Here is a 46,517-nt window from a genome sequence, read left to right as displayed (position 1 = left end):
TGCTGACTTCATTCATGTGTTTCTTAATTTCTAATTCAAAGTTTCTCACACTGTTTAGTTATCTAGGTTCATCGTCGTCCCTCACGAGGCGACTTGTTTAGTATAGCAAATTTTTCATTTGCTGTCAACTGTTTTTTTAAACTTTTTTTAAATCGTTTTTGATTTAAGTTTGTTTAATGTCTCAGCCGACTTTTACTATAATACTCTCTTTTGTTACTAAAGTCAATACCTTTTTTAATAAAACTTTTATTTTCTTTTATATTGAAAATCAGCAGTTTTTAGCTGAAACATTATTGTAACATGAATTTTGACTTTGGTCAATAAGTATTTCAAGTTATCATAATGTCATTTCTAGAATCCTTTTAATCATTTTTGGATTAGGTATATATCTTAGTTATTTCCAACCTTCAAATTGCTTAGTAGTATCATATGGAAAATATCTATCATCCCCTAATGATCCATCATTCTCACTTGCCATACCTGGCCCTGTGGTGTTTAACAGAAATCTTATAGAACCATGGATGTTTTTATCAGATACAATTTGAAGAGAAAATATTAACCAAGCATCATCTTCAATATGACTTTTAGTAACTCCTTCTAGTTCAAATACCACATTACCCGTTAAACCCTTTGTCTCACGATTTGATGAAGCATATAGATAAAACCCATTACCAATATATACAGATATTCCAGGTTGCCAGTAAAAGCCTTCAGGTAAATCAACTAGATTTACGGAAATATAATACTTTCCATTTTCTGAATATATCTTTACAGTATCAAAAGATTTAAAACAAATTCTTTTGCTTTCATCTCAGCCATTTGTCCTTTTTCATTAACTAATGCACCATTATAATCTGGATACCATTTCTTATCAAAATCTACCTTTACTCTCTTACTATTATCTAGTAACCTTATGATCATAGCTGATGCTTCTGCTCTCGATCCAGTATTTCTCCCATTAAATATACTCCTATTACCTGAACCAGCTACTAAACCCTTCATATATGCTTGTTCTACATATGACTTAAATTTATGTTCCACATGATAGTAATCATACATTATATTTTCTATTCCACTTGTACTTACAGGAGGTTCTTTTTGAATGATTTCATTCACTCTAACTAAAATCCTAGCCATTTCAGAACGAGTAATATTAGTATTTAGATCCATATTTGTTTGAGATATTTCTGATTTTAACACAATACCCAAATCATATGCAGAATTTAATATACCTGAAGCCCAATGATCTATAGTAGGTACTCCTTGTATTGTTTTATCTACTGATAATATTGCCATCTTTAAAAACTCTGCCCTAGTTACCTTATCAAATGGCCTAAATGTACCATCAGGAAATCCAGATATTGAACCTCTACTCACTAAATCTCGTACATCATCTTTAAACCAATGATAACTATGAACATCAGGGAAATTAATTGATGTAACTAGCTCTTCAACTTTACCCTCAATTTCTTCTTTGTTTTCTTCTTTCACCTTCTCTTTTGTTGCTTCATGTTCTTTAATAGTTTCATTATATGTTTCTAGCATTTCTTTAAGCTTATCTTGATTAGTATCAGCTATTACAACTGTTGGAACTAATATAGATAAAATAATTAATATAACCATTACTTTTAATATAGCTCTCATAATCAACCTCCTCATTAGTCTATGTTATCTATGATTATCTAACTCTTTTCTGGTTGATTATACCATATATCTCTAACTTCTTACATTAAAAAAGTTGTAGATTTAAAATCTACAACTTTCAAAATAAATTCATTAACTAATTATTCATCCAGTGGCTTCATAGTTGGGAATAATAATATGTCTCTTATGCTTGGTTGGTTTGTAAGTAGTATTATCATTCTATCTATACCTATACCAAGTCCTCCTGTAGGTGGAAGCCCTACTTCTATTGCATTTATGAAATCTGTATCCATTGGATGTGCTTCATCATCTCCTAAGTCCTTTTGTTTAACTTGGTCTTCAAATCTTTGTCTTTGATCTATTGGATCGTTTAACTCAGAGAAGGCATTAGCTAATTCCCAAGTGTTGATAAATGCTTCAAATCTATTAGTCTTTCTTGGATCCTCTGGATTTCTCTTAGCAAGTGGGGATATCTCAACAGGATGACCTGTTATAAATGTAGGTTGAATTAAATGCTGTTCGCAGAATTCTTCAAACATCTCTGATATAATATGTCCTCTTGTCATGCCAGGTTTAATTTCAAGTCCTTTGGCTTTAGCAACTGATATAGCTTCTTCATCAGTATTTATTGTGGCAAAATCTACACCAGTAAATTCTTTTACTGCATCTGCCATATCTAATCGTCTCCATGGTGGTGACAATTCTAATTCAACACCTTGGTAATTAATCTTAGTAGTTCCTAAAGCTTTCTCAGCTACATAGGCAAAAAGATTTTCTGTTAATCTCATCATTTCTTCATAATCTACATATGCTTGGTAAAGTTCTATATTAGTGAATTCAGGATTATGCTTTGGACTCATACCTTCGTTTCTAAACATTCTTCCCATTTCATACACCTTTTCAAATCCACCAACTATAAGTCTCTTTAAGTATAGTTCATTAGCTATTCTCAAATACATGTCTATATCTAAAGTATTATGATGTGTAGCGAAAGGTCTAGCGTTTGCCCCACCAGCTACAGTTCCTAATATAGGGGTTTCAACTTCTATAAATCCTCTTTCATCTAGATACTCTCTTACTCCTTTAATTATCTTTGTTCTAAGTAAGAAAGTTTCCCTAACCTCTGGATTTACAATAAGATCTACATATCTTTGTCTATATCTTAAATCTTGATCCTTCAAGCCATGAAACTTTTCTGGTAGAATTTGCAGTGATTTGGACATTATAAGGATTTTTTCTGCTCTAATAGATATCTCTCCAGCATTAGTCCTAAATACTTCCCCATTCACACCTATTATATCTCCTAAGTCTAGAAGACTTAAATCTTTATATTCTTCTTCACCTAATACATCTTGTTTAACGAATATTTGAATTCGACCTTCACTATCTTGCAAATCTATAAAGCTCACTTTCCCATGACCTCGTCTAGACATAACTCTTCCTGCTACTGCTACAGCTTTCCCATCTAATTCTTCAAATTCATCCTTAATAGTAGAGCTATGATGTGTGTAATCAAATTTTTCAATTAGAAAAGGATTCTTACCTTTTTGAACCAACTCATTTAATTTTTCTCTTCTCATCATTAGCATTTCATTTAAGTTCAATTCTGTTCCTGCCATCTACTCTACCTCCTTAGTTATTTTCAATACATTATCTTGTAATAGTTAATATTTGATACTGTATCTTTCCGTCTGGAACTGCAACATCTACAGTTTCACCACATTTATGTCCAAGTAGGGCTGAGCCTACTGGTGATTCATTAGAAATCTTTCCATTATATGGGTCAGCTTCAGCTGAACCAACTATAGTATATTCCATTTCTTCATCATATTCTAGATCCTTAACCAAAACCTTAGACCCAATACCTACAATATCAGTTGTAATATCATCTTCATCTATAAGCTTTGCGTTTCTTAACATATTTTCTAGCTTGGAAATTCTATCTTCTAATTGAGCCTGCTCATTTTTAGCTTGATCATATTCGGAATTCTCACTTATATCCCCAAAATCTAAAGCTACTTTTATCCTTCCAGCTATTTCTTTTCTCTTATTTGATTTAAGATCATCTAACTCATCTTCAAGTCTTTTTAACCCATCCTCTGTCAAAAATACATCTCTCTCTGGCATTTAATTCTCTCCCTTTCATAAAACATTAGAATTATAACGGTTTATTATATATATTATTTTTACTTATTGCTTTTACATTTAATGGAAAAAAGTATATTTCATTATTGTATGCAAGATATTATAATCAAGTAAAGCAATAATGTCAAGTACTTAAAGTTTCCCTTTAATTTTAGTGTACAAATTAACATATTCCTTTACAGTATAAAATCTATTTTCAGCATATAAATAACCTATCTTCCTTAGATTATTCCCTACTAAAGCCTCACATAAATCAGTTCTTATTTTATTATATAGCCACTTATTATCAACAATATCTAAATCATTTGCATCATAAGCAAAATCCTCTATGAAAGGAGGTCTCTTGCCATTGCTTGGAAACTTGCCTCTTCCAAAATTGAAAATAAGAGAATTTCGTTTTACTCTAGAAAAATCCATGCTAACATTATCCATGAAATTGATAATTACTTTATAATTTTCAAGAATCTTATCAATATTGGATGTGTAAAACAAGGATAGTCCCGTTTCTTCTAATATATAATTATAGATATCATCATGTTCCTCTTTGTTAGTTCCTACTGTAGTAATGAATCTAAAGTCTTTTGCCATACTCTTAATTACTTTTTTTGACATATCCTTATTATCACAGATAATCAAAATTTCCTTTTCTCGAGGATCTTCCTTTAATATAGCATATACTTCTTTTATGACTAAGGAAAGATTTTTTATCTTAATATTTTCTCCATTTAAAATCCTCATATTTGTATATTCTTCAATATATCTTAGAGTTTCACTATTTAAGTTCTCTTGCCCTTCAATAAACAATCTAGTGTCATCAGAAGTCTTAAGTTTCTGTACATCAATTAAAAACATATCCAAACTTGGTTTATGATTCACATCAAAAGGCTTCAGATTAATTCCTATTACTTTACCAACTGTATTTTCTTTTATAACAATATCATCAATTACCTTAGGTTTAATGCTTGGTAGAAGAAAATTTGGCATATACTTCATAAATCCATCTTTGTAATAGTCTAAATACCTCTCACTATTTATAATATATAAAAGTTCTATAGTAACCCTCCTCTCTAATTTTTAATCTATTATATGAGAGAGGCTTCCTAATAATTACTGATTACTGATTACTGTGTATAAGTATTCATATATTCAGTAAGTATTTGTTCCATGTCTTTTTTACTGTCAATAGTGTTTATTAAGTTTTTGATTTCATTTGACTTTTTCATCCCTTTTAAATACCAAGCTGCATGTTTTCTCATCTCTCTTACTCCAACTTTTTCTCCCTTTATTGAACACACAAGATTTAAATGTCGAATACACATATTTACTACTTCTCTATGTCCTGGAGGACTGTCTTCTTTTCCATTCATTATATCAACTATTCTTTTGAAAATCCATGGATTTCCTTGAGAACCTCTACCTATAGCTATTCCATCGCATTTTGTATATTGAAGCATTTCTACTCCATCCTCTGGTTCAAAAATATCTCCATTTCCTATAACGGGAATTGTTAGATTCTCTTTTACCAGTTTAATATAATCCCAATCTGCCTCTCCAGAATAAAGCATATCTTTGGTTCTAGCGTGAATTGTAATTGCAGCAATCCCTTCTTCCTCTGCAATCTTAGCTATATCTATTCCATTGATATTATCATGATCCCAACCCATTCTAATCTTTAGAGTAACTGGCTTTTTAGATACTTTTACTACTTCTTTTAATACTTGCCTAACTAACTTAGGGTTTTTCATCAAAGCACTTCCATCCCCATTTTTAACTATCTTAGGGGCGGGACATCCCATATTTATGTCTATTATATCTATATCTTCCCTAGGATTCAAATGACTTTCCACCACACTTGCCATTACCTGCGGGTCAGATCCAAATATTTGAATGGCAATTGGTCTTTCCTTGGGGTCTATCTCCAATAGTTGTTCTGTTGATTTATCATTATAATACATTCCTTTAGAACTAACCATTTCAGAAAAAACCAATCCAGCTCCCATTTCTTTACATAATATTCTAAATGCTAAATCTGTAACTCCAGCCATGGGAGCTAAAAATACATTATTATTAAGTTTTATATCTCCAATTCTCATACTCTCATCTCCATATTAGAAAAGTAAGTAGCTGACTAGCTACTTACTTATTTCTTTCAAATACTATTCTTAAACCTTCCAAGGTTAGCATTTTGTCTATCTTTTTAATATATTTACTTTCAGATGCTATTAAATTCGAAAATCCACCAGTTCCTATAATATTAAATTTATCCTTACTTACACCCATTTCTTCAATCATCTTTTCTATAATATAATCAACCATACCAATATATCCATAGACTACTCCTGCTTGTATACTATTTATTGTATTTCTAGCTATAACTTTATCTGGTTTTGCAATTTCAACCTTTGGTAGTTTTGCAGTTCTCATAAATAAAGCCTCAGTTGAGATTTTAATACCTGGTGCAATAGCACCTCCTAAATACTCTCCCTCTTTGGAAATAGCGCAAAATGTAATAGCTGTACCAAAGTCTACTATTATCAAAGGTCCACCATATTTCTCATAAGCAGCAACTGCATTTACTATCCTATCTGCACCAACTTCCCTAGGATTATCATATTTAATATTCATACCAGTTTTTACACCAGGTCCTACTACAATAGGATCTATATTGAAATATTTTGCACTCATCGCTGGTAAAGTATGCATAAGAGGTGGAACAACTGAAGAAATAATAACATTTTCTACTTCTGCTGGATCTATCTTATGATATCTAAAAATTTGTTCAAATAGAAGCCCATATTCATCCGAAGTCCTATCTCTCTCAGTTGCTATTCTCCAATCATATAGAAGTTCTTCGTCTTTAAATACTCCAAATACTATATTTGTGTTTCCAACATCTATGACTAATAACAATAATTTCACCCTTCTTTCATTATCTTTTGCTCCTCAGTGCTCCTACTACAGAGGTCACAATTATAATTGCTATAATCGTCTCTGGTATACCATTTGTCAAGCCTATACCAAATATAATTTTTCTTGCAGTGGTCACATCTCCACCTAATGCTTCTACAAATTTCTCTGCATATAATAGGTATATCATTGATAAAACACCTAAAGTATTTGTCAGTGTACCAACAGCAGAAGATATTATAACATCTAAAGCTTTATCTTTAAATTTAACTTGAGTTAAATAAGCTATTCCTAGAGTTAGAATTATAAGTGCAATATTCATCAATGTTAACCATATACTCTTTTCATTCACTAAATTAATATATATACCATAAGATAAATAAGCTATAATACCTATCCATATTAAGTAAAGAAGTCCAATGGTCTTATTCTTACCTATTTTTCTTAGAGTATTATATACATAATAAGTAGTAATGCCAATTAAAATTCTAGGTAATATAGATACCAATGGATTCAAAAACACAAATGACACAGGCGTTGGAGTAGTCAATGCTTGGTAAATGCTAAATAAGCCAAATATCAGCCCAACAAATCCACCTACAACTGGTCCTTCCATTATAGCCCCTATAATTACAGGTATGTGCATTATAGTTGCTCTAGTTGGTCCTACAGGTATAAAACCTATAGGGGTCATACCAAGGACTACTGAAATTGCTCCAAGTAATGCTATAACTACCATCTTCTTTAAATTAAATACCTTTTTTTCTTTTTCCACATAAATCCCTCCGCTCTAGTTCCTTTTATTTTTTTGGATACCAGTCGATAAAATATTGAATTTAACTTTTATCCAGTCCAACTCTATATGATGTTGGCTATCTACCAAAAACATTATAATTCTAATTCAGTATTATTTCAACAATAATATTAAATTTTATTTTCTTTTTATTATCTAAATATCCTTATAAGCTTTTAACCCATTTGAACTATCTGCAAACACTATTCCGTTTGTTATAGCCATACTCATTGCCTCAGCTGCTAATGTACCTACTAGACTTATATCCCCTTTAACTTCATTAGTAGCCATAGTAAATATTGTATCACCGTCTACCATTGTATGGATTGGGTTTATAGACCTTGCAAAACCATTGTGAGCCATTTGAGAAATCTTATTTGCCTCAGCTTTTGTCAAAATTGCATTTGTAACTATTGCACCTATGGTGGTGTTTTGTACATTAAAACCTAGTTCCTTATTGTTTTCTTTCATGATACTTATTGAGTTTAATAATTTTCCATTCTCATAATCATATACTCCTGCAATCTGGTTATTGCTCTTAAAATCATATATGTCACCAAAACTATTGACAGAAACCATTGCTGATACAATTAAATTTCCCACTCTAACAGTAGCGGAACCTAGTCCTGATTTCATTGCATTTTGTGGTCCTAGGATTTTACCTATAGTTGCCCCCATACCACATCCTATATTTCCTTGTAGTTGCTCTTGAGCATTGGCTTTCTTAGCAGCTATATATCCCATTTGAAAGTCAGGCCTTATCCTATGGTCTCCGATATTCAAATCGAATATGACTGCAGATGCAACGATTGGCACCTTAGTCACACCTACATCGAATCCAATACCTTGCTCTTCTAGGTATTTCATCACTCCCGATGAAGCTTCCAATCCAAATGCTGAACCACCTGATAAAACCACTGCATGAACCTTATCTACCATTTTCTCTGCTTTAAACAAATCTGTCTCCCTGGTCCCAGGAGCTGAGCCTCTTACATCTACTCCACCGGTTGCACCTTTCTCACATATAATTACAGTACATCCTGTCATACCTTCTTCAGACTGAGAATGACCAGCTACTATTCCATTTATATCTGTTATATACCCTTTATACACAAAATCACCCCTTTCAATCAACAATTAACGATTAATAGTCAACAGTTAACAATTCAAAAATGAAAAACCGAGACCCTTCGTTGCACTCAGGATGACGAGTTTGGTCATTCCAAAAATGGTGAAGAATCTCGATTTAATTGTTCTTTTCTCTCTGTTAATTGTTAATTACTTTTAGCCTCCAAAGAAATTCAATAGCAATCCTGCTGCTACGGCGGAACCTATTACTCCTGCTACATTTGGTCCCATAGCATGCATCAATAAGAAGTTTCTTGGGTTTGCTTCTTGTCCAACTTTTTGTGATACTCTTGCTGCCATCGGTACTGCCGATACTCCAGCTGAACCTATTAATGGATTAACTTTTCCACCTGAGGTCTTATACATAATTTTTCCAAATATTACTCCTGCTGCTGTACCTATAGAGAAAGCTATTAGTCCTAGTGCAATAATTTTTAATGTCTGAGGTGTAAGGAAAGTTTCCGCATTGGCTGTAGCTCCTACAGTAGTACCTAAGAATATGGTAACAATATTCATTAACTCGTTTTGAGCTGTTTTTGACAACCTGTCAGTAAGTAATGATTCTCTAAATAGGTTACCAAACATCAACAAACCTACTAAAGAAGCTGCTGAAGGTAACAATAAGGAAACCATAACCGTAACCACTATAGGGAAAATTACTTTCTCTTTCTTTGATACTGGTCTTAATTGATCCATCACTACTTCTCTTTCTGCTTTAGTTGTTAGAGCCTTCATAATTGGCGGTTGAATAATTGGTACTAATGCCATATAAGAATAAGCTGCTACAGCTATAGGTCCTAATAAATGAGGTGCAAGTTTTGATGTTAAATATAGAGCTGTCGGTCCATCAGCACCACCTATGATGCCTATACTTGCTGCTTCTGGTCCTGTAAATCCTAGCAATGTTGCACCTACGAAAGTAACAAAGATACCAAATTGTGCTGCTGCTCCAAGTAATATACTTCTTGGATTTGCAATAAGTGGACCAAAATCTGTCATAGCACCAACACCAAGGAATATAAGAGGAGGGTATATACCCAATTTGACTCCCTGATATAAGTAATATAATAATCCTCCTGCCTGTCCATCTTGAGGCGGAGACATCAATCCTGCTAATGGCAAGTTAGCAAGTAGCATCCCAAATGCAATTGGAATAAGTAATAGGGGCTCAAATCCCCTAGCAATAGCTAAATATAAAAGCACAAAGGATACCAAAAGCATTATTGCCTGTCCTAAAGTAATGGCAGCAAATCCTGTACTCTGAAAAAAGTCCAGCAATATATCTACTAAATTCATGAAATTTACCTTCCTTTCTTAGCGAAATTAGTCTAATACTACTAATTTATCTCCAGTATTTACAGTATTTCCTGTGGAAGCACTTATAGCTGCAATAACTCCATCTCTTGGAGCTACTATTTCATTTTCCATTTTCATAGCTTCTAGAATAAGTAAAATATCCCCAGCTTTAACTGTATCGCCCTCTTTTACATCGACTCTTAATATAGTACCTGGCATTGGAGCCTCAATAACTTCTTGCCCTGCAGATACTACAACTTCTTTTTTCTCTACCTTTGGAGCTGGCACTGTTGGTGCCACTTGTGCTGGTGCTGCTTTAGGTGCTACTGGTGTCGGTGTTGTTGCTACAGATTTTTGTGCTACTCCTCCTACAATTTCCTCAACTTCAACCTCATAGGAATTTCCATTTACATTTATCATAAACTTTCTCATGAATATGCCTCCTCAATAATTAATATTATAATTTACCATATATACGCTCTTGTCTACCCATGGCTGCCCAAGCTGGAGTGCTTTGAGATACCCTTCTAATACTTTTTATATTTATATCAGGTACACTAACTCCTAAACTTGCTGCTATAGCTGCAGCAATAACTGCTACTAACTCTTCATCATTAGAAGCTTCCACTAATTCTGTTGGTGCAACTCCTTTAGCCTTAACTGGTTCTGATGGCTTTGTCGTAGCCTCAATTTTTCTTTCCTTACTTAAATTTTTCAGTATGGATATAAGTGTTGCAAGAGCAAGTAAAGCTGCAAAAACAACTACCATACTAAATACAGTAATTATTAAACTATCTCCAAAACTAATATTATTACCCAATTATCTCACCTCTCTTAAACTGGCATATTGCCATGTTTTTTTGCAGGTCTGTTTTCTCTCTTAGACTCTAACATATCAAAGGCAGATATAAGTCTTGGTCTTGTAGTGCTTGGAACGATTACATCGTCTACAAAGCCTCTTTGTGCTGCTATATATGGATTCGCTATTGTATCTCTATATTCAGCAATCTTTTCTTGTCTTGTGTTTATTGGATCCTCAGAGTTTTCAATTTCTTTTTTAAATATAATATTAGCAGCTCCATCTGGTCCCATAACTGCGATTTCAGCATTTGGCCAAGCAAACACTTGATCTGCTCCCAAATCCTTTGAACACATAGCTAGATATGCTCCACCATAAGCCTTTCTCACTATTAATGTAACCTTTGGAACTGTTGCTTCACTATAAGCATAGAGCATCTTTGCACCATGTCTAATAATTCCGCCATATTCTTGAGTTGTCCCTGGTAAGAAGCCTGGTACATCTACTAAGTTCAATAAAGGAATATTGAAGGCATCACATGTTCTTATGAATCTTCCTGCTTTATCTGAAGCATTGATATCTAAACATCCTGCTAAAACCTTAGGTTGGTTACCAATTACACCTATGGTTTTTCCATTTAATCTTATATATCCAGTTAAAATATTTTGTGCATAATATGGTTGTACTTCGAAGAATTCTCCTGCATCTGCTAAAAGTCTTATGATTTCTTTCATATCATATGGCTTGTTAGGATTTACAGGAATTAATTCGTTAAGTTTTTCTTCAACTCTGTTTATTTCATCTTCAATAGTATAAATCGGTGCTTCTTCTAAATTGTTGGAAGGTAAATAAGATAATAATTCCTTGATTCTTTCAATACATTCTGCTTCAGTATTATCTATGAAATGAGCTACTCCAGATGTAGTATTGTGTGTACTTGCTCCACCTAATTCTTCTTGAGTAACTTCTTCACCTGTTACAGATTTAATTACTTGTGGTCCAGTAATGAACATCATACTAGTTTTATCTACCATGAAAATAAAATCAGTTAATGCTGGTGAATAAACTGCTCCACCTGCTGAAGGTCCCATTATAACTGAAATTTGAGGTATAACACCAGATGAAATAGTGTTTCTATAGAATATCTTTCCATATCCTGACAATGCATCTACACCTTCTTGGATTCTTGCTCCACCTGAATCATTGAATCCTACAATTGGTGCTCCCATTTTCAATGCCATATCTTGAACCTTACAAATCTTTGCAGCATGCATTTCACCTAAAGATCCTCCAACTACTGTAAAATCTTGAGCATAGGTAAATACAAGTCTACCATCTACTGTACCATAACCTGTTACTACACCATCAGCAGGAGCTTCTACTTTATCCATATCAAAGTTTGTGCATCTATGCTCAACAAACTTATCTATTTCTACGAAGCTACCTTCATCAAATAATAGATTAATCCTTTCTCTTGCTGTTAGTTTCCCAGACTTGTGATGTTTTTCAATCCTACTTTCTCCGCCCCCAAGTTCAATTTTCTTCTTGGTTTCTAGGAGCCTTTCAATTTTTTCCTTCATATTTATCCTCCTTTTTTTGTTATGTACTTAATCCCTTTGACAAAGCTCTATAAGCACTCCAAATGTTGATTTTGGATGTAAAAAGGCTATCTTTGCACCACCTGCACCATATCTTGGCTTTTCATCTATCATTCTAATTCCTTTTTCTTTTAACTCTTCTATTGCTTTTTCAATATCATCTACTTTATAAGCAATATGTTGAATTCCTTCACCCTTTTTCTCTATAAATTTAGCTATAGGTCCATCTTCCTCTGTTGATTCAAGTAATTCTACTTCAGTATCTCCTATAGGTAAAAATGCAACTTTAACTTTTTGCTCCTCTACTACTTCCTTCTCTACACATTTCATACCTAATATATCTTCATAAAACTTAAGTGTTTCATCTAAGTTCTTTACAGCAATACCAATATGATCAACTTTACCAACCATGTGATTACCTCCTTTTTAGTGAATAGTGAAGAACTTTTCACTATTCACCTTTAGTTATTAACTGTATTATGTCATCCTTAGCAGTATAGGGGTCAGTTTCTCTTAGTGTAACTTTTTTCGCTAAGTTATCAATTAAGTCTCCCTCTATTGCTCTATCTAATATTAACTTCATTAGTTCTTCTTCAACCATCTTTAATACTTCTAATTTATTGTTTCTAATTCTTACTTCTTCTAGTTTATTATTTTCTTCCAAGTATTTCTTATGATCTAGTATCTTTTCTAGTAATACATCTATATCCTTGTTCTGTCCAGCAGATACTTTAATTACAGGCTGTCTATAATCAGTTTTTTCATTTAAATCGAGGTTCATCTCTATCTCTACTTTAGTCTTGTCTGCCCCATCTAAGTCTGATTTGTTGATAGCAAAAACATCTGCTATCTCCATAATTCCTGCCTTTATAGCCTGGATATCATCACCTAAGTTTGGAACCATGACCATAAGTACTGTATCTGCTGTCTTTACAATATCTACTTCTGATTGTCCTACTCCTACAGTTTCAATAAAAATATAATCACAACCAAATATATCCAGTACCTTTACTGCACCCCAAGTAGATTTAGACATTCCACCTAAAGATCCACGAGTACCCATACTCCTTATGAATATATCCTTATCTAAGGCTAGGTCACTCATTCTTATTCTATCTCCTAAGATTGCTCCTCCACTAAAGGGACTTGTAGGATCAATAGCTACAATACCAACCTTTTTGCCTGCTTTCCTAAGCTCTTTAGTTAATTTATCAGTTAAAGTTGATTTACCTGATCCTGGAGGACCAGTTATACCAATTACATAAGCATTTCCTGATTTATAGAACAATTTCTTTAATATATCAATTGCTTCCTTGTCATTGTTTTCTATCATGGTAATAAGTCTAGCACAGGCCCTTTTACTACCCTTTAATAGTTGTTCCTCTAAGTTCAAATAAAGCACCACCTAAATTATCTTTTAAGGTTGTTAGTAACAAAATCTACTACATCCTTAGTTGATGTTCCTGGAGTAAATACTGCTTCTATGCCAGATTCAATAAGAAATGGTATGTCATCTTCTGGAATAACTCCTCCACCAAGTATAAGCATATCATCTACCCCTTCTTCTTTAAGCAGATTCACTACCTTTGGAAATAAATGATTATGTGCTCCTGATAATATACTCATGGCTACTACATCAACATCCTCTTGGATTGCAGCAGCTACTATTTGCTCAGGTGTTTGTCTTAAACCTGTATATATAACTTCCATGCCAGCATCTCTAAGAGATCTTGCAATTACCTTTGCTCCTCTATCATGTCCATCAAGTCCTGGTTTCGCTACCAACACTCTAATTGGTCTATCCATAATTATAATCCTCCCTCAATTATTTAGTGAATAACTCATAGTGAAAAGTGAATAGTTTAGAAACTAAAAGATATGAATCTTTTTAATTATTAGTTATTCACTTTTCACTGTATTATAGTATTACTGATTGTTGATATTCTCCAAATACTTCACGCAGAACATTACAAACTTCTCCAAGAGTTGCATATGATTTAACTGCATCTAATATATATGGCATTAAATTTTCATCAGATTGAGCTTTTTCTTTTAGTATAACTAAGTTTCTCTCAACTTCTTCATTATTTCTTTCAGATCTTAATACTTTCAATTTTTCTCTTTGATTGATTTCAACTGATTTGTCTACTCTTAGTAGTTCCTTTTTATCAGTTTCTTCAATTTGGTACTTGTTTACTCCGACTACTATCCTATCTAATGATTCTACTTCCATTTGATATTTATAAGCAGCATTTTGAATTTCTTTTTGAATATATCCTTTTTCAATAGCCTTAGGTGATCCACCTAACTCATCTATTGTTTCAATATACTTCATAGCTTCTTCTTCAATGCTATTAGTCAAGCTTTCTATATAATATGATCCTGCTAGTGGATCTATTGTTTCAGTTACTCCAGATTCATGAGCTACTATTTGTTGAGTTTTTAAAGCAATTCTTACAGAATCTTCTGTAGGTAATGCAAGAGCCTCATCTCTTGAATTTGTATGAAGTGACTGAGTCCCCCCAAGAACTGCTGCTAAAGTTTGAATTGTAACTCTAATTATATTATTATCTGGTTGCTGAGCTGTTAATGTAGAACCAGCTGTTTGTGTATGGAATTTTAGTTGCATTGATTTTGCAGATTTTGCATTAAATCTTTCTTTCATTATCTTCGCCCATAGTCTTCTTGCAGCTCTATATTTTGCAACTTCTTCTAATAAATCATTGTGAGCATTGAAGAAGAATGATAATCTTGGAGCAAAATCATCTACATCAAGTCCTGCTTTAATTGCTGCCTCTACATATGCAATTCCATCTGCTAAAGTAAATGCAACCTCTTGTGCAGCAGTAGAACCTGCTTCTCTTATATGATAACCACTGATACTTATAGTGTTCCATTGTGGCACTTCCTTTGAGCAATACTCGAAAATATTTGTTATTAGTCTCATAGATTCTGCTGGTGGAAAAATATAAGTTCCTCTTGCTATGTATTCTTTCAAAATATCATTTTGTATTGTTCCTCTTAATTTTTCCCTTGAAACTCCTTGTTTTTCTGCAACTGCAATATACATTGCTAATAAAACAGATGCTGGTGCGTTTATTGTCATGGATGTACTAACTTTATCTAATGGAATTCCAGCAAATAGCACTTCCATATCCTTTAATGAGTCAATGGCAACTCCCACCTTGCCAACTTCACCTTCTGATAAGCCATCATCAGAATCATATCCAATTTGTGTTGGTAAGTCAAAAGCAACACTAAGACCAGTCTGTCCTTGATCTAGTAAATATTTATATCTCTGATTTGACTCCTCAGCAGATGCAAATCCTGCATATTGTCTCATAGTCCAAAGTCTACCTCTATACATAGTAGATTGAACGCCTCTAGTAAATGGATACTCACCTGGGAATCCCAAATCCTCATTATAATCCATATCAGCTATATCAATAGGTGTATATAGCCTGTTTACTTCAACATTGGAACCCGTAGTAAACTTTTCTTTTCTTTCAGGAAATCTAGCCAATGATTTCTGTATTGATTCCTTATCCCAAGATTCAACAGATGATTTTATACTATCAATCTTTTTATCATCAAACATTTTGTTACCTCCTATTCTTTATCATAAGTATTTTTAAACTTCTATCTATAGTCTATTATAGTAATACTTGGTATGTTTTTGCAACATATATTTCAATATTAACTTTAAATGAATGATAAATTGCATAAAATGAATTAAATCTTCCATTTACACATAAAAAAAATAGGAGAAAATCTCCTATTTTATGCTCCGATAAATAATGCTTCAAACTCTTTGCCATCAATAGTTTCTTTCTCTAGCAATGCTTCAGCAACTTTATGAAGTTTATCCATATTCTCATTTAATAATGCTTCTGCTTTATTATAGGCTGTATCAATTAAGGTTCTCATTTCTTTATCTATTGCAGCAGCCACATCTTCACTATAATTTCTTGCCCTACCAAAATCTCTACCAACGAAGACTTCATCTTCATCAGAACCATAAGTCATAGGTCCAAGTATATCACTCATACCATAATGAGTTACCATTGATCTTGCAATTTTAGTTGCTCTCTCTATATCATTTTGAGCTCCTGTACTTATATCTTCTAATACTAAAGCTTCTGCTACCCTACCACCAAGAAGCATTACTAATCTATTTTCCATTTGTTTCTTTGTTAGATAAGATCTATCTTCCTCAGGTATATAAGCAGTAAATCCTCCCGCCATTCCTCTAGGAATTATAGTCACCATATGAACTGGATCTGTATCAGGAGTCAGTCTTGAAGTAAGTGCATGCCCAGCTTCGTGATAAGCTGTTAGTTTCTTTTCTTTCTCACTTACAACTTTAGATTTCTTCTCTGGTCCAGCTTGAACTTTAATAGATGCCTCTTCAATTAAATCCATGGGAATGGATTTCAAATTAAATCTGGCTGTTAATATAGCAGCTTCATTAACAAGGTTTTCTAAATCTGCTGGCGTAAAACCTACAGTTCTTTTCGCTACTACTTGTAAATTTACTTCTGGATCTAATGGTTTATTCTTTGTGTGAACTTCAAGTATTGCTTCTCTACCTTTCACATCTGGTAATCCAACATAAATAGTTCTGTCAAATCTACCTGGTCTTAGTAAGGCAGGATCAAGTATATCAGCTCTATTAGTTGCTGCCATAACTATTATTCCTTCATTAGTAGCAAATCCATCCATCTCAACTAAAAGTTGATTTAGAGTTTGCTCCCTTTCATCATGACCTCCACCAACACCAGCGCCTCTTCTTCTACCAACAGCATCAATTTCATCTATAAATATTATACAAGGTGCATTTTTCTTTGCTTGTTCAAATAAATCTCTTACACGACTGGCTCCAACACCTACAAACATTTCTACAAAATCTGAGCCAGATATAGTAAAGAAAGGAACTGCTGCTTCACCTGCTACAGCTCTACTCAAATAAGTCTTACCAGTTCCAGGAGGCCCTACTAGTAATACTCCTGTAGGAATTCTTGCACCAATTTCAATATATTTTCTAGGAGCTCTTAAGAAATCTACTATCTCCTTAAGCTCTTCTTTTTCTTCCTCTAATCCAGCAACTTCACCAAAGGTAACTAGTTTGCCATCCTCTTCTTTATGCATTCTAGCCCTTGATTTCCCAAAACTCATGACTTTACCGCCGCCACCTCCACCTTGAGATTGTTGCATAAAAACAAACCAAAATACTACAAAAACGAGAATCATTAATATAGTTGGAATTGCGCTAATAAACCAAGGAGTAGTTGGCTCTAATTTGCCACTATAATTAATTTGGTTGCTATCAACTAAATCCTTCAAATAATCAGAATAAAAAGTATATCTCATCTCATCAGGTAATATTGTAGTAAACTGAGTTTTATCTCTAAGTTTACCTTGCACTTCTTTGCCTACCATAGTTATACTCTCAACTCTATCATTATTCAAATGTCCTACTAATTCAGTCACATCTACTGTTTTAATTTCTTCTACATTATTTCCTAGTGTACTTACAAAAAACATTATAACAATCACTATTAGTAGGTACACGCTAATATCTTTAAAAAACTTTCTCAATACAAATCCTCCCTCCGTCTATTGCCAAATGATATCATATCATTATATCATCATTAATTTCATTTTACAACCATCTAATTAGCTATATACTTCTTCTTTTAAGGCAGCAACATATGGTAAATTTCTGCCCTTTTCAGCATAATCTAGCCCATACCCTACTACAAATTCATCTGGAATAGCAAAGCCTAAGTAATCCACAGCAACATCTACTTTTCTTCTCTCAGGTTTATCTAAAAGTGTACAAACCTTAACAGATTTTGCACCTCTTTTTCTTAAATTATCTGTTAGATAAGCCAATGTATATCCTGTATCTATGATATCTTCCACAATGATGATATCCTTGTTTTCCACACTAAAATCTAAATCCTTTATTATTCTAACTTCACCTGTAGATGTAGATGATCTTCCATAGCTTGATACAGCCATGAAATCCATACCTATTGGCATCTTAATATTTCTAGATAAATCAGACATAAAAATAACTGCTCCTTTTAGGATACCTACTAGTATAAGATCCTTGCCCTTATAATCTTCTGTAATCTGTTTACCCAATTCCTTTACCTTTTCTGCAATATCTTCCTCACTTACCAATATGCTCTTAATTATATTTTCCATTTAAATCCTCCTTGTTATGTATTATCAATTTTATTGTAGGATATAACTAAAACATTTTTTGTGTCTTTAGTCAATTTATAATTTTCATTAGTTCTATATCCTACTAGCCAGAGAATATTCTCTTCATCTACTATGATAGGAATACTATCTCTCAATTCTTTTGGAACTTTTTCATCAATAAAATAATCCTTTAATTTCTTTGTACCTGCCATCCCAAAAGGCGTAAACTTATCTCCATTTAGTCTACTCCTTACTGCTATTTTCCCTAGGATCTTGTCAAAATCAAAATATCGAGTAAATTTGTTCTTATCCATTACAAAGTTATGATCCACAGAAAATACTCCAAGATTGAAAGAGTAGCCTATATCTTCGCAACTATTTATCTCTGATAGTTTTAGTTCATAGAAATACTTATTGTTGATTTTTTCTTTGTATCTTTCAATTATTAAATCGCCATAACTTGTTTTTGCCACAATATTATTTGACATATGAACTTCTTTACCTGTTTCAGACATAGAAAATATATTTAATGCACTGGATATTTGATTTTCAGAAATACCATGTAAAGAATCATTGATCTTTAGTATGGATATTCTAATAATCCTTTGTTGGATACTTTTATCTTCAGATAAAAACATATCCCTATTTAGAATTATACAGTGTTTGTCCTGATTTTTCACCATGATATTAAATCTTTTTTCAGAATAGCTCTCTAGAAAGTTACTATCTATAGCAGCAATCTTTGACATCCTCCAAAGGGTATTAATTATATTTGGATTGAAGTTATCTTGAATATAAGGTATTAATTCTAATCTTACCTTATTTCTAGAATAAATGGGCATAAGATTTGTTTTATCTAATACAGTTCTAATTCCATTCTTTTCAATATACTCCTCAATCTCTTTCCTATCTATACCCAAAATTGGTCTAATTATATCTTGATTAATAAATTCCATACCTTTTAAACCATCAATACCAGTACCCCTCATAATTCTCATAAGTAATGTTTCACCTTGGTCATTCATATTGTGGGCTACAGCAATTTTCCCCCCTCCTAAAGCTTGAAGGATTTCTCTGAAAAAACCATATCTTAATTCTCTACCTGCTTCTTCAGAAGATATACCCTTTTCTTTACCATATTCAATCATATTCACATCTTTAGCATAGTAGGGTATATTAAGCTCTTTAGCTATGTCTTCAACGAATAATTGATCATTTTTTGCATCTTCTCCCCTTACACCATGATTCACATGAGCAATGAGTAAATTGAAATTAATAGAAGTTCTTATGTCCATTAAGACATATAATAGGGCCATAGAATCTGGCCCTCCAGAAACACCTACTACTATGTTTTCATTTTCTTTTATTAGATTATATTCATTGATTGTTGATAAAACCTTTTCTTTCAAATTCATCACCCTAAATATTATTATATCAATATGTACTTAATATGAACATACCTTTATTATAACCTAATTGTCAACAAAATCTAAGGCTGCGTGAATAATCTTTATTCTTTGCAGCCTTTGTAAGGGAGATTTAATTAACTATTCACTATCTTATACATTCTTCCAGACCTTAGTTACTAATACAGTCATATCATCTTTAGTATTAGATAATGTATTTTGAGATTCTTTAATTATCATATTGGCAATAGTTTGGGGATTGATACTATCTATATTCATAATAAAATCCTTCATCCAAGCCTCTTGATTGGCTATATCCCTATTTGCATCTAGTATTCCATCTGATACCATAACAATGATATCACCATCTTCAACATATTCTTCATAAATATTAAACTCAATATCTTTCAATAATCCTACTGGCAATGTCCTAGAGCTAATTATCTCCACTCTATCTTTCTTTCTTATGAAAGTAGATGGTGCTCCGGTTTTAATCATCTGTAACTTTCCTGAATATAAATCTATAAATGCTAAATCTAATGTCGTAAATATTTCTTCATTTGACTTGGCTCTTAGAACAGAGTTTATTGTTTTCAAAGTAAGATTTTTATCAATATTAGCCTCCATCAACCTCTCTAATAATGCAATGGCTACCTTGCTTTCTTCTTTCGCCTTTCTACCAATGCCCATTCCATCGCTTAAAGCAGAAAAATGAGTGTTTTCTATTTCTCCGTAGGTGTAGCTATCTCCAGATATTTTGTTTTCTGAATTAGCCGCTGATGCTATCTTAGTCATAGCAGAAAATCTATTATGCCTAAGTAATTTAAACCTTTTTACTTGACTGCCTTGATTTACAAGATAATTATCTCCCACTACTGGAAATTTTAAGCTCTCAGAGACTATACTTTTTAATTTGTTTTCTTCCAGCATAGAAGTATTCAAATCTATAAATATATCAAAATCCTCCTGACCTATCTGTGCTACAGACACATCCCTTACATCTATTCGCTTATTCTTTAAGTCCTTGTAAAGTGTTTGTTCCAGATCTTTATTAAATATTGGATTGGAATAAATATCTGTAGTCATATTTCCTATTACCTTGCTAATACCTTCAAGTTGTTCTGACATAAGAAGTCTATTTTCTTTCAATTTCACTTCCCAAGTTTGAGTTAATTTAAGCTTCTCAACAGCCCTATCTATTATGTCTATTATTTCTTCATCCTTAATACAGAATTTTTTGGCACCTAATAGAACGCTTTCATTGTCAATTCCTTTAATTTCAACTTTTCCAACTAGATTAAAGAAATTCTGATAGGTATTATAATAGTTTTTCTCCCAACATATATTGTACCTCGGACATTTGTTACATATACCATTTACTATGCCATCTACTAAACTATATACTTGTTTTGCTGAATGACAATCCCTTTCCTGTGCAGATTCTTTAAATGTTGCACTTAGATTTTCAAACAATTCTACCATTCTATTTAGTTTTTTCACAACAATTTCATCTCTTTTTAAGCTATAGTCTTTTTTTATGCTGGAATCCAAAGTAAATATATTGGAGATTTTACTGTTTGTTTTATTAGATACTAGAAAAAATATTAATGTGGAGATTATTATTTCTCTGTAACTAAGGAAGGATGTCCCAAGTCCATTTATATAAAAGGACATTATTCCATTGCCAAGGAAAAAACCTAGTGCTGATCCGGATTTCCCTAAATCTCTAAAAACTCCTGCCAATAACCCTGCAATACCAAATATGCCTATTATAAATGGCATCTCTGGATTAGATATATAAGACACCATGCCTAGTATCATCCCTGAAGTACCACCAAATAATGCTCCTTGATTATATCCTAGAAATAATATTATAATCACAGAAACAGCATTCTTAATCCCAACTCCTAATATGCCCATATTGCTAATCCCAGAAAGTGCTAAAGCTAATGTAATAAATGAACTAATGGTTTTTTCATTATTTATGCTTGTACTGCTGACTCTCTCTATAGGGAGACTAAAGGAAAAAACATAGCTCATGGTGAAAACAACTATTCCTTCAAATATAATAAGGAATAAATCATATATGAAGAATGTTTTCTCCATAATAAGTCCAAATGATCTGCTTATAATAAATATACTTGTTCCTATTAGTATGGATTTTACTAAGGAATATGTTTTCTCCTCTTTAATTAGAGCAAAGAAAGAAAAAACTAGTATACATGAAATCCCATAGCTTACTCCAGCTAATCCTTGAAATGTAAAAGTTCCAATCAACACAGATAATAGCAAGGACACTTTTACACCCTTCATAACAATATATGCTAGTAGAAAGGCAAATCCAAATGGTGTCAATTTGTTAAGTATATTTGTCCTAGCCAGGAAAAATCCCATAAGTAAAATTATGATTGCGTTACTATTTAATCTAATACCTAAATCATACCAATTCCTTTTTGTTCTTAAGGATTCTGTTCTCATCATAAAAATCACTCCCTTGTTATATTGAGTTAATACTAACAAAAGAAGTAATAATAATTTGTCAAAGGAAAGTACTAATCTAAAAGAAATATTAGACATAAAATATTGGTATTTCCTATAACCTTAACTGTTCTTAAATAAATCTTAATCCATATTAGATTAAGATTTAAGTCACTTGTTTTCAATGCTTCCAACCTAATGTAAGCGATTATTCACTTAATGTATAATTTTGTTGGTTTATTGTAAATAAAAAATAAAAAAACCGGAATTTTCCGGTTTTATATATCTGTTCCATTTGTCTTTTTTGGTTTAAGCCCACTACTTTTTCTATTATCTCTTGTTTTTAATTGATCCATCTTCTCATTACTATCTTTTAAAAATTTATTCATCTTATCTTCAAAAGACATAAACTTCATTTTATCATCTGGTTTATTCCATTCAATTTCAACTGGTTTATTAGTCTTAGGTTTTGCTTGTCTTATGGAAAGACTTATTTTTCCCTCCTTTGAAATTGAAAGAACCTTTACCTTTACTTTCTGATCCTTCTTTAAGTAATCAACAACTTTCTCAACATAATCGTGAGATATTTCTGAAATATGGACAAGTCCGCTTTTCCCTTCTGGTAGCTGGATAAACGCACCGAAGTTTGTTATCCCTGTGACAGTGCCATCAACTACATCTCCTACTGATACCGGCATGAATTAATGATCCCCCTTAAAATAATTTTCTTAATTAAGTATATATTAGAAATCTTTTATTGTCAATGAAATCTACTTATTTCTAATGGTTAAGAAATGGTTTTTTTTCTTATTTTTATCAATATATATAATTTCTCTTGGTTTTACCATTCCTAATTCATCTCTAGCAATCTTTTCAACAAATTGCAAAGAATTGCTATTTTCAATTTCTTCATTTAAATTTTCTATTTCTTTCTCTAAAACTTGAATTTCTTTCAGATTGTAATCCCTTTTTGCCTCTAGACCTTCCATTAGATTCTTTTGGTTCCAAAAGATAAGGGTAATATATATAAAGAAAAAACCGATTATCATATGTATTAACCTTAATCTTTTTTTCTTTCTTTTCTTATTTGCCATAATTCCACCACCTATGTATAGTATTCTACAAAAGTTTAAAAACTCCTTTATTTCTTTGTAGAAATTATCTTTTTGTATTTTTTTATTTCTCTTATTATTTCTATCGGTATTTTTTTAGCTTTTTTTAGTGTTGGTAATAACTTTCGTTTAAATAATTTTACGGGATATGAAACAATGGTTACAATTCCTATTACAATTTTATTTAAAACTCCTCCGATTCTTATTAAAACTGGATAAATAACCCTACTAAATATCTTTGTGTATGTAATGACACCAATAAAGAACCCAAGTATAATATACCCCCTTATTTCACCCCAATTAATTTTAATAAGGATATAGAAAAATATAGAGGTAATAATTGTCCAAAATATAAGATCTCCTAAATAGGATATGAATTTGCTGGGTCTAGAATAATATCTTATAGTTCTATATATATCATAAACAGACCCAGCTATCAACCCTCCATAAATAGATGTCAAGAAAATATGTAATTCTAGGATTAATGAAGTATCCATTTTACTCTCCTTAAATAATATTATTTAAACAATTTTCCCATTATATTCTTTGGCGTTGCCTCACGAGCTGTATATGCTACACTATTTATTTTTCCATCTATTTTTACACTACCTTCATCCAAATTTAGCTTAGAAATATTTAGTTCTTCACCTTTTATGGTCATTCCTCCCTTTATGGTCGTAAGAATGATTGTACTATCATTGAAGCTCTCTACTTGTTCCACACCTGTTACTGTCATCAATCCTCTATCTTCAACAATTATGTTTTGATTTTTAAACTTTATCTTATTCTCAGTCATTGATTTCCCTCCTTTAACTAATTACTAATATTTATGAAAAAAAAAAGACTTTTATTACAAAGTCTTTTATTCTATCTTTTTATATAATTCTATTGCATTATCTTTTTTAACATTGTCAGTAATATCCATGACCTCAAACTTCATAGAACCAGTGCCAAAATTTATCTGCACTATATCACCAATCTTTACCTCATCTCCAGGTTTGGCATTTTTGTCATTAATATATACCCTTCCCTGTTCACAGGCTTCCTTGGCTATAGTTCTCCTTTTAATTATCCTAGCATTTTTCAAAAACTTGTCTATTCTCATATTTTTACCTCCTAATACACAAGGTCATTCTCTACAAAAAAATCAGGTCAAAGACCTGATTTTATTATTTATTAACTAATTCTTTTAAAGCTTTTCCTGCTTTAAATACAGGAGCCTTTGAAGCTGCTATTTTTATAACTTCTTCTGGATTTCTTGGGTTTCTACCTTCTCTAGCTTTTCTTTCTCTTACTTCAAAAGTACCAAATCCAACTAATTGAACTTTTTCTCCACCTGCTAGTGTTTCTTCAACTGTTCTCATGAATGCATTTAATGCTGCTTCTGCGTCCTTTTTAGTCAAATTACTTTTCTCAGCTATACCTGCTACTAATTCAGCTTTGTTCATAATAATTTCCTCCTCATAGTTTGATTGTTTATTTAATAATTAATTCTAAATAAAGTTATAAATGCCACTTCTATCTGCTTTTATTTTCAATCCTAATGGATATTATGTATCTTTGCTTGATTCCATAATTCATCCATTTCAACCAAAGTCATTTCTTCAAAAGTTTTGTCGATTTCTGTAAGTCTTTCTTCCATAAACTCAAATCTTCTAATAAATTTATTTATAGTTCTGTTTAAAGCTACTTCTGGGTTGACATCAAGAAATCGGGAAAGATTAACTACTGCAAAAAGTAGATCTCCTAATTCTCCTTCAGTCTCTTCAGCACCACCTCCAAATTTATCCATAGCATCAACTACCTCTTCATATTCTTCCATTACTTTAGTAAGTGGACCTTGGATGTCTTCCCAGTCAAATCCAATTTCAGCTGCTTTTTCTTGGATTTTAAAGCTAGTCATCAAAGCTGGTAGTTTTGGAATATCTTTTAGTTTGTCTGTAAAACTTATGATGTCCCTCTTAGCATATTTTAATATATTCCAATTATATACTACTTCGTCAGAGTTTTCCACATCTTTTTTTGAAAAAACATGAGGATGTCTATAAATTAATTTATTGGCAAGAGCTGATGTTACTTCATAAAGACTAAATTCCCCTTCATCAAATGCAATCTGACAATGAAATATTACTTGCAACAATAGGTCTCCTAGCTCCTCAATAATATTGTCGATATCACCGCTATCTATTGCATTTACTACTTCATAAGCTTCTTCAATAACAGATTGTCGAATGGATTCATGAGTTTGTTCCATATCCCATGGACACCCATCCTCAGATCTTAATAATCTCATTATACATAATAAGTCATTGAAATCAAATACTTTTTTATTTATTTTTTCCATTTTCGGTATATATATACTAGTAAGGGCCCCAATTACTTCAGATCTATCTAATTCACATATAGGTACAAAGTCCTTTTTTTCATCTTCCTTTACACCAGCACTATGAATTAAGTACACTTTGTACTCATCACCATATATATCGGACAATATAATTTTTACTTCAGACAATATTCGACGATTATATACCTGAGTTATAATCATATCTGAGTTTATATCCACCATCAAACTATCAAAAGAAGCACCATCTACTATTTTAAGTCCATTTATTGGATCTCTTCCTACTAGTTCTATCATGGGCTCAATAAAGCTCATACCCGATACTATTTCAATATCTATACCCTTTTCAAGCAAAAGTTGTATGGTCTTTTCTGCAACCATGGGATTACCTGGTACATAGTAGTTTATATTTGAAGATCCCTTAGATTCTTCAATTAAATCACAAACAATACTTTCATAAACTTTGTGAAAATCATCCTCTCTATCATAGAGATAGTCATATGCTTTGTAAGGAATCTTTTTTTCAACAAAGTATTCTATAGTAGGGTGTTTGTCTGTTCTTAAAAAATTTTTATCTCCTGAATTGATTCTATCTAGAGCACCTAAAGTAAGAGATTGTACACTACCAGGTCCAAGTCCTATTACATAAATTTTACCCATATTATTTCTCCCTCTACTAAACTACTTCATTAGTTTAAATTTCTCTAATCCTTTGCCTATTTTATCACCTTTTGGTAACATATTCAAGTCTTCTGATGTGATTGACCCTGTAATCACTAAAAGTATAACATATAATACTCCTCCAACTAATACTGCTAAAATGGTTGATAGTTTTCCTCCCACTATATCCATCAAAAGATAATAAGAAACCATAGCAGCAATTGCCATACCTATGGCTGATATAGCTGGTTTTACAAATACATCTTTCACATTTAATTTAATTTTAGAATATGTCAATACTGAAATTAGATCCAAAATAGCGGCAATGCAAAATGCCACAACAGTAGATATTGCTGCACCATAAATATTTATACTAGGAACACCAGTTAATGTATAAGAAAGAATAACCTTAGCTATTGCACCTATAAACAAATTTATTGCAGGTACCATTGGTTTACCTAGCCCTTGTAATATAGATGATAATACCTGAACCAAAGTAAGAAATATAACCCCTATAGACAGTATCGTTAAGATATTTCCTGTATTTATAATAGTTTCAATATCACTCTTGTAGTATAGTAATGCAATTATAGGCCTTGCAAGTACAAATAATCCTAAAGCACAAGGAAGTCCAATCAACAATGTGATTCTTATGCCTGAAGATGTGATGGACTCCACATCTTTTTTGTTTTTTCTAGCATTGGCATCAGATATAGCAGGCACTAAACTCATGGCTATAGCAACAGAAAATACTTGAGGTAGATTTATTAAAGTCTGTGCCATACCCTTTAGATTGCCGTACAAGCCATTAGCCTCTGCTTCTGTATATCCAATAGCCTGTAGCCTTTTTAAGACTATTACAACATCTATAGTATCCATAATTGGGACAATAGCAGCTCCAATTGTTATTGGAATAGCTATTATAAGAAGATCTTTTATAATAGTTTCTACTTTATATTCTTTTGTAATAATGCTGGTTTCTAATTCTCTTGATATTTCTCTTCTTCTATATAAATAAATAAATGCAATAACTATTGTTCCTCCAATAGCTCCAGCAGATCCACCAAAAGATGCACCTCCTGCTGCCATTGGAATTCCTTTATCAATTAGTAAATAAGTTAATAATAATCCAAATGCTACCCTAAAAAATTGTTCAACTATCTGCGATAAGGCTGTTGAAGTCATATCTTGATATCCTTGAAAAAATCCTCTAAATGCAGACATTATAGGTACAAGAAGTAGTGCTGGCACTAATGCAATTAATGCATAATATGCATTGCTATTCCCTAATCTCTCAACTATGGTATCCGCAGTAAAGAATACAAATAAAGAAGTAAGTACTCCTGCTATTAAAAGTCCTGATAAAGCAACCTTAAATACCTTATAAGCTCCTCTAAAATCCCCTATGGCTCTTTTCTCCGATACAAGCTTTGCAATTGCTATAGGAAACCCTGCAGTAGATACAGTAAGCAATAAAGTGTATAAAGGGTATGCTGTCTGATAATACCCCATGCCTTCATTCATTATTATATTTGTAAGTGGTATCCTATATATAGCACCTAATATCTTTACAATTACACCTGCAATTCCTAATATAGCTGCTCCCTTTAAAAAATTATTATTTTTCGACATATTCGTCCCCCCATCAATAATCTTTTATATTATATCACTTAACTTATTAAAATAATACTAAAAGATAAAACCTACCCAATTGGGTAGGCTCTCAATTTTCCATCTGTTTTGATAAAAATCCAGCAGCAATTTCAGTTAACTTCAATTCCAATTCTCCCATATTTATTGTTGGTTCCTTTGATATAAGCATTACTGAACCAATAGGATCACCTTGCATTACTATAGGTACAATTACTTGAGCCATGTATTTATCAATATTAATGTCATCATAAATAATCTTCATGGGTTTATTATTCTCATCTGTTGCATAGGTGGTTCTTTTTTCTGTTAGTTTTTCTAACTCTGGGCTAATTCTTTTCTCCAAATATTCCTTTTTCGACCCACCAGATATAGCAATTATAAAATCTCTATCCGATATCATGGCTGTATGATTTGTATTTTCGTGAAGCGAATCACAATATTCCTGAGCAAATTCAGTTAACTCTCCAATAGGAGAATATTTCTTTAGAATTACTTGACCTTCTCTATCAGTAAATATTTCTAAGGGATCACCTTCTCTAATACGGAGTGTCCTTCTAATTTCCTTTGGAATTACTACTCTGCCTAACTCATCTATTCTCCTGACAATTCCAGTGGCTTTCATTATTAACCTCCTTAAACAATAATTGTGTAGTGAGATTATTATTTATCTAAAGAGAAAAATTTATACATCTATGTAATATTAAGTTAAAGTATTTACATTAACTGCAAAAAAGAGTTTAACCAAATAGTTAAACTCTTTTTTATATATTTATTTTGATTTAGTATCTAATATAATCTTAACCTTTGCATTTTCTCTCAATTTGTCAAGTTCATTTAAATATTTATCATCTTTTAACACAATGATAATATCATCTTTTAAATCCTCAAAAGTATCCTTCCTGTCTTCAACATATATTATATGATATCCTACTTCAGTCTTAACTAGATCACTAATCTCTCCAACCTCTAAATCAAAAGCAGCCTCCTCAAATTCAGCAATCATATTTCCTTTTTTAAAATATCCTAAACTTCCACCACTAGTAGCAGATGCACTGTCTATAGACTCTGCTTTTGCAAGTGAAGCAAAATCTTCACCAGAACCTAATCTTTCTAATATTTTTTTTCCCTCTTCTTCAGTCTTAACTAATATATGACTAGCTTTAACCACAATTAATTTTTCTTTATTCTCATTAAAATATTCTTCTGCCTCTTTGTCAGTTGCTTCTACTTCGTTTAAATAAGCTTCTCTATGCTTAGAAAGCAATAATTCCTTACTTAGATTTTTCTCGAAGAACTCTTTAGTTAATTGTTTCTCTTTTAAAAATTCGTCGAACTTCTCCTGTCCTTCCATTAGCTTAATATATTCATCCATTTGGACTTTAATCTCATCCTCAGTAACAACAATATTCTTATTTTTTGCATCGCTAGCTATAATATTTTCTATAATTAGCTTTTCAATTATGTTTTCTTTAAGTCTTTCCTCAAAGGTCCTACCTTCTTCATCGGTTTGAGACATGGCATCCTGGCCTAATTGTTGTTCATACAATGTTTTGAATACCTGAAATTCGCTATTAAATTGTTCGACAGTAATTTCCTCACCATCTACAGTTGCAACAAGTCCTTCATCAGTATTCTTGCATGCAGTTAAAGCAAATATCAAGACTAACAACAGTACAACTACTAATAATCCTTTATTTTTAAATTTATACAAATAAAAACATCCTCTCTATATCTTTTTATTAATTCACATATATTATATATTATTCTTCTCTTTATTAAAACTACTAATTTTTTCAACTAAAGATTTTAGCTCATTTAATAGATTGTCTTTTGCTTTATATCTAAATGAAGGAGGTGTAGATAAATCAAAACTTAATTTTTTTCCATATTCTGTAGCTAAATATTGTATAAGCTCTACTGTTATATTGTCCGTAGAGTTAAAATCGAGTACAACTTCTTTATCTACCTGACTAATATTTTTTATATTAGTCTTACTTCCAAGGTATCTTATATAGGAAATATCCATCAGATTTTCCACTTCTTTAGGCAGATCTCCAAACCTATCAATTAATTCATCTAGAAGCTCCCTATAATCTTCCATATTGGAAATTGAAGCAATCTTCTTATAGACTTCAATTTTTTGTTCTTCATCCTCAATATATTTAGATTTTATATATCCATCTATTTTTATATCAATTGTAGTATCTAGCTGTTCTTCTACTTTATCACCTTTTAATCTTCTAATGGCCTCATGTAAAAACTTAACATAGAGATCATATCCAATGGATTCAATTTGTCCATGTTGCTCCATACCTAAGAGATTGCCTGCCCCTCTTATTTCTAAATCTCGCATGGCTATTTTAAATCCTGAACCAAATTCAGTAAACTCTTTTATTGCTCTTAATCTTTTTTCTGCAACTTCTGACAATACCTTATTTTTCTCATAAGTAAAATATCCATATGCAATCCTATTAGACCGTCCTACCCTTCCTCTTAATTGATACAGTTGGGATAATCCCATCTTATCTGCATCATGGATTATTATAGTATTTACATTAGGGATATCTAATCCTGTTTCGATTATAGTTGTACATAAAAGTACATCAACTTCTTGTTCTAGAAAACTCATCATTACCTTTTCCAGTTCTCTTTCACCCATTTGTCCATGGCCAATAGCAAAATTCGCCTCAGGTACTAATGCTCTTAACTTTGATGCAAATCTATCTATTGTTTCAACTCTATTATATACAAAATAAACTTGACCACCACGACCTACTTCCTTTAGAATCGCATCCCTAATCATTTGTTCATTAAACTCAACTACATAAGTTTGAACAGGGTATCTTTCTTCAGGTGGGTCTTCTATAACAGACATATCCCTAATACCAGATAAGGACATATGCAAAGTCCTAGGTATAGGTGTAGCTGTAAGTGTCAGTACATCTATTGACTCTTTAAGCTGTTTAAGAGTTTCCTTATGTTTTACTCCAAATCTCTGCTCTTCATCAATAATCAACAATCCTAAATCATTAAAAAGAACATCCTTAGATAATAGCCTATGAGTTCCCACTACAATATCTACAACACCCATTCTAATATTATCAATTGCAACTTTCTGCTGTTGTTTAGTTCTAAATCTACTTAGCATCGCAATTCTTATTGGGTAATTGGAAAATCTATCCACTAGAGTATTAAAATGTTGCTGGGCAAGAATAGTCGTAGGGACTAGAAATGCAACTTGTTTTCCATCCATTATAGCCTTAAATGCAGCTCTAAGTGCTACTTCTGTCTTTCCATATCCTACATCTCCGCATAGAAGTCTATCCATAGGTTTGAATTTTTCCATATCTTCTTTAATCTCTATAATACTTCTTAATTGTCCGTCTGTCTCCTCATATGGAAATAAATCCTCAAATTGTCTTTGCCATTCTCCGTCTTTAGAAAAAGCAAAACCCTTATAAGCTTCCCTTTTAGCATATAACTCTAGCAAGTCTTTAGCCATATCAGCTACAGCTTTCTTAGCCTTCTCCTTTGTTCGAGCCCATTCTGCACTGGATAGTTTGTTTACCTTTGGTTTTATGCTATCTGGACCAATATATTTCTGTATTAAATTCATTTGGTCTATTGGTACATAAAGCTTATCCTCACCCTTATATCTTATGGTAAGATAATCTTTCTTTATTCCTTGAATATTTAATTGTTCAACACCTTCATAACGACCAATACCATGGTTTTCGTGTACTACATAATCATTTACCTTAAGATCTGAAAGATTAATTGACTTGCTTTGGCTTTTTCTTTTTAATCTACTTGATTTGCTCTTTCCGGCACCAAATATTTCTTTATCACTAATTACAATAAACTTTAATCCTGGATACTCAAATCCTCCTTGAGTACTGCCTGGAGTAATAAAAACTTGTGAAGATTTAATCTCAACACCTTTATCCATTATAAAACTACACTCAACACCAAGATTTAATAAAGTTTCCTGAATCCTCCTACCTCTTTCTTCCGTGCCAGAAAGTATAATAATCTTATAACCTCTGTATTTATAATGATTAATATCCTCCTTTAAAACATCCATCTTATTGTGGTAAGACTGCATGCCTTTTATGGAAAAATCATATATTTTTTTGGGTTTAAAACTATTATCTCCACTTAGTATGGCACTATTGGTGATACATATCTTTTCTTTCATATCCTCTAGAATAGTATTATAATCGAAATTAATATTCTTATGTAAAGGAAGGAGTTCTCCTATCTCAAAAAGATCTGTAAACTTCATGTTGAAATCTTCTTCTAAGTTCTTTGCAGATTCTTCGATTCGCTTTGGCTCATCAAGGAAAATCATAGCATCATCTTTTAAATAAGAAAAAATTGATGTTAAGTTTTCTCCAGGTATATAAGGTACTATCATATCTCTATTGGAAAAAAATAGTTTTTCCTCAAGAAGCTCTTTATATTTATTGAATTTAACTTCCATATTCTGCTTCTCTAGCATATTAGTCTTTGATTTAGATACTGAACCTAAAAAATCATTGCTTAGATTTTGAATAATTTCATCTCTATATTTATCAATTACTAAGATTTCTTTTACTGGAGAAATAAATGCAAAATCAAGGACCTCTATTGATCTTTGATTTGTAATATCAAAAGTCCTAATAGAATCAATTTCTTCATCAAATAATTCTATTCTATAAGGGTGTAAACTATAGGGTGGAAAAAAGTCTAATATTCCACCTCTAATGCTAAATTGCCCTATACCTTCTACCATACTTACTCTTTCATATCCACCATCTATTAATAATTCAATAGTATTTTCTAAATCAATTTCTTCACCTAAACTAATTTTCTTCGAATAAGAATTGAAGATATCCTTAGACATAAGTTTGCTAAAGATGGACTCAAGAGATGCAACAAGTAACATATCCTGCCCCTTGGCTAACTTAGATAATATACCTAGTCTTTTATTTGAATTCTCATAGCTAAAAGCATCAACATCATAGAGAAGTAATTCTCTCTTTGGAAATAATACCACATCTTTATTCCCTAAATTTACTATATCTTCATAAATCTTTCTGCTGCGCACTTCATTAGTTGTAATTAAGAGTATTTGTTTATTAGTATGCTCCTTAAGAGCATAGATAATATGCCCTATACTTTCATCTATGATTCCATAGGTAGCTATAGGACTTGTTTTCTTTTCTATATCTTTTATAAGTTTATTATATGATTCCAAGTTGTTTAATGGATCTATCAAAAAATTATTCATGTCTTCACCCCAAACACCATAGCCCAGGTTTAATCCTGGGCTCTATTTCCTTTAGTATTAAATTCATTCATTGCTTGATCTAAATTATATTTTATAATAGCCTCTACTGATTCTGCAGCTGTTAAAATAGACTCCTCAATAATTTCTCTCTCATCCTTAGGAAATCTACTTAACACAAAGTTGGCTAGGTCCTGTCCTTCATGTTTTTTCCCAATTCCTATCTTTACTCTAGGAAAATCATCTCTCCCCAGTAAATATATAATTGATTTCATACCATTATGAGACCCAGCGCTGCCTTTTCCTTTGATTCTGACCCTAGAGAAATCAATATCAATATCATCTACAATTACTATTATCTTATCCACCGATAGCTTATAAAAGTTACATATATCACGAACAGTCTCCCCACTATTATTCATATATGTTTGAGGTTTTACAAGAAGAACTTTTTCGTTTCCTATAGTTCCTTCACCATAGACAGATTTAAATTTGATCTTGTTAATACTAATATTATTCCTCTTTGCTAATAAATCTATGGTATCGAAACCAACATTATGTCTCGTATTAGTATAATCCTTTCCAGGATTTCCTAGACCTACTACAACAAACAAAAAATCATCTCCTGTGAACTTTATTCAAATAATGTACTTACAGACTCATTGTCATGAATTCTTTTTATAGCCTTAGCAAATATTGGAGCTACAGATACTACTTCTATCTTTTTGATTCTCTTATCCTCCAAAAGTGGTATAGTATCAGTGATAATAAATTTTTCTAGCTCAGATTTTTCTATTCTTTCTATAGCAGGACCTGATAATACTCCATGAGTGGCACAGCCATAGACTTTCTTAGCACCAAAGTTTTTTAACACAGAAGCAGCTTGAGTAATAGTTCCTGCTGTATCAATTATATCATCAATTAATATAACATTTTTGCCGTCTATATCCCCAATGATATTCATTACTTCTGCCACATTAGCCTTTGGTCTTCTCTTTTCTATAATAGCGATAGGAAGATCTAATAAATTAGCAAAGTTTCTAGCTCGTGTTACTCCACCTAAATCAGGAGAAACAACAACTGTCTCTTCATCTATTATATCTTTGAAATACTCAGCTAATATAGGTACGCCTGAAAGATGATCCACTGGAATATCAAAATAACCTTGAATTTGTGCAGCATGTAAATCCATGCTAATTACCCTATCTGCACCAGCTGTAGTCAGTAAATTTGCTACAAGTTTAGCTGTAATTGGTTCTCTTGCTTTAGTTTTTCTATCTTGTCTAGCATATCCATAGTATGGAACTACTGCATTTACTCTGCCTGCTGATGCCCTTTTAACTGCATCAATAAGTATCAAAGTTTCCATCAAATTGTCATTCACTGGAGTACAAGTTGGTTGTACTATAAATACATCTATACCCCTAACTGTCTCACTAATATTTACATTGATTTCTCCATCACTAAAGTGGTTAACATCACAAGACCCTAAAGGTATGCCCAGTTCTTTACAAATCTTTTCTGCTAATTGATTATTTGCATTACCTGAAAAAACTTTCATACCACCCATACATAAATTCATTTAAAATTTCCTCCTAAGTTTATTTGTAATTTTTATATCCTTTTTTTTCTACCCAACCATTTATATTTTTTTGTTCTGATCTTTCAATTGATAAACTAGCTTCCGGTACCTCTTTTGTTATAGTAGAGCCTGCAGCTACATATCCCCAGTCATTTACCTTCACAGGAGCAACTAAATTAGAATTGCTGCCAATAAATGAATGGTCCCCTACCATTGTCCTAAACTTTTCTTTCCCATTATAGTTTACAAATATAACCCCACATCCAATATTTACATTATGCCCAATATCCGCATCTCCAATATAAGCAAGATGTCCAGCTTTTGTTTCATCTTTCACTGTAGAGTTTTTCACCTCCACAAAGTTACCAATCTTAACATTTTTACCAATATTACTATGTGGTCTAAGATGGGCATAAGGGCCAATATGAGTATTATCCCCTATGTAACTTTCCTCAATAGTTGAGGATTCTATCTCTACTCCATTGGAAATTGTACTGTTTATTATTCTAGAATTATGTCTGATAATACAATCTTCACCAATTACTGAATTCCCCTCTAAGGTAACTCCTGGATAAATAACTGTATCTCTACCAATTTTTACATTATCTTCTATATAAGTATTGTTAGGATCTATAATACTTACACCATTTACCATATGAAAATTATTTATTCTCTTTCTCATGATTTCCTCACTAGAAGCTAACTGAACTCTAGAATTAACTCCATGAATCTCATTAGAATCAGCTATTACAAATGCTCCAACCTTATATCCTTCATCTTTAAGTATGCCTATAACATCCGTAGCATAATATTCTTTTTGAGCATTGTTATTATCTATTTTTCCTAAGGCATATTTTAACAATTTCCCGTTAAAACAATATATGCCAGAATTAATCTCTTTAATTTTCTTCTCTTCCTCCGAAGCATCCCTCTCTTCTACTATTTTAAGGATATGTCCATTCTCTTCTCTGATAATTCTACCATATCCTGTAGGATTATCTAGTAATGCAGTAAGTACAGTTCCTTGAAACTCATTTTCATTATGATAATTCATCAAGTTATTTATGGTATTTTCTGTAATCAGTGGTGTATCACCATATAATATAATTACGGTGCTATTATCTTCTATATGATCAACTGCCTGCATTACTGCATAACCAGTGCCATATGGGACATCATCACCTATAGGTTGAGTCTTAAATACAATAGGCTCGTCTTTAAAATATTCCTTAACCATGTCCCCACCATGACCCACGATAACTATATTCTTTTCAACTGCTGCACCTTTACTAGCATCTATTACATATTCCAAAATAGGTTTGCCACAAACTTTATGTAATACTTTAGAAAGTTTAGATTTCATCCTTGTGCCTTCACCAGCTGCTAATATAATAGAAATATTCATTTTTTACACCTCTTTTTAAAATTATCTATCAAATAATATTTTAACCCATTTATAATATAAGTCTACAACAAAATTTTTAAATTGAATACATTTTCTTATACAACAAAATAAAAAAGAGCCAAATGGCTCCTTTTTATTTTGTTATTCTGTAGCTAAAGATTTTTCATATTCATTCATAATTGCATCTTGCATTTTTTGCCTTGTATCAGCATTAATTGGATGAGCTATGTCTCTAAACTCACCATCTGCCATTTTTCTACTAGGCATTGCAATAAACAATCCATTTTGGCCCTCAATTATTTTAATGTCGTGTACCACAAATTCTCCATCAAAAGTAACTGATACTATAGCCTTCATTTTCCCTTCTTCTGAAATTTTCCTCAGTCTTACATCAGTAATCTTCATTGTCAAATTCACCACCCTCTATAAAGTCACAAAAACTATTGAATATTCTATATATTCTATATATCTTTCAAAAATCCTTCTTTTTTCCAAAAATATTTTTTTTTTTTTATTTTATATCAAAAAACACAAAACTTTACATAATATTTAAAAATATCTTTAATTATTATTTCATTATGATATAATCTATCAGTGACAAATTAAAACTATTAGAATAAAATAATATAAATATATAAGATGGTAATAATATAGATATGAAAGTAATCTTTTAGGAGGAAAGCTTATGTTTGAGTTTGGTATAAATGAAAAAAAATATTCTAAAGTTCATTTTATAGGAATTGGTGGTATATCCATGAGTGGTCTAGCAGAGATTCTTCTTGATGAAGGCTATACTGTAACGGGTTCTGATTCTAAGAATAGTTTAATAATAGAACGATTGAGAAATTTGGGGGCAGATATCTACATAACACACAATGAAAATAATGTGGTTGGTGCAGATTTAGTAATATATACTGATGCCATTTCACAAGATAATGAAGAGTTAGTTAAAGCTCAGACTTTAGGAGTATCTATAGTAGATAGAGCAACTTTCTTAGGCGCTTTAATGAAGAATTACAAAAATTCGATTGCAGTATCTGGTACACATGGAAAAACAACAACCACAAGTATGTTATCTACAATACTAAATCGTTCCACATTAAATCCTACCATACTATTAGGTGGAGAATTAGATGAGATTGGTGGAAATGTAAGAATTGGTTCAAAAGAATATATCCTTACAGAAGCGTGTGAATATAAGGGTAATATTTTGAAATATTTCCCTACAATGGCAGTAATATTAAATATTGATGAGGATCATTTAGACTATTTTAAAAGTATTGAACATATATTAGATACCTTTGTTCAATATGGCAAGAATCTCACTGATCATAGTTGGTTATTAATTAATGGAGATGATGTTCACTCTAAAAAGGTAATTGATAATACCTTAGCTAAAGTAGTTACTTTTGGAATTGATGGAGATTGGGATTATACAGCAGAAGATATAAAACTATCAAAAGAAGGATTCCCTTCTTTCACTTTAAAAATTAAAGGATATGGATTATATCCAATTAAACTAAATGTAATGGGTATTCATAATATTTATAATTCTTTAGGCTGCATTGCTGCAGCACATATTTACGGTGTACCATTAGAAGAAATACAAGAAAATATTTCATCATATACAGGAGTTCATAGAAGATTAGAATTTAAAGGCTACTATAATGGTGTAAAAATAATAGATGATTATGCGCATCATCCTACTGAAATTAAAGCAACATTGAGTGCATTAAAGGAGTTTACAATTGGGGATCTTTATTGTGTTTTTCAACCCCACACTTTTACAAGAACAAAACTTTTACTAGACAGATTCGCAGAATCTTTTATAGAATCAGATAAAATAATTATTACAGATATATATGCAGCTAGGGAACAAGATAATGGGACTATTCATTCAAAAGATTTAGTAAATGCAATAATAAATAAAGGTTCAAATGCAATATATATAGAATCATTCAATGATGTAGAGTCTTATCTAATAGAAAATACAAAAGAAAATGATATAATTGTCACTATGGGTGCAGGTAATATATACCAAGTTGGAGAAGCAATAATAGAATTAGCTAAGGAAAAAACAGCTGTATAAATTAATGTAAGATGCAATATTATTCACTCTATTGCATCTTTTTCTAAGCATAAAAAAATCTTACCCTATAAACTAAGGATTCAGGTCTTTTACATTGTATATTTTTTCAAGGGCTTTCTTTGTTTCAGTTTTATTGAAAGTAAAATATGATAATACTTTTTTACCTACCTTTTTAAACTCCGCTTCTCCAGGTAAGGTTTGCATTTCAAAATCATTACTATTCATTCCTAATGCCTTTCTGCCATAACTTAAGGAATCCATTAAATTAATATCTGTTTTAACATGGTTAAATCCATTTCTAAGGACGGCAAGCATATTGTCCGACGCTTTGCCTATGAAAGATTGAATGAACTGTTGTTGCGCCTTTATTCTGCCCAAATCCCCATCCGAATACCCTCCACCACTCTTGTTTCCCTTTCTGTATCTTAAAAAATCCAAGGCTCTTTTACCATCAAGAACTTGTTTACCTGATGGAATATCAATATTCAAAGGCGGTTTAGAATAAGGGTCTTTATATTTCATATTAAAAGGTATATCCACTTCAACTCCACCTATATTATCAACAATCTTCTCTACACCCTTATAATCAAGCATTACATAATGATGTATTGGTACACCCTCTAATATATGAGATACTGATTTTTTGACTCCAAGAATACCATGGTCACCATATATGCTATTGATTTTTCTCTGTTCTGCTTGATTATATCCCTTTCTATGGATATATGTATCTCTTGGTATGTTTAGCAAGTTCATTTTTTTTGAATCTGGACAAAACGATGCAAAAATAATGGTATCAGATCTAATGTCCTCCATACCTATTATCAAAAAATTAATTCTATTACTTTTTTCTATAGCTTCTTTTAAAGTAGAATATATCTCAGGTTCCTTTGGCTTTGTTTCCAGTTTTTTTATAATTGTATTAGATAATTTCATTTTTTCAGAGTAACCAGCACCTGAGTTGTTTTCAAGGACAATATCGTTATCTTTTACATATGAATAAGAGCCAATAAATAGAGCAATTGCAAAACAGGTAAATGATACAATAAAAACTTTGATAAAAGTTTTCATCTGAATCCACCTTTCTCATTAGAATCTTTCTAATTTATTGTAACCAAAATTATATATTTTAACTGTTTAATAAAAATTAATATGGATTCATAGAAAAACCCTCCAGATGACTGGAGGGCAAAATTTTAATATTCAAAGAAACCTTTTTTAGTTTTTCTACCTAATAATCCACCTCTAACCATTTTTCTAAGTAATGGGTGTGGTCTATATTTGGAATCACCAAATTCTTCATATAATACTTCCATAATAGCTAAACATACATCAAGACCAACTAAATCTCCTAAAGCTAAAGGTCCCATTGGATGATTTGCTCCTAGTTTCATAGCTTCGTCTATATCTTCAGCTGATGCAACACCATCTGCTAGAATTCCAATTCCTTCATTGATCATAGGTATAAGGATTCTATTAACTACAAATCCTGGAGCCTCTTCTACTTCTACAGGAGTCTTACCTAATTCTCTAGATAGCTCAAGAATAGTATTTTTTGTTTCTTCTGAAGTTGCAATTCCTTTAATAACTTCAACTAATTTCATCATTGGAACTGGGTTGAAGAAATGCATCCCAACAACTTTGTCTGGTCTATTAGTTGATTTTGCAATTTCTGTAATAGATAATGAGGAGGTATTTGTAGCAAGAATTGTAGTTTCTTTACAAATCTTATCTAACTTGCCAAAAGTCTCTCTCTTAACATCCATATCCTCTGAAATAGCTTCAATAACTAAATCACAGTCTTTTAAAGCTTCAAAATCAGTAGTTATAGTAATATTATTTAAAGTATTGTCCATTACTTCTTTTGTAATTTTTTCTTTTTCCACTAGTCTGTTTAGACCTTTTTCTATGGACTTAATACTTCCTCGTGGATTTGCTTCATCAATGGATCTAACCCACATAGTTACTTCATAGTCCTTTTGTGCAAAAATTTGAACAATACCGCATGACATAGTTCCCCTACCTAATATACCAACCTTTTTCATATTGGCACCTCCATGTTATTTTAATTTATATTCAGGTGTGCGTTTTTCTAAGAACGCTTCCATACCTTCTTTTTGATCTTCAGTTGCAAAACATAGCGCAAATAAATCCTTTTCGATAGACATTCCAGTATCTAAGTCTGCCTGCAATCCTCTATTTACTGCAGTTTTAGCATATCTTACTGCCAATTGAGATTTTTGTACTATTTTATTTGCTAACTCCATAGCAACAGTCATTAATTCCTCTACTGGAACTACTTTGTTTACTAATCCTATCCTATAAGCTTCATCTGCACCAATTATATCACAAGTAAAAATAAGTTCCTTTGCTCTTCCCTCTCCTATTAGCCGTGGTAATCTTTGAGTACCTGCAAATCCAGGCGTAATACCCAATCCTACTTCAGGTTGTCCAAATTTGGCTTTATCAGAAGCTATTCTAATATCACAACACATGGAAAGTTCACAGCCTCCACCTAAAGCAAAACCATTAACCGCTGCAATAGCTGGCTTTTCCATTAGTTCTATTTTTCTAAATAAGGATAATCCCTTCTCAGCAAAATTTCTAGCTTCTACTGGATTCATAGATTTCATCTCTCCAATATCCGCCCCAGCTACAAAGGCTCTGCCCTCTCCTGTCAAAATAAGTACATGAATGCTTTCATCATTATTAATTAATTCTACTGCATCTGATAACTCATCTAAAACTAAAGAATTTAATGCATTTAATGCATTTGGTCTATTGATGGATAGAATTCCTATATGTCCTTCTTTTTTTAGCAATAGAGTTTCCCAGCTCATAACAAAACCTCCTTTATGTATTATACTTTGTTAATATTATATCAAGTATTAAATGATATAGCAATAACTATATTAATTTATATTATAAATTATACTCTTGTAATAGTATTTATTGTACCTTCAAAAACAATTAACTGAATATGTAAACATATTCAGTTAATTGACATCCATGAGAACAACAGCTAAATCATCTTCCTGCTCTCCCCAATTATAAGAAATGATTTCATCGTTTATTTCATTTAATATATCTTTTTTATGGTCATTTAGTATGTCAATAATGAACTCGATACCAAATTCATTTCCATTCCTATCTTTTGATTCAGTTATTCCATCTGTATAAAATAACACTTTATCTCCTTTGCTTAAATAAATGGATTTTTCTTTGTATTTAATTTCATTAAATAATGAAAATATAGGGAATCCCTTTATCTCTAATTTATCTATACCATTATTATTGTATTTTATAGGTATGCAATTGTGTCCTGCATTAGAATATCTAAACTCATAGGTCTTTTTATTAAAAATTCCGTAGAAAATTGTAAGATATTTATCTACATCCAGATTTAATGCAGTAAATCTACGATGTAATTCTGATAAAGCCTCAGCGGGACTTAAAAAGTTATCTTTTATAGCTCTCATTGTTTGCCTTATAAACATTGTCATCATAGCAGCTGCTACACCATGACCAGATACATCTGAAATATATATGCCAATATTTTCTTCATCTATGCGGAATACATCAAACATATCTCCACTTAGCATCTCGGAAGGTTTGTAGATATAATCAATAGAAATATTATCTAATACTTCTTTATTGGGAAGAATCTTTTCTTGAATTCTTTTAGCGAAACCTAAGTCTTTACTCATCTTCTTGTTTTTATCAATTAATTCAAGTTCTAATTTTCTCTCCCTAGTTACATCTCTGAATACTTCTACTGCTGCAAGAACTTCTCCCTGAGAATTAGTTACAGGAGAAGATTTGACAGAAAAAAATCGGCCGTTAATATCTTCTTCTTTTTGTACTATTTCTCCAGTTTCTATACTTCTTCTTGTAATACAGAAACTACATGCTTTTTGCTTTCCAAGAGCTTTATAGCACTTAACTCCTACACCTTGATCTCCTAAGGCGTTCTTCATTGTTTTATTAACATAAATAACATTGCCCTCTTTATCTACTACTCGAACCCAATCAGCCATACTCTCCAACACATGATAATTAAGCATACCGTATTCCGCTATTTTACTCTCTGCATAATTTAACTCATTTTTATTTAGCATGCATTATCACCCACATATAAAATTTTCTTAAACTTATATCTAACGCAACCTTTTTATTTGTTCTACATCAATGATATAACATTTTATAAATATTATCCACCAAAATTTTGCATTATATCGCATTATTATGTTAAGCTTAGTCAATAAATATATTTATTACTCGTAATTTACTTCAACCTCTTCCTCTTCTAAAAATCTTGCCATAGCATATATGGTATCTGATAATCTATTTACATACTTAATTACCAAAGGATCAATTTCAGCATGACTTGTTAGGGTAACAATATTTCTTTCTGCCCTTCTACATATGGTTCTAGCTACATGTAGATATGCTGACTTTTTATTAGACCCATTTACAATGAATCCCGTAGGTTCAGGAAGTTTGCCCATATAATAATCAATTATCTTCTCCAATTCCTTTATATCCTGTTCGACTATATAATACATGACCTTAGTGCTATCTTCAGTCGCTAAATTTGCTGCAACAGTAAATAGTTTGTTTTGTATTTGGTGAATTTTATCATACATTTCTTTATCTTCAACATAGTTTTTTGCCAAACCTAGAAAAGCTCCTAATTCGTCAATAGTTCCATAACTCTCTACCCTTATATCATCCTTAGATACTCTTACATCATCAAACAAAGATGTACTTCCCTTATCTCCTGTTTTTGTATAGATATCCATTTTACTCCTCCTTCTTTGGTGGTCTAGGTCCATAGTATTGATAATAATCTACCTTGATTCTGCCGTTGTAAAGTTTTCTTTTCTTATCTGCCTTTTTTCCATAATGATTTTCAAATTGTTCATCAGAAGTAATAATATAAGTTGACCAAGTATCTAGTTCTTGAAACTTAATACCCAAGTCCTTATAAAGCTCAGCTACTTCTTCCTTTTCTCCAATCCTTTCACCATAAGGTGGATTAGATATAAGAACTCCATATTCATTATTCAATTCAGCTTCCCTAAAATCTTTGTTGAAAAATGCAATATCATCTTCCAATCCAAAGTTAGCTGCATTGTCTCTTGCTCTAAGAATTGCTTTTTTATCTATATCACAGCCCAATATGTGTAATTTAGTTTCAGTATCAATGGCTTTAAAAGCCTCTTTTCTAGCCTCTGACCATAACTCCTTGGGTACTCTTTCCCACTCCTCTGCTGCAAAATCCCTATCCAGTCCTGGGGCTATGTTCTTTCCAATCATAGCAGCTTCAATAGGAATGGTGCCAGAACCACAGAATGGATCAAATAGAACTCTATCCTTATTCCAGAAACTCAACAATACCATTGCTGCTGCTAAAGTTTCCTTTATAGGAGCATCTCCTTGTCTATCTCTGTAACCTCTTTTATGAAGTCCTGCACCTGAAGTATCTATGGTCAAAGTGGCTATATCTTTTAAAAGTGCAACTTCAATAGTATATTTTGCTCCAGTCTTTTCAAACCATTCCACATTATATTTGGTCTTTAGTTTTTCAACAACTGCCTTTTCTACTATTCTTTGGCAATCTGATATACTAAATAGTTTTGAGTCAATACTCTTTCCTTCTACTACAAAGTTTCCATTTTCACCAATCCATTCTTCCCATGGAAGAGCTTTGGTCTTTTCAAATAATTCATCAAAACTTAAAGCCTTAAACTCACCTAATCTTACTAATACTCTGTCTGCAGTTCTAAGCCATAAATTGGTCTTAGGTATATCTTTTTCTGTCCCAGTAAATGTCACCTTACCATTTTCTACTTTTAAATCCTTGTATCCTAAATCCATTAATTCTCTTTTAACTACTGATTCTAATCCAAATGTGGCAGTAGCAATAAGTTCTATGTTTTTCATCTCATCTCTCCTCAAGTTATATAACTATCTCTATTATACTCTATTCAATAATCATTTAGCTATTAAATTTGGTTATTTTTTAATTAATTGGGTATATAAATATAAGGGTGTAAAATATAATAATTTTGGAGGGGTTTATATATGAAAAGTATAGCTAACTTATATCAAAGTGGAGATTGGAAAGGCGAAAAACATGTTCCTGTAATTCATGCTCCTGAATCAGTAAAAAAAGGTGACCTTGTAGATGTAAAAGTTCTTGTTGGAGAAGAAATACCACATCCGAATACATTTGAACATTACATATCATGGGTAAAAGTGTATTTCCAACCAGAAGGACACAAATTCCCAATAGAGATTGCTAATGTTAATTTCACAGCTCATGGAGAAAGTGGACTTCTAACTCCACCAGCTGCATCAGTTAGCTTCAAAGCTGAAAATCCAGGAACAATATATGCAACATCATATTGTAATATCCATGGACTATGGGAAAATAGCGTAGAGCTTAAAGTAGAATAATTATTCAAAAAATGTCCTGCTACTAGTTGGACATTTTTTTATTAACTCCTTGACAACAATGGAATATTATATTAATATAATATAAATTATAAAGATACGATGAAGGATCTTACAAATCCTGAGTTCAATTTTATTGCGTTCCCACGCGTTAAGTGGTTGAGGCTTTATGCGAATTAAGGTGGTACCACGGGTTTCCTCTCGTCCTTTAGATGAGATGAAGCCCTTTTTATATTTTAGGAGGGATATTATGCAAAATGTATTTAATGTGTTGCAGGAAAGAGGCTATATTGATCAGGCAACTTATGAAGATGAACTTAAGGAATTATTAGGAAAAGAATCCGTTCCATTTTATATTGGATTTGATGCAACAGCAGATAGCTTGACTTTAGGTCATTACCTGCAAATTATGGTTATGATGCATATGCAACAACATGGTCATAAACCAATAGCATTAATTGGTGGAGGAACAACTATGATTGGAGACCCATCAGGTAAGGCTGATATGAGAAAAGTAATGACTAAGGAAATGATTGATTACAATGCAAGTAGATTTGGTGAACAATTAAGTAAGTTCATTGACTTTGGTGAAGGTAAGGCAATAATAGTAAACAATGCAGATTGGCTATTGGAATTAAATTTTGTTGATTTCATGAGGGAAATAGGGGTTCATTTCTCAGTCAATAGAATGCTTACCTTCGATTGCTATAAAAATAGAATGGAACAAGGACTAACCTTCTTTGAATTTGGATATATGCTAATGCAATCCTATGATTTCTTACATCTATATAGAAACCATAAATGTAAATTGCAATTAGGTGGATCTGATCAATGGTCAAATATGCTTGGAGGATATGAATTAGTAAGAAAAATAGAGCAAGATAAAGTATACTCTATGACATTTAAACTATTGACTACTGCTGCTGGTACAAAAATGGGTAAAACTGAAGCAGGTACAATTTGGTTAGACCCAGTAAAAACACCACCATATGAACTATACCAATACATGAGAAATGTAGACGATAGGGATGTAGAGAAATTCTTAGCTCTTCTTACATTCTTACCAATGGATGAAGTTAGAAAACTAGGAGCATTAGAAGGTGCAGAAATAAATAGAGCAAAGGAAGTATTAGCTCATGAAGTAACAAGAATGATACACGGAGAAGAAGAAGCTAACAAAGCACAACTAGCAGCAAAAGCACTATTCTCTGGTGGTATGGAAGAAGGCTCTATCCCATTTACTGAAATGGATAAATCAATCTTTGAAAATGGAATAGGTATTCTCGACCTATTAAAAGATCTTGACCTTACAAAATCCAATGGTGAAGGAAGAAGACTTGTAGAACAAGGTGGCATAACCATAGATGATGTAAAAGTTGAAACCATAAACAAACAAGTAACCCTAGAAGATTTTAAAGACGGAAAAATAATGATAAGAAAAGGCAAAAAAGTATATCATCAAGTAAAAATCTAAATTTCAACATATTATCAAAATAAGTTTGGATTTTGGTGCCTGGCACCAAAATCCAAACTTATTTAT

General features: G+C 31.9%; 46 protein-coding genes (1 of these 46 cut by a window edge). 3 read left to right on the top strand and 43 right to left on the bottom strand.

The annotated features are described in order from the left end of the window. Window positions 1-394: 394 nt before the first annotated feature. The 36 genes from RIN63_RS03755 to spoVG form a co-directional block, all read right to left on the bottom strand. Window positions 395-613 (bottom strand): hypothetical protein, encoded by a 219-nt coding sequence (locus tag RIN63_RS03755; protein WP_310443326.1) that lies wholly within the window; start codon window positions 611-613, stop codon window positions 395-397. Window positions 614-768: 155 nt separating this feature from the next. Then, window positions 769-1,644: an S-layer homology domain-containing protein gene (locus RIN63_RS03750; protein WP_310443325.1), complete on the bottom strand. Its 876-nt coding sequence runs from the start codon at window positions 1,642-1,644 to the stop codon at window positions 769-771. Between the two features lie 140 nt (window positions 1,645-1,784). Then, window positions 1,785-3,263 (bottom strand): lysine--tRNA ligase, encoded by a 1,479-nt coding sequence (gene lysS / locus RIN63_RS03745; protein ID WP_310443324.1) that lies wholly within the window; start codon window positions 3,261-3,263, stop codon window positions 1,785-1,787. 31 nt (window positions 3,264-3,294) lie between these two features. Beyond that, a complete protein-coding gene (gene greA, locus RIN63_RS03740) occupies window positions 3,295-3,771 on the bottom strand; it encodes a transcription elongation factor GreA (protein WP_310443323.1) in 477 nt (158 codons plus the stop codon). Between the two features lie 150 nt (window positions 3,772-3,921). Continuing rightward, window positions 3,922-4,782 carry a hypothetical protein gene (locus RIN63_RS03735; RefSeq protein ID WP_310443322.1) on the bottom strand — a complete coding sequence of 287 codons (861 nt, stop codon included), beginning with the start codon at window positions 4,780-4,782 and terminating at the stop codon, window positions 3,922-3,924. Window positions 4,783-4,910: 128 nt separating this feature from the next. Continuing rightward, window positions 4,911-5,882, bottom strand: a complete 972-nt coding sequence (dusB, locus tag RIN63_RS03730; protein ID WP_310443321.1) for a tRNA dihydrouridine synthase DusB — start codon at window positions 5,880-5,882, stop codon at window positions 4,911-4,913. Window positions 5,883-5,925: 43 nt separating this feature from the next. Continuing rightward, window positions 5,926-6,708 (bottom strand): type III pantothenate kinase, encoded by a 783-nt coding sequence (locus RIN63_RS03725; RefSeq protein ID WP_310443320.1) that lies wholly within the window; start codon window positions 6,706-6,708, stop codon window positions 5,926-5,928. A 10-nt stretch (window positions 6,709-6,718) separates the two neighbouring features. After that, window positions 6,719-7,471 (bottom strand): ECF transporter S component, encoded by a 753-nt coding sequence (locus RIN63_RS03720; protein WP_310443319.1) that lies wholly within the window; start codon window positions 7,469-7,471, stop codon window positions 6,719-6,721. A 174-nt stretch (window positions 7,472-7,645) separates the two neighbouring features. Next, entirely contained in the window at window positions 7,646-8,602 is a 957-nt protein-coding gene (locus RIN63_RS03715; RefSeq protein ID WP_310443318.1) for a P1 family peptidase, read from the bottom strand. 171 nt (window positions 8,603-8,773) lie between these two features. After that, a complete protein-coding gene (locus tag RIN63_RS03710; protein ID WP_310443317.1) occupies window positions 8,774-9,913 on the bottom strand; it encodes a sodium ion-translocating decarboxylase subunit beta in 1,140 nt (379 codons plus the stop codon). A gap of 27 nt (window positions 9,914-9,940) precedes the next feature. Continuing rightward, the gene (locus RIN63_RS03705) at window positions 9,941-10,345 is read right to left on the bottom strand and encodes a DUF2118 domain-containing protein (RefSeq protein WP_310443316.1); all 405 of its coding nucleotides are present in this window, start codon (window positions 10,343-10,345) and stop codon (window positions 9,941-9,943) included. 25 nt (window positions 10,346-10,370) lie between these two features. After that, complete coding sequence (locus RIN63_RS03700; protein ID WP_310443315.1) at window positions 10,371-10,733, bottom strand: OadG family transporter subunit; 363 nt, start codon at window positions 10,731-10,733, stop codon at window positions 10,371-10,373. Between the two features lie 14 nt (window positions 10,734-10,747). Beyond that, window positions 10,748-12,292: a carboxyl transferase domain-containing protein gene (locus RIN63_RS03695; RefSeq protein WP_310443314.1), complete on the bottom strand. Its 1,545-nt coding sequence runs from the start codon at window positions 12,290-12,292 to the stop codon at window positions 10,748-10,750. 27 nt (window positions 12,293-12,319) lie between these two features. Further along, on the bottom strand, window positions 12,320-12,721 hold the full coding sequence (gene mce, locus RIN63_RS03690) for a methylmalonyl-CoA epimerase (protein WP_310443313.1): 402 nt from the start codon (window positions 12,719-12,721) through the stop codon (window positions 12,320-12,322). Window positions 12,722-12,761: 40 nt separating this feature from the next. Beyond that, entirely contained in the window at window positions 12,762-13,703 is a 942-nt protein-coding gene (gene meaB, locus RIN63_RS03685) for a methylmalonyl Co-A mutase-associated GTPase MeaB (RefSeq protein ID WP_310443312.1), read from the bottom strand. Window positions 13,704-13,720: 17 nt separating this feature from the next. Continuing rightward, entirely contained in the window at window positions 13,721-14,116 is a 396-nt protein-coding gene (locus tag RIN63_RS03680) for a cobalamin B12-binding domain-containing protein (RefSeq protein WP_310443311.1), read from the bottom strand. 112 nt (window positions 14,117-14,228) lie between these two features. Next, window positions 14,229-15,908: a methylmalonyl-CoA mutase family protein gene (locus tag RIN63_RS03675; protein WP_310443310.1), complete on the bottom strand. Its 1,680-nt coding sequence runs from the start codon at window positions 15,906-15,908 to the stop codon at window positions 14,229-14,231. Window positions 15,909-16,090: 182 nt separating this feature from the next. Then, window positions 16,091-17,908, bottom strand: coding sequence for an ATP-dependent zinc metalloprotease FtsH (ftsH, locus tag RIN63_RS03670; protein WP_310443309.1), 1,818 nt, complete (start codon window positions 17,906-17,908; stop codon window positions 16,091-16,093). Window positions 17,909-17,986: 78 nt separating this feature from the next. Beyond that, window positions 17,987-18,523, bottom strand: coding sequence for a hypoxanthine phosphoribosyltransferase (hpt, locus tag RIN63_RS03665; RefSeq protein WP_310443308.1), 537 nt, complete (start codon window positions 18,521-18,523; stop codon window positions 17,987-17,989). Between the two features lie 14 nt (window positions 18,524-18,537). Further along, window positions 18,538-19,932: a tRNA lysidine(34) synthetase TilS gene (gene tilS / locus RIN63_RS03660; protein WP_310443307.1), complete on the bottom strand. Its 1,395-nt coding sequence runs from the start codon at window positions 19,930-19,932 to the stop codon at window positions 18,538-18,540. Window positions 19,933-20,082: 150 nt separating this feature from the next. Further along, entirely contained in the window at window positions 20,083-22,410 is a 2,328-nt protein-coding gene (gene spoIIE, locus RIN63_RS03655; protein WP_310443306.1) for a stage II sporulation protein E, read from the bottom strand. A gap of 275 nt (window positions 22,411-22,685) precedes the next feature. Then, entirely contained in the window at window positions 22,686-23,105 is a 420-nt protein-coding gene (locus RIN63_RS03650) for a S1 RNA-binding domain-containing protein (protein ID WP_310443305.1), read from the bottom strand. A 72-nt stretch (window positions 23,106-23,177) separates the two neighbouring features. After that, window positions 23,178-23,501, bottom strand: coding sequence for a septum formation initiator family protein (locus tag RIN63_RS03645; RefSeq protein WP_310443304.1), 324 nt, complete (start codon window positions 23,499-23,501; stop codon window positions 23,178-23,180). Between the two features lie 47 nt (window positions 23,502-23,548). Further along, window positions 23,549-24,016: a spore cortex biosynthesis protein YabQ gene (gene yabQ, locus RIN63_RS03640; RefSeq protein ID WP_310443303.1), complete on the bottom strand. Its 468-nt coding sequence runs from the start codon at window positions 24,014-24,016 to the stop codon at window positions 23,549-23,551. Between the two features lie 20 nt (window positions 24,017-24,036). After that, the gene (gene yabP, locus RIN63_RS03635) at window positions 24,037-24,315 is read right to left on the bottom strand and encodes a sporulation protein YabP (RefSeq protein ID WP_310443302.1); all 279 of its coding nucleotides are present in this window, start codon (window positions 24,313-24,315) and stop codon (window positions 24,037-24,039) included. A gap of 66 nt (window positions 24,316-24,381) precedes the next feature. Then, window positions 24,382-24,624 (bottom strand): RNA-binding S4 domain-containing protein, encoded by a 243-nt coding sequence (locus tag RIN63_RS03630; RefSeq protein ID WP_310443301.1) that lies wholly within the window; start codon window positions 24,622-24,624, stop codon window positions 24,382-24,384. 64 nt (window positions 24,625-24,688) lie between these two features. Continuing rightward, the gene (locus RIN63_RS03625; protein WP_310443300.1) at window positions 24,689-24,967 is read right to left on the bottom strand and encodes an HU family DNA-binding protein; all 279 of its coding nucleotides are present in this window, start codon (window positions 24,965-24,967) and stop codon (window positions 24,689-24,691) included. A 92-nt stretch (window positions 24,968-25,059) separates the two neighbouring features. Beyond that, the gene (gene mazG / locus RIN63_RS03620) at window positions 25,060-26,520 is read right to left on the bottom strand and encodes a nucleoside triphosphate pyrophosphohydrolase (protein ID WP_310443299.1); all 1,461 of its coding nucleotides are present in this window, start codon (window positions 26,518-26,520) and stop codon (window positions 25,060-25,062) included. A gap of 21 nt (window positions 26,521-26,541) precedes the next feature. Further along, on the bottom strand, window positions 26,542-28,152 hold the full coding sequence (locus tag RIN63_RS03615; RefSeq protein ID WP_310443298.1) for a polysaccharide biosynthesis protein: 1,611 nt from the start codon (window positions 28,150-28,152) through the stop codon (window positions 26,542-26,544). A 91-nt stretch (window positions 28,153-28,243) separates the two neighbouring features. Further along, entirely contained in the window at window positions 28,244-28,795 is a 552-nt protein-coding gene (spoVT, locus tag RIN63_RS03610; RefSeq protein ID WP_310443297.1) for a stage V sporulation protein T, read from the bottom strand. 147 nt (window positions 28,796-28,942) lie between these two features. Further along, entirely contained in the window at window positions 28,943-29,884 is a 942-nt protein-coding gene (locus tag RIN63_RS03605) for a peptidylprolyl isomerase (RefSeq protein ID WP_310443296.1), read from the bottom strand. Window positions 29,885-29,926: 42 nt separating this feature from the next. Continuing rightward, entirely contained in the window at window positions 29,927-33,445 is a 3,519-nt protein-coding gene (mfd, locus tag RIN63_RS03600; RefSeq protein ID WP_310443295.1) for a transcription-repair coupling factor, read from the bottom strand. Window positions 33,446-33,474: 29 nt separating this feature from the next. Then, window positions 33,475-34,056: an aminoacyl-tRNA hydrolase gene (gene pth, locus RIN63_RS03595; protein WP_310443294.1), complete on the bottom strand. Its 582-nt coding sequence runs from the start codon at window positions 34,054-34,056 to the stop codon at window positions 33,475-33,477. A gap of 20 nt (window positions 34,057-34,076) precedes the next feature. Next, window positions 34,077-35,024: a ribose-phosphate pyrophosphokinase gene (locus tag RIN63_RS03590; protein ID WP_310443293.1), complete on the bottom strand. Its 948-nt coding sequence runs from the start codon at window positions 35,022-35,024 to the stop codon at window positions 34,077-34,079. 19 nt (window positions 35,025-35,043) lie between these two features. After that, entirely contained in the window at window positions 35,044-36,429 is a 1,386-nt protein-coding gene (gene glmU, locus RIN63_RS03585; protein ID WP_310443292.1) for a bifunctional UDP-N-acetylglucosamine diphosphorylase/glucosamine-1-phosphate N-acetyltransferase GlmU, read from the bottom strand. Window positions 36,430-36,570: 141 nt separating this feature from the next. Then, window positions 36,571-36,834 (bottom strand): septation regulator SpoVG, encoded by a 264-nt coding sequence (gene spoVG, locus RIN63_RS03580; RefSeq protein WP_310443291.1) that lies wholly within the window; start codon window positions 36,832-36,834, stop codon window positions 36,571-36,573. Between the two features lie 280 nt (window positions 36,835-37,114). Between spoVG and murC the strand changes: the two genes are divergently transcribed. Next, the gene (gene murC, locus RIN63_RS03575) at window positions 37,115-38,518 is read left to right on the top strand and encodes a UDP-N-acetylmuramate--L-alanine ligase (protein WP_310443290.1); all 1,404 of its coding nucleotides are present in this window, start codon (window positions 37,115-37,117) and stop codon (window positions 38,516-38,518) included. A 72-nt stretch (window positions 38,519-38,590) separates the two neighbouring features. Here the strand turns inward: murC and RIN63_RS03570 are convergent, their stop codons facing one another. The 6 genes from RIN63_RS03570 to RIN63_RS03545 all read right to left on the bottom strand — a co-directional run bounded on the left by RIN63_RS03570 (window position 38,591) and on the right by RIN63_RS03545 (window position 44,464). After that, window positions 38,591-39,589 carry an LCP family protein gene (locus RIN63_RS03570; RefSeq protein WP_310443289.1) on the bottom strand — a complete coding sequence of 333 codons (999 nt, stop codon included), beginning with the start codon at window positions 39,587-39,589 and terminating at the stop codon, window positions 38,591-38,593. Window positions 39,590-39,714: 125 nt separating this feature from the next. Further along, the gene (locus RIN63_RS03565) at window positions 39,715-40,563 is read right to left on the bottom strand and encodes a 3-hydroxybutyryl-CoA dehydrogenase (protein ID WP_310443288.1); all 849 of its coding nucleotides are present in this window, start codon (window positions 40,561-40,563) and stop codon (window positions 39,715-39,717) included. A 15-nt stretch (window positions 40,564-40,578) separates the two neighbouring features. Further along, window positions 40,579-41,358, bottom strand: a complete 780-nt coding sequence (locus RIN63_RS03560; protein ID WP_310443287.1) for a short-chain-enoyl-CoA hydratase — start codon at window positions 41,356-41,358, stop codon at window positions 40,579-40,581. Between the two features lie 156 nt (window positions 41,359-41,514). After that, window positions 41,515-42,636 (bottom strand): SpoIIE family protein phosphatase, encoded by a 1,122-nt coding sequence (locus RIN63_RS03555; RefSeq protein ID WP_310443286.1) that lies wholly within the window; start codon window positions 42,634-42,636, stop codon window positions 41,515-41,517. Window positions 42,637-42,792: 156 nt separating this feature from the next. Then, window positions 42,793-43,320 (bottom strand): cob(I)yrinic acid a,c-diamide adenosyltransferase, encoded by a 528-nt coding sequence (locus tag RIN63_RS03550; RefSeq protein WP_310443285.1) that lies wholly within the window; start codon window positions 43,318-43,320, stop codon window positions 42,793-42,795. Window position 43,321: 1 nt separating this feature from the next. Continuing rightward, window positions 43,322-44,464, bottom strand: coding sequence for a class I SAM-dependent RNA methyltransferase (locus RIN63_RS03545; protein WP_310443284.1), 1,143 nt, complete (start codon window positions 44,462-44,464; stop codon window positions 43,322-43,324). 141 nt (window positions 44,465-44,605) lie between these two features. Between RIN63_RS03545 and RIN63_RS03540 the strand changes: the two genes are divergently transcribed. Continuing rightward, window positions 44,606-44,980, top strand: a complete 375-nt coding sequence (locus RIN63_RS03540; RefSeq protein WP_310443283.1) for a class II SORL domain-containing protein — start codon at window positions 44,606-44,608, stop codon at window positions 44,978-44,980. Window positions 44,981-45,227: 247 nt separating this feature from the next. After that, a complete protein-coding gene (gene tyrS / locus RIN63_RS03535) occupies window positions 45,228-46,451 on the top strand; it encodes a tyrosine--tRNA ligase (RefSeq protein WP_310443281.1) in 1,224 nt (407 codons plus the stop codon). A 62-nt stretch (window positions 46,452-46,513) separates the two neighbouring features. On the opposite strand, the gene RIN63_RS03530 is transcribed toward tyrS, so the two are convergent. Beyond that, window positions 46,514-46,517, bottom strand: the 3' portion of a protein-coding gene (locus RIN63_RS03530) for a xanthine phosphoribosyltransferase (RefSeq protein WP_310443280.1). The gene runs 566 nt beyond the window's last position; 4 of the gene's 570 nt are visible here — the last part of the coding sequence; its start codon lies beyond the right edge, outside the window; its stop codon occupies window positions 46,514-46,516.

Source organism: Tissierella sp. (assembly GCF_031460495.1).
In the GTDB taxonomy this organism is placed as follows: domain Bacteria; phylum Bacillota; class Clostridia; order Tissierellales; family Tissierellaceae; genus JAVKTS01.
This window is presented reverse-complemented; position numbering and strand designations above follow the sequence as displayed.

Coding starts and splice junctions, on each gene's coding strand:
- RIN63_RS03750 (WP_310443325.1), bottom strand. CDS start 1,644: ATGAGAGCTATATTAAAAGTAATGGTTATATTAATTATTTTATCTATA.
- lysS (WP_310443324.1), bottom strand. CDS start 3,263: ATGGCAGGAACAGAATTGAACTTAAATGAAATGCTAATGATGAGAAGA.
- greA (WP_310443323.1), bottom strand. CDS start 3,771: ATGCCAGAGAGAGATGTATTTTTGACAGAGGATGGGTTAAAAAGACTT.
- RIN63_RS03735 (WP_310443322.1), bottom strand. CDS start 4,782: ATGAAGTATATGCCAAATTTTCTTCTACCAAGCATTAAACCTAAGGTA.
- dusB (WP_310443321.1), bottom strand. CDS start 5,882: ATGAGAATTGGAGATATAAAACTTAATAATAATGTATTTTTAGCTCCC.
- RIN63_RS03710 (WP_310443317.1), bottom strand. CDS start 9,913: ATGAATTTAGTAGATATATTGCTGGACTTTTTTCAGAGTACAGGATTT.
- RIN63_RS03705 (WP_310443316.1), bottom strand. CDS start 10,345: ATGAGAAAGTTTATGATAAATGTAAATGGAAATTCCTATGAGGTTGAA.
- RIN63_RS03695 (WP_310443314.1), bottom strand. CDS start 12,292: ATGAAGGAAAAAATTGAAAGGCTCCTAGAAACCAAGAAGAAAATTGAA.
- mce (WP_310443313.1), bottom strand. CDS start 12,721: ATGGTTGGTAAAGTTGATCATATTGGTATTGCTGTAAAGAACTTAGAT.
- RIN63_RS03680 (WP_310443311.1), bottom strand. CDS start 14,116: ATGGATAGACCAATTAGAGTGTTGGTAGCGAAACCAGGACTTGATGGA.
- RIN63_RS03675 (WP_310443310.1), bottom strand. CDS start 15,908: ATGTTTGATGATAAAAAGATTGATAGTATAAAATCATCTGTTGAATCT.
- hpt (WP_310443308.1), bottom strand. CDS start 18,523: ATGGAAAATATAATTAAGAGCATATTGGTAAGTGAGGAAGATATTGCA.
- spoIIE (WP_310443306.1), bottom strand. CDS start 22,410: ATGATGAGAACAGAATCCTTAAGAACAAAAAGGAATTGGTATGATTTA.
- RIN63_RS03650 (WP_310443305.1), bottom strand. CDS start 23,105: ATGCCGGTATCAGTAGGAGATGTAGTTGATGGCACTGTCACAGGGATA.
- RIN63_RS03645 (WP_310443304.1), bottom strand. CDS start 23,501: ATGGCAAATAAGAAAAGAAAGAAAAAAAGATTAAGGTTAATACATATG.
- yabQ (WP_310443303.1), bottom strand. CDS start 24,016: ATGGATACTTCATTAATCCTAGAATTACATATTTTCTTGACATCTATT.
- yabP (WP_310443302.1), bottom strand. CDS start 24,315: ATGACTGAGAATAAGATAAAGTTTAAAAATCAAAACATAATTGTTGAA.
- RIN63_RS03630 (WP_310443301.1), bottom strand. CDS start 24,624: ATGAGAATAGACAAGTTTTTGAAAAATGCTAGGATAATTAAAAGGAGA.
- RIN63_RS03625 (WP_310443300.1), bottom strand. CDS start 24,967: ATGAACAAAGCTGAATTAGTAGCAGGTATAGCTGAGAAAAGTAATTTG.
- mazG (WP_310443299.1), bottom strand. CDS start 26,520: ATGGGTAAAATTTATGTAATAGGACTTGGACCTGGTAGTGTACAATCT.
- RIN63_RS03615 (WP_310443298.1), bottom strand. CDS start 28,152: ATGTCGAAAAATAATAATTTTTTAAAGGGAGCAGCTATATTAGGAATT.
- spoVT (WP_310443297.1), bottom strand. CDS start 28,795: ATGAAAGCCACTGGAATTGTCAGGAGAATAGATGAGTTAGGCAGAGTA.
- mfd (WP_310443295.1), bottom strand. CDS start 33,445: ATGAATAATTTTTTGATAGATCCATTAAACAACTTGGAATCATATAAT.
- RIN63_RS03590 (WP_310443293.1), bottom strand. CDS start 35,024: ATGAATTTATGTATGGGTGGTATGAAAGTTTTTTCAGGTAATGCAAAT.
- glmU (WP_310443292.1), bottom strand. CDS start 36,429: ATGAATATTTCTATTATATTAGCAGCTGGTGAAGGCACAAGGATGAAA.
- spoVG (WP_310443291.1), bottom strand. CDS start 36,834: ATGAAGATTACTGATGTAAGACTGAGGAAAATTTCAGAAGAAGGGAAA.
- murC (WP_310443290.1), top strand. CDS start 37,115: ATGTTTGAGTTTGGTATAAATGAAAAAAAATATTCTAAAGTTCATTTT.
- RIN63_RS03570 (WP_310443289.1), bottom strand. CDS start 39,589: ATGAAAACTTTTATCAAAGTTTTTATTGTATCATTTACCTGTTTTGCA.
- RIN63_RS03565 (WP_310443288.1), bottom strand. CDS start 40,563: ATGAAAAAGGTTGGTATATTAGGTAGGGGAACTATGTCATGCGGTATT.
- RIN63_RS03560 (WP_310443287.1), bottom strand. CDS start 41,358: ATGAGCTGGGAAACTCTATTGCTAAAAAAAGAAGGACATATAGGAATT.
- RIN63_RS03555 (WP_310443286.1), bottom strand. CDS start 42,636: ATGCTAAATAAAAATGAGTTAAATTATGCAGAGAGTAAAATAGCGGAA.
- RIN63_RS03550 (WP_310443285.1), bottom strand. CDS start 43,320: ATGGATATCTATACAAAAACAGGAGATAAGGGAAGTACATCTTTGTTT.
- RIN63_RS03545 (WP_310443284.1), bottom strand. CDS start 44,464: ATGAAAAACATAGAACTTATTGCTACTGCCACATTTGGATTAGAATCA.
- RIN63_RS03540 (WP_310443283.1), top strand. CDS start 44,606: ATGAAAAGTATAGCTAACTTATATCAAAGTGGAGATTGGAAAGGCGAA.
- tyrS (WP_310443281.1), top strand. CDS start 45,228: ATGCAAAATGTATTTAATGTGTTGCAGGAAAGAGGCTATATTGATCAG.